Genomic DNA, 57,671 nt, shown 5'->3' with positions numbered 1-57,671 from the left:
AATATTACCGGAATGATGCGTTGATTGCTTACTTCGCCCAAACAAGTAAAATGTATAAAGCATTTATCTCCATATCGCAATTGCGCTAATTTTATAATATTGCCAATGTTGGCAATTTCCTCAGATAAAGCCACTTTTCCATCTGCGTCGAGGTCAGCTAAAGCATATCTCATTATTTGTGAGAGCAGTGAAATTATTTCAGCAGATGCGCTATCTGTTTCTTCAACAGAACAATAAACAGCATTCAGTGCATTAAAAATAAAATGCGGGCTAATTTGAGCCTTTATATATTGAAGTTGCGCCTTAGACAAGTCGTTTGACAATTGCAATTGCTTTCGTTCCGATTGAAAACGCTGAAGCTGCATCGCAGCAATTCTTTTTTGTCTTCTTCGAGCTGTTAATCCTAACCAATACGCAGTACTAAGCCCTATAAAATAAACTGCACGACCAATATGGCTCGCTGTTTCCGTAACGGCAATGCTAAAAAATCTTTCCTTAAAACTTCCGCTTTTAGCCAATGACGAATAAAGAGATGAAAGAAAATTATATAAGAATATTTCAAATAAAACCAAAACAATAATTCTTACTGCCTGATATGGCTTTCCAATTGAACGTTCAAGGATATAAAAGCTATGAAAATAAAAAAGACAAATACAGAAGGTATATGAAGTAACGTAATCCCAAAATGTTTTGCGCAATCCACCTAAGAAAAATATTAAAAGAATTTCATAAGCAATAAAAATTGACCAACACAGTACGTGAAATCGAATTGTAAAAAGATATTTATTGACATTCCAAAAAACGATTTTAGCCTTTCTAAAAGTATTTACAGCACCCCTATCCATCGTTTCGCGTAATTTTTAAATTATCATTTTCATTTTATTTCAAATTTACATGAAAATATAGACAAATGGACAAGTTACAATTTAACCTGAACGTAAAAAGTGTATTTATGTTTGATAACTCAAACAGATTTAAGGTAAATGACGCTGATAACTTGTCAAAAAATACCGGCAATGGGGGACCTGACACCGACCCAACTATATTAACGCTTACGTTAACAGGGTTTAGTTCATCTTTAAAATTATCCAAGCAAGTAGATGAATAAAATTTGCTTGTAATTGTTATGTCAATTCTGTTAAAGGAAGTCAAAGTGCTGTTGCCGACTAATGGAGTGCACCAAAAAAGATAATGACAACCAGAGAAACGCTGCTGCCGACCACTGCATTTTGAATTTAAGATTAGCTACTTTTCATTGATGGTTTATAAAAATATGGAAATGTATGAGAAAGATTTTACTCTTATTGCTCTTGTATCCAACATGGTTGCTGTCAATTGCCCAAGACACTACACAGCACTCGACTAAAACGCAAAGTACAACTGTACAGCCCAATCTTATACAACCGCCTCCGGGAGAATGTGAATTAGATGGTACAACTGCAGTAACATTGGGGCAAAGCTACACTTACACAATGACCTGTCTTTACCCGTCCGTTACCTGGTCGGCAACCAATGGAACGATAATCAGTTCAAGTGCTACTTCTGCAACGGTGCAATGGGGGCTACCAGTTTTAGAAGCAGAAAATAATAACGAGAGTAATTTCGCGGACGACAGAATGGCATTAGGTGGACCGAATGCCGGCATATCTTTTACAAACAGGAGTGATATTCCTACATTAACAGGAACCATACAGGCAAAATACAATGGTTCAATTGTCGCAAGTGCAACAGTAACAATTCTGACGCCTCCTTTAGCTGGAGGTAGTCTCTCTCCATCGCAACAAACAATAGCCTATAATACAGTTCCTGCAACATTAACAGAATTGGGTGCGACTAGTGGAGCTACTTATCAATGGCAATCTTCGACAGACGCCTCTTCTTGGACTAATATATTGGGGGCGCACGGAACAACTTATAGTCCCGACACGTTAAAAAACAATACACATTATCGTATTGCGGTCAGTCAAAACACACAGACGGTATATAGTAGTACAGCTTTAGTAACTGTAACTCTGCAAGCAGGTACAATTAGTCCTTCTTCTAAAAGTATTCTTTATAATGCAAGTCCCGGCACGTTAACCTGTTCTGCACCGAAAGGCGGCAGCATAAACCATACTTACCAATGGCAGGTATCAACAGATAAAATTCATTGGAGTAATATTTCTGGAGCGACCGCTCTAACATATATCCCTGGCAATTTAGCAACAACTACGTTTTATCGCTTACAAGTTGATGGTCAGAAATATAGTAATACTTCAATAATTTATATTACCGGCGCACCAATAAATAATCCACCATTGGCGGGAGATTTCACAATGCCGAGTGTTGCAGTTGCAGATACAGTACATTCTGGCAAATCTGATATAGTAGGAGCTATTGCCGGAAACGCAAGTGTATCGTTAACGGGTGCAGCGACATATACAATACCTATTCAGCTTCCACCTGGCACAAATGGATTAGAGCCATCTGTAAGTGTTAGTTATAGTTCTGAGAGTGGAGATGGTGTTGCTGGTTGGGGGTGGAGTCTGAATGCATCAACGGTTATAACAAGGGCAGGAAAAAATACTTATTATAATGGCAGTACATCTCCAATAAATTACACAAACAGCAATGATGCCTTTATATTAGATGGACAAAGATTGATGGTTGTATCTGGGAATAATGGAGCAGATGGTACTATTTACGGCACAGAGAATGAATCATTTGCAAAAATTCAATCTTTCGGTGGCAGTGAAACATCCGGTCCCGATTATTTTGTTGTAACGACGAAAGACGGCAAAATAATGGAATTCGGTCATACAACTGATAGCAAACTTAATACTGATAATGGTCAAAGCACAATGATGTGGTATTTGGACAAAGTTACTGACCAAAATGGTAACTTTATGAAATATCAATATACCATCAATTCTACGGATAGGGATTTTGCGCTAACTGAAATTGATTATACAGGCAATACAATCAGTGGATTGCAGCCTTATAATAAAGTGCTGTTCACTTATACGGTAAGACAGTATTGGCAAGACAGGAGGAAATATGTTAGTGGCGCATCCTTGGTATCTCCTTTTAATTTATCAAATATAAGTGTGAAAGACCAACTCGGCAACACCGTTAGAAGCTATAATTGTGGTTATAATTTAGTCAATAACGTATATTATCTTGCATCTGTTTCCGAAACAGGTTCAGATGGTACCTCTTTAACTCCTACAACTTTTACCTACGGCGACAGCAGCAATATTGCTGATATGGTGTGGTCGGGATCTACCCCTCTAATTAATGGTGCGGTTGATTTAACTTATGGGGATTATAATGGCGATGGAAGAATGGATGTTTTGATTGATTCTTTTAAATACGATAACAAAGGATTCAAATTACATACTTCATTAAAAATATTCAGCGATATAACAATTGATGGGAATGCTTCATCTGCTGCGGTTTTATTTGAAAGAAGCTTTACGCCGGAATCATATACAATTATTAAAAATACAGCATTTAGCACTAATAATTATCGCTTTACAACATCTGATTTTACCGGAGATGGTGCAGACGATATTATTGATATAAATTCGACGTTATATAATCCGGGAAGTAATTATAAGCCAATACAAACGCCTCAGTCTATCAAGTTGTTTTCAATTCATAGATTCAATTCTGGAATAAAAATAGATTCAGTATTATTATCTGCTACTCCTACCGGCTTCTTAGATAACCGAACATACTCTTATATACCGGATGGCAAAGAGTTTTTTATTCCTGGAGACTTTGATGGAGATGGCACGAGTGATTATATTTTGATGTTAGGGCAATTTGAAACAATAGGAAGCCCAAGTAGCGGTGTTTATTATAAGGCGTTTTTTACATCTCCAGCTAAAAATATCGTCAATCAGGAAATTTTTAATTTTACTATTGACGGAAATACGAATATCAATACTTATGCTGCAACATCAATTGCAACAGCAGACCAAGTAACTCCAATACAATTAAACGGCGGCGGGAAAACAGCTATCTTAGTAACGAAAGGCGATAGTTCTTATCTCCTGACTATCAGTCCTCTTCCGGGTTCTGTTGGATTAGGTTCGAGTTATGTAGCTACCGTTATTACTAAGACTGCAACCATAAGCAAGAACAATGTTTTTTATACTGCAGATTTTAATGGCGATGGGAATTCAGATTTACTTTTACGGGCAAGCGATGGAAAAACAAATGGTTATGCAGCGTGGTCTGTATTATATGGGACTGGTGCTCAAAGTGGTTTCCCTTTTACAGCACCTTCATCGTTTAGTTTTCCAAGCCTCATCCAGTTACCGGGAGACAATAACCGGAATTCTGCACATACTATCTCAAAAATACTAATAGCAGACTTCGATGGAGACGGTAATTCAGAGATAGGTGTAGGATATTATATAACTCCTTCGAGCGATGCTAATGCACTTACAGGAAGAATTGCAATTGCAAAGATGAAAGGGCAACAATACGGGTATAATTATACTTATTATGATGCGCCTAATTTAGACCCTTATGCAAATGGGTTGGCTGCCGGAGATTTTAATGGAGATGGCAGGGCTGATTTCTTTTGCCCGGATTATACTTATTCATTTTATTATTCCAAGCCGTTTAGCACTTCAACTCTGCTTCGTAAAGTGCTGGATGGATTAGGTGTAACAACTACCTTTAATTATCAATCATTATCAGATGGTCGTATAACCAGTCCGGCAACTTTCTATCATCAAGCAGATTATAGTACAACAGATTCTTTAACAAATTATCCTTTTAATGTTGTTCGCTCTCCAATATTTGCTGTGTCTTCAATATCGGTTCCTAATGGAATTGGAGGAACGACAACGGTTAATTATAATTACAAAGACGCAATTTTCAACCGAGCAGGTAAAGGCTTTTTAGGGTTCAAGTCTGTTATTTCCAAGAATTTGGCAACAGGAATTACTTCTGAAACAGATTTTAATATTAGCGCTCATTATGCTGTTCCTTATGAAACGAAGCAAACTACGTCACTAACTTCTTCAGGGGAATTATTATCGGAACAAGATATTTCTACAAGTCTTGTAAGCAAATCAACCAATGGTTATTTTGATATGCGATATTTCCCCCAAATTAATAAAACTATAAATATAGATTATCTCAAAGGTTCAGCTACTGAAGAGGATAATACTTATGACAGTTATGGAAATATTACAACAAGTGTTTCAAAAGCAGGCGGTTGGAGCGGTTCTGCTGTTAGCGCAGTAGAAACAACCAAATCAACCACAACGTTTGGCACACACAGCACACCTGTTCCTGCGCTTCCTGATAAAATTATTGCTCAACATTCAAGGTCTGGACAAACAGTATTAAGTGAAGAAAGTGATTTTACATACGATGCCAAAGGAAATGTCGCAACAAAAATTGAATACGCTGGCAAACCATTAGCGCTTACAACAACCAACGTTTACGATAATTATGGAAATCTTACACAATCTACATTATCAGCTTCCGGTATTTCAAATAGAATTGTTCACAATACCTATGATGCGCAGGGGCGGTTTGTATTAAAGAAACAACAGCCGGGAAGCGGCATAACTAAGACACAAAGCTACACATATGACAGTTGGGGAAATCCACTTACTACTGTTTCTACAGACGGATTGACAACAACGTATTATTATGACGGATTTGGAAGAAATACAAAAATGCTACTACCGGACGGGCAGATTATTTTAAATGCATTAACCTGGTCGAATACAGGAAATGTTTCGTACATAAATTATAAGTATGCACAAGATGGCGGGCAGGCATCGGTTAAAACAGCGTATGATATGTTGGGCAGAGAAATTGCTCAGCAAACCAGTGGCTTTAATGGCCAGTTTTTATCTCAAACATCTACTTATGATGCTAAAGGTAATATTGCAAGCCAGAAGATGCCGTACTATCAAAATGAAACAGCAGAAGTTGTTACCACACAATACGACACATACAATCGTGTAATCAAAGTGAGTACTCCGGTAAATTATACTTCAACATCTTATTCTAAGTTATCGGGTGGGCAGTTTAAAGTTACAGTAACCAATTCTGCCGGGCAGGCAAGCAGCAAAACGCAAGACGGTGCCGGCAGGGTGGTAAATGCAATTGACAACGGCGGGCAGTTAAATTTTACTTACGACAGTCGCGGAAACCAAACAAAAGTTGCTATCGGAAGTACTGTTTTGGTAACAGCTGTTTATGATGATTACAGCAGACAGACATCACTTACCGATAAGAATGCAGGGACTATGACATATCAGTATGATGCACTTGGAAAGCTAACCCAACAAAAAGATGCACTGAATCATATTTATACAACGAGTTATGATGACTTTGGTCGCTTAACGAGTAAAACAGGACCTGAAGGCACAACGAGTTATATTTATTATTCCGATGGAACAAAAAATAACGATAACATCGTAAAAATAACCGGCTTTTCTGGTGATGTTACAGATTATACTTACGACAATCTCGGTAGAAAAATAACGCAAAAAACTACTGTTGATGGTACGTCATACACTGACCAGTTTCAATACAATAGTTTTGGTCAGCTGATAAAGACTACTTATGCTTCGGGCGTAATTATTAATGACGAATATGATGCAAATGGAACGCCGACTAAAACTAGTTTACAGAATGGTTCTACTTCAACAACATTATTTACAGCTACAGCAATGAATAGCAAAGGCATTTATACCGGTTATAAATATGGAAATGGCAAATCAAGCCAGGTTACTTTTAACTTAAACTTAGGTGTGCCTACCAGGTATTATACATCCGGCATACAAGATTTGAATATGGTTTGGGATGCGAATAGCAGTAATCTTACTTCAAGAAAAGATGCAATCAAAAACCTGACAGAGACATTTACCTATGATAATCTGAAAAGGTTGACGGGCGCTTCTGTTAATAATGTTCAGCAGTTCAGCATGACGTATGACAATAATAGCGGTACGTCTCTTGGAAATATTGATACAAAAAGCGATGCGGGAAAATATGTATATAACACAACCAAAATAAACGCAGTTGCTTATATCACGGATACGGGCAGCAATCAAATGTTGCCGCCGCCTAATATATCTCAGAATACACAAACACTTGGGTACACGCCGTTTTTAAAAGTAGATACCATTGCTCAAAACGGATATGTATTGAAATACACTTATGGAGCGGACCAGCAAAGAATTAAAAGTATATTACTTCAAAACGGAACTACGGTTGAGACAAAGTATTATTTTGGCGATTACGAAAAACAAATAAAAGGGGATACTACAAGGTATATTCATTACATTGGTGCAGGTAATGGTTTGTGTGCAATTGTCGTCAAAGAGGGAACTGTAACCAAAGTGTATTATGTTTATTCCGACCATTTAGGAAGCATTCTTACCTTAACAGACGGAACCGGCGCAATTGTAGCAAAACAAAATTTTGATGCATGGGGCAGAAAGCGCAATCCTGATAACTGGACGTACACAAATGTATCCAATGTTCCTACATGGTTATATCGCGGTTATACCGGACATGAGCATTTAACGCAGTTTTCATTGATAAATATGAATGGACGGGTGTATGACCCAGTCCAAGGACGGATGCTAAGCCCGGATAATTATGTGGCTAACCAATGGGGAACACAGGCATACAACAGGTATAGCTATGCTAATAATAACCCCCTAAGCTACATAGACCAAGATGGAAATAACCCAGTAGTGGTTGCGCTACTTATTGCAGCAGCAGTAAGCGCAGCAAGCTATACTTTGCATGTAGCCCTAAGCCCAGGTGGTTTTAGTAACTGGAGTTGGACTGAATTTGCCGGACAATTAATAACAGGAGCTGTGGAAGGCGCCATTACTTATGGTATTGGAAGTGCTTTTGGAACTACTGGTAACCTATGGCATGAATTACTTCGAGCAGGGGCCCATGGCTTGGATGGATATGCAATGAGTGCTATGACTGGTGGAAATGGTAAGTCTGGCTTTTTAAGCAGTGCAGTAAGTTCTTTAGTGGGTTCAGGTATTGATATGTATGCAGGACCAAACTCTATATTGAGTAGCTCTGCCGCCGATTATGCGATAAGTGGACTAACTGGCGGAGCCAGCAGTAGTATTGCTGGCGGCAGTTTTTGGGAAGGTGCTGCAAATGGAATAATTGTAGAAGGATTTAATCATTTAGTACAACAAAAGTTAGAAAATGATAGAAGAAAATTGAAAGAGAAAATATTAGCAGATGGAAAACTAACTTTGCAAGAGGCTAATGAATGGTATAGAACTGGCGGAGGCGGTGATTTAACAGTGGATGCAGATCAAGTTGATTTAGATTTTCTGAATCCAAATGAGTGGGGTGTCGGCGACAGAAAAAATGTACAAACTTTATATAATTCTGTTGACGGATTAGTTTATGGAAATATATTTGTTGACTATATGGGTAGCTATCAATTCATGATTGAAAAGGATAGGTACGATTTCGATATAAAACCTAACCCAAAGCATCAATTCAAAGTATGGTTTAGAAATAAGGCGACAAAAATAGGACATTGGTATGCAGGGAAAGGAATACCCTTTGATATTTATTTTAGAGGATTTGATACAGTTCTTCCAAAATAAATAATTTTAATATTTTATTTCTTTATAATTAAAAAACAACCAATGAATAGAATCATTTTTGTAATAATACTTATCTGTAGCTGCCAATTATCTTGTGTGGGGGGAGGGATTTCAGATAATTCTTTTGATATAGATTCTTCCTATACACTAGTTGAAAATGGATTTAACAATAATTCAATCGTTGGTCCTATTTCGATTTGTGCCAATATTGATTCAATAGAGTATTCTCACGATTATCTTCTTATAAAACAAATTCCTCAATTTAAAGATTATGAACAAGCTCTGATGAGAGATTTGTTACTTTTTTTAACTATTGATAAAAAGAATAAGTATAGTTATTTCGATGAATCCTTTATACAGAAGCAAGCGAAAATATTAAGATTTGTTGGGAATAATGGAGATTCGGATCAAAAAACTTTGAAACAATTAGCGGACAGTATTTTAAATTCGAGTGTTTTTTATAAGAAGATTTTTACAAGCGGTTATTGCTGGTGGTTATTAAATAAACAAGATACTGTATTAGATGGTCCATTTGATAGGGTAAAATATGACAGTATAAAAATTAATTTTCGTTCGCAGAATTTCAAAGTCTTAAAAGTTGAATAGAGTAAGTGTGCGTTGCATAGGAATATTTCCGCTTGAATTTTTGAAATTCGGCTACTAAAAAAGGAAAAGTCTGGACTGTTTTATAAAAAACTTGATAAAACTTAAAAAATGAGAAAGGTATTAAAGAATGTGATAGTACTAAATACCATTATTCAATCTATTGTGATAATACCAATATTTAGTGCTGCCCAAAATGGAAATAATAAAAAAAATATTCATTTTCAAACAAACCAATCGAGTTCAGCAAATAGCTATAATATTTCAGGAATAAATATTATAAGCAATTTGCCAGATTCGGAATTTGTAGGAACAGCGCCTTCTCAATATTCCGATGTGCGAACTAATTTGGTATTTGAAAGCGGTGTGCGAACAACATTACAAAGTTTGATAAATGAAAAATATAGCAATACTTTTAAGCAAAATGGTTCTTTGCTTCAATGGGCTATTAACGACCTAAGTGTTGGGAGCGATTCTACTACTGATGGTATTATCAATCATACTAAGCTTAGCATAGACATTTATAAATCAGATAGCAATTCTCTACTTATTGGAAAGTATGATACGTTAATTATTTCAACAGATTCTAATGCCGATTTTGGATTGAGTATTGCTGTAGCTTTAAATGGCGCGTATGAAAAATCAGGAACAATACTAAATACTTCTGTCACTAATACTATAAGTAGCTCGGTTCAAAAAAAGGAAGTTGTAAAGCTTCAAAATATGGCGGCAAAAATACTTACAGATACGAGCTATAAGACCGGCGTATTCGTATCTTTTAACGAGTTCAAAAATGATGCTCCGTCTATTACACAATTCTTTACAAGTTTTGATACAGCAAGTCATAATATTTTGATTAATCAATTAGATAAGGATGATGAAATGCAACTTGTACAAAATGTTTGGGGAATTGCAAGCAACAACGAGTTATATGTGTATGTTGATGGACAGTTATACCCGATAGAAAAAAATGGAACCGGCTTCTATTTGTCTAAATACATTGATTTTACAAAACGTACAAATCAAGCGGTTTACTGGCGGAATAAAATAGGGAATTTTCAGGGAGATACCAATCCGTTTAATGATAACCATGTTTATCGTGTACCTCTTTCCGGCAGTTCATCAATTAAAACCGAAGCATTGCGGATAGATATGCAAACAGGTAAATTAACTTATTAAATTACAATTAAATGAAAAAACAATTTATACTCACGCTTTTTGCGCTAATTGTAATAGCATTTCCGCAGAAAGCTTTCTCACAGTCATTACCATCCGGCACAGCAGGTATTGTTTATACCTACGATGCCGCTGGAAACCGTACAAAAGTTGAATATATAGTCAATAATACTTCCACAACCGCAAACGTTGTGGACAGCCAAAAAATTGCTGTAGCTAAAGTAAGCTCCAATGTACTAAAAGTAGATGTACTCTACCCGAACCCGACAACAGGCAGATTTACCGTAAGACTGGTAAAACCGCTGCAAAATGCCAATGTAACCATTGTTGATGTTTCCGGCAGAACAGTAATTAAAAGTGTCGAAAACGGCTCGTTGCTAACCTATGATTTATCCAAGCAGCCGAGCGGTATTTATCTTTTGTACATTCAGCAACAAGACCAAAAAATTACTTTGAAGATATTGAAGAAGTAACAATCTCTTCTCAACAAAATGCCCACTATCAAGAGCAAGTCCGGGCTTTTAATATTCAACACAATTTATTTGCCGTCATGTCATTTCTTCTTATTGAAAAGAATTTTTGAATAGAGGCGGCTAATGCTTTTCTGAAGTGGTAACATTATAAAAGAACCTTGGTGTGATGATACAAAAAGCCTCCGACAGAAATCAGAGGCAAGAGAAAATTAAATTACCTATGGAGAAAATTAAAAATCGACCTTGATATAATCTTCGCCAACAGAAACTGAACCCGCCCCTTCAATATGAACACTCACACCATTTACAATCAATTTAAAGGATTTAGGTGTAGCTGTTTCTTTTGGAGAAATAGCAGGCGCTGCCTTAGCCTTTTTCTTGACGGTTACAACTTTCTTATTTGCGCCTTTTGATGGTTTAGATTCAACTATTGACGGAGCTGTACCCAACAGTCCCTTCTTTTTTAGTTCCCCTTTGTGGTAACCGATATTTGCAATTGACACGCCAAGCCTTTCGTGTATGGACTTGGTTTGTTCGCCCGAAATAATCGCATCTTTCAATTCCTGTAATCGTTCAGGAGTTAATTTCGCCGGAGCTGATTTTTTTGCTTTTGCCATTTGATATGGATTTTAATGAAGAACGAAAATACTAAAAGATTCTTTAAGCATATTTATTGTGTTCTTTTAACACTTCAAGAATAATTACAAATACCCTATTTCCCAAAAAGTCTGATTTCTTCATCTTCACTCAGTAGCGCTGATACCATAAGCCCATTTGTTGTCGGTTGGTCGTGGTCGCTTGCTATCATAAGGCTTGCGAAAAACGCCTCCGTCATCATGAACAGCATAATGCTCAGTTTTATACAAGCATTCATATTCTTTTTCAAAGTCATTCAAATTAACCATATGGGCTATTTAGCTAAAATAACGATTCTAGGCTTGAAGCTTGTGTGGGAAAGATCGTAGGAGACATTCCATGATTGAACGTCATGCCCAACTTCGTTTTTAAATTTTCAAATCCATTTTGTTGAGTTGAAAAATCAACCAACTTAAAAGTATCTGATTACGCCCGATTTCTTCGTCAGGAGAATATTGTGCAGCAATTATCCTTGTTAGTGGCTGGCATTTCTTGTTAATCAAGCAGCGTTTTGTAACTATCTGCAATGTCATTTATAAGTTCTGATAATGGTTTGATGTCTGATTCTGTTTTATCAATTCGTTTAAATTCGGAGTAAGGAACAAACATACAAACTTCGTAACCAAGTGATATTCCCAAAAACGATTTTAGCCTTTCTAAAAGTATTTACAGCACCCCTATCCATCGTTTCGCGTAATTTTTAAATTATCATTTTCATTTTATTTCAAATTTACATGAAAATATAGACAAATGGACAAGTTACAATTTAACCTGAACGTAAAAAGTGTATTTATGTTTGATAACTCAAACAGATTTAAGGTAAATGACGCTGATAACTTATCAAAAAATACCGGCAATGGGGGACCTGACACCGACCCAACTATATTAACGCTTACGTTAACAGGGTTTAGTTCATCTTTAAAATTATCCAAGCAAGTAGATGAATAAAATTTGCTTGTAATTGTTATGTCAATTCTGTTAAAGGAAGTCAAAGTGCTGTTGCCGACTAAGATGTATGCCTGATTAATGAAGTTAACCAAAGAGAAAATTTTGCCGTAAGACCGACACCGGAGCCGACGTTCGCATTTTGACAGATCCGTTTTACTTATTGTTTTTTTAAGAGATTCATGAACTAAATGTACAGCTAAAACGGCAGAGAAGATTTTTATTGGTTCTTCCTGTGATTATCGTTCCGTTTTTGACATTCTTTTTGTGGTCTGTTGGCATTGTCGGCAAGGCGGATGCAAAGACTATTAAAAATAATAAGCAGACAGGATTTAATGTGCATCTGCCTGTTGCAACACAAGCAAAGGACAGTAATTGGAATAAGATGCAGTATTATGCGCAGGCGGATAAGGATTCTGCAAAACTGCGCTCATTCATCAACAGCTATGGCAATGACAGCAGCGCCGTTTCAGGCGTGGCGGTAAACACCGACCCGAAAGAAAAATTGATTGAAGATAAAATTGCGGCGTTGAATAAAAAATTACATGAGCCTGCAAAAGTTAGCCCCGAAAATTCTTCTTACGATAACGAAATACCCGACCCGCCACCTGCACAAAAACAAGCGGCGTTAGAAAGAATGCAGGAACTGCAAGCATGGTCTAATTCATCATCAAAGACAAGCAATGTTTCTGACACAGAACAGAGCGACCCCGAATTGGAAAAATTAGATGGTATGCTCAACAAGGTATTAGATATTCAGCATCCCGAAAGAGTGCAGCAACAATTACAACAGCAATCGGAACAAAATAAAAAACAGGTTTTTCCCGTGCTGACCAAAGAAAACAAAGCGGCTATTTCTCTTTTACAGAACACAGGTCAGCAAAACGTTCAGGACACAACAAACAAACAATTGACTGTATCAACCAATAATCGTTTTTACGGATTAAATGATGACGCAAGTAGTAACACAGTTACCAATACTATTGCTGCGGAAATTCCCGAAGAACAAGTTTTAGTCAATGGTGCAATCGTCAAATTAAGATTACTCAATGATGTATACATACGCGGCACGCTCATTCCGAAAAATCAATTGCTCTATGGTACAGCCAACTTGAAAGGCGAACGTTTAACTATTGAGATTAGTTCCATTGGTTACAACGGACAAATATTACCTGTTGCATTGAGTGTTTACGATATGGACGGGCAGCAAGGTTTATACATACCCGGTGCTATCACTCGTGATGTTGCGAAGCAGTCCGCAGACCAGGGGATTGAAACTATGAACCTCGGAACGTATGACGCCTCGCTTGGTGCGCAGGCGGCAAGCGCGGGGATACAGGCTGCGAAAACACTCATCGGCAAAAAAATAAAACTCGTGAAAGTTACGGTCAGAGCGGGTTACAGAGTGATGCTGAAAGACATGAACGATAAGGATAAATAGTAAATATTAAACAGTAAATATTTTTTCAAATATAAAATTGATAGAAATGAAAAGTGTAGTGAAGGTTTTTGTGATGATGATTTCATTTATGATGATTTATGAAACAACAGTATATGCGCAGGGTTTACAGGAAAACAAAACAGTTACAACTATCGGGTTGTATCATCTCGAACTAAGCGATAACAAAACAACCAATGTCATTTTCCCTTATGCCGTCAAAAGTGTGGACAGAGGTAGTGCGGATGTGATTGCGCAAGTGGCGCAAGGTTTCGGGAATGTGTTGCAGTTAAAAGCAAATGTTGCGGACTTCAAACAAACCAATGTAACGGTTATTACTTCGGATGGAAAATTTTATTCTTTTCTCTCTGATTATAACAGCGACCCGAAATTATTAAATCTCTCTTTTACAGACAGCGTCAAGAATATGGCACTGCCTGATGATTACAATGCAAAAGTGTTGGGCAATGATGCCGCAGAGATATTACAAGCCAAGCCTTTTTTACACAAGCATATTGTTGATGAACAAATGAAACTGCGGCTTTCGGGCATTTATCTGAAAGATAATTTGATGTGGTTTAAACTTCAAATAAGTAATCGCTCACAAGTAGATTTTGACATCAACAATCTTTCATTCTCAATCATAGATAAGGGACAAGCCAAGCGGACGGCAAGGCAGGAAATTTTGTTGCAGCCTGTTTATACAAAACAGGCTGAAATAATCAAAGGCAATGCAACTAAAGAAATAGTTTTAGTATTTGAGCCTTTCACTTTATCGAATGCCAAACGATTGAAAATACAAATCAGCGAAAAGGCAGGTGGCAGAAATTTAATCTTGCTTATCAAAGCAAGAAAGCTGTTGCGGGCAAGATTGCTGAAGATATAGTAAAGCAAGCACTACAAAATGCTTGGCTAAAAACAAAAGCATATCATCAAAAATATTGTCGCGGAGATGAAACAGAAGAAAAAGTTATACAATATTATTTATGCAGACCCGCCCTGGAAGTTTAAATTCTTTGCAGACGGCTTTCCAAACAGGACAGCAGAAAGCCATTACAGGGTTCAGTCTTTGGAAGATTTGAAACAAATGGATATTCCTTCCATTATGGCGAAAGATGCCGTGTTGTTTATGTGGGCGACCTTTCCCTTACTTCCCGATGCATTAGACTTAGGCAGGGCTTGGGGTTTTAATTTTCGTACGGTAGCGTTTACATGGGTCAAGCTATATAAGCATAATTATAAACCATTCATAGGAATGGGTTATTACACAAGAGCCAATGCAGAAATTGTTTTACTGTTTATCAGAGGTAAACCTTTGAAGCGGCAATCGAATAAAGTAGAGCAGGTATTGATTTCTAAAATCGGGCAGCATTCGCAAAAGCCCCATGAAATAAGAGAAAGGATTGTACAGCTATACGGCGACCTGCCGAGAGTGGAATTATTTGCACGGAGCAGGCTGGGTTTCTTTCCTGATGAAGAATATAAAGGTTGGGATGTATTTGGCGATGAAGCCAATCATTCGATTGAGATTTGACAGCGTGGTTAGATAATACAAGTGGTATTGATTTTTTTAATTTAAAAAATTTAAAACAATGGAAAACGAAGTAGATAAATCTCACGTAACGCAGTTCCGCCGTATCGGTATGGAAGAAGCGTACAATGAAGATTTGAAAAACAAAATGGCGCAAGGCTTGGCGAAAATCGAGCATACTTACAGTAAAGCCTATGACGACGGTAAAGTGGATGCCGTCATTCATTTGCAGAAATTTCCTGCATTGGATGCTTACGAAATCAAAAAATTTGACTTAACCGTTCAGCAGGCAGGACAGGACAACAAGGTTAGCCAAACCTTTTATATCGGCGCATCAAAGAAAATATATGACGAGGACGGCAATGCTGCTTATCGTCAAAACAAGTACACGTTGAAAGAGGGATATAACTTGTTGTCGGAGCGTCCGGTGTTTAAGCAGTTTGTGAGTAAGGACGGCGCTCCTTACGAGGATTGGATAAAACTGAATTTACAGAACAAGCTCGCTAACGGCAATCATGAAACTATTTTCCTGAAGAAGCCTGATTTTCACTTAGAGCAAACATTAAAAGAATACTCGATTAAGGATTTAACCAATCCTCAATATACGGTTTCTTTAATGGAATCACTCTATCGCGGCAACTTGCAACTAACCACGTTTACGCCGAAAGACGGGCAAGCGGAAAAACTGTATGTTTCGCCGAATCTCGAAACCGGTTCAATAAATGTGTATGGCGCAGACAGAAAGCAGATACCTACAGAAAAGTTAATTGAACGGAATTTAATTGCCAAAGATTTTGGCGAAAAATTATTGCAGGTCGAAAAGCTGGTGCAAGAGCAAAAGCAAACACAGAAGCAAGAGCAGAAACAGGAGCAAAAGCAGAATATAACAAAAGAACATAAGCATCGGCAAAAAATCAGTTGAAATGGAAACAATGCCTTTTGTCTTATTAAATAAAGTGCAGGAAGACCTGCGTACAGGTCCCGCACATATCAGTTTAATGGCAGCGATTTTAAAACTTAATGAAGAACAATCGAAAGATTATTCCATTGAGGTAACGGGTAGAAAACTCCGAAGCGTTGCGCATATCGGCGGTAAGGCGGCTTATTACCGTTATTTGTCCGACTTGCAGCGTTTCGGATATATCCGTTATGTACCGTTTTATAAGCATAAGCGCGTAGGCAGAATTGAGATTTTGAAAATGAAATAATTTTTATTTTGTACTTATAATTGTGGCGTTATGGAACTGGATTTAGTTACAAAAGAGGATTTGCAAAAATTGCGGATGCAGATTGCAAATGATATGCGGGATATTTTGAAAGCACAGAAACCCGCGGAAACAAATGTACTGACAGGCTATAAGACTGCACAGGTCAGAAAGATATTGGGATGTAGCTATAATACATTGGTCGCGCTCCGTGTTTCCCGACAAATACGAACTAAAAAAATAGGTGGTGCGCTTTATTACAACAAAGACGATATAAGAAAATTATTGGAAGAAGGGTTTTAAAATAATAAAACGCTCCGATTTGGAGCGTTTTATTTTATGGGGATGGGATATATACTTTTTGAAAAGCGTATTATATATAATCATTATTCCACCGTTTCCAACAAATTTTTATAATCATACTTCTTGTAATTTTTAGATTTCTTTTCTTCTTTTTTTATATCAAACAGTTCATTTTTAATTTCAATTCTAAGCCAATATTCCGGGTCTATATGTGAAAAGGCGCTTAGTTTGAGAACAAAATCGGTATTCAATTTTCGCTCCCCTGTAAGGTATTTGTATAGATTGCTGTCGTGCATCTCAAAAAGCGCAGCCAAACTTTTTTTGGTTACGTTCAATACAGAAAGATACGCCTCGACAAAATCAAGTATGTTCATTCTTTGCTTGGGAACATCACTCTCAATATAATCTTCAATCTTGTATTTTATCGCCAACAATTCATTTTGAATGATGCGTTCTTTGGATTGCTTTGCCGAATGTATGAGAATGAAGTCTTTTACATTATTGAGCTTCTTATCATTCCAAATATCTGCTGCCTGAATTTCTTTTTTTGCCATTGTCTTATCGATTTAAAAATTCGTCAATTAATTTTTCCCCGCCTTCGGGAGAGATAACCATAGTCGTTGTGTTATCAATTCTTAATGCGCCGTACTTACTTGAATATACCGCCATTAATTTGGTTTCGGCTGCTTTATCTTTTTCTAATACGTCAAAAGCTAACCACCCTTTAAAAGCGCCTTCGCCGGATATAAAACTCAACCTGCACGCAAATGCAATTAAACAACCCGCAACAATTTCGTACTGTTTATTTTTCCCTTTGTTATGCGGAGCTACTTCCACATAAGCCATATAAGGCTCTACTTTATTTCTGACCTTAAAACTAAGGCAACCCTCAACAATTTCAGGCGTTTCGTCGCAGACGAGCAAATACGTTTGCAGCTTTTCTTTTTTCGTATTGCTTCTGAAATTGAAACGCCACCCGTCAGTCAAGGACGGTAATTGCGCAGTCGCGGACGTATGCAGTATGATTGTTGCATCAACGCTTTGACCGTCTGCTACCCTGATGATTTTTACATTCATATAATACGCTGTTTCAAAGTTATGGAAAATTATACAAATTGTATAATTAATTTTTAAAAAAAAGATAAATCATACCCGCGCTTGTTGCAGATGCTCCATTACGCGAGCGCGCTTTCTTTCCAACTTTTCTTCTAAATCAAAAGTGTCGTCCAAAATCTTTTCTTCGTCCACGTCTGCATAAATCTGCGTAGTGGATATTTTGGTATGACCGAGCATCATCTGTACTGTTTCAAGCGGAATGCCGTTTTTCAAAGCGACTGTTTTTGCAAACGTATGCCGTGCAATATGAAATGTAAGGTCAAACGGGATACCGCATATTTCTTGGATGATTTTCAGATAATCGTTTACGTGCTTATTGCTGATGCGCGGAAATACCCTTGTTATTTCGGGATTTCTTAATGCTCTGTATTTATTCAATATCGTGTTTGCTGATTTGATAAGCGGAACAGGGCATAAGCCGTCTGTCTTATCCCGGTAAATCAAGCACCAGGTAACTTCATTGGTATCCCACTCAAAATGACTGTCATCCAACTTCATCACTTCTGCATAAGCAAGCCCGGTATAACAGGAATACAAAAACAAGTCTTTCACAAACTGTAATTTTTCGTTGAGCATGACTTGATTTTCCAAAGTAACCAATTGTTCAATGGATAGCTTTTTACGTTTGTTCTTTTTGATATTGGTTGGATATTCAATAATCTGATTGTCTTTACTCCATTGAATTGTCTTGCTCCACCGGATGATAGTTTTAAAACGTTGGATATGCTTGCCTAATCCATTACCCAAGCATGGGTCGGCTTCTTTCATCGGATGGTTACGGATAAAGTGTTCAAACTCCGTCATAAACGCCATATTTATTTGAGATAAATAAACATCTTGCGTGGTTTTGAAATGGAAATCGAGAAAACGCTTTGCGTAATCAATGGTTGTCTTATAATTTTTGAATCCGCCGTTTTCTAATTTCGGCTCCCAAATCTTTTTGTAGTAATCCAACAATTCTTTCAGCTTGTGTCCTTTTAAAGAAAATTGCTTGCCTAAATAAGCCTGCTTAACAGCATCGGCAGTCAATAATTCATTAGCTAGTTTTAACTCCCTGTACTTTTGTTTAATGCCGGTGCGTACTTGCTCAATGTGTTCATTGATAGACTTCGCTTCTACCGAACGACCTTTGACTATTTCAGCTTTTGTATCCCAGTCTCTGGTTTTGATTTCTTCCTGAATGGAAATTTCTTTCGGTTCGCCGTCAAGCGTAATACGCGCATAAATAAATGCTTTGCTCTTGTCTGTCTTGGACTTCCTTATAAGGAAATCGACAGAGAATGTGTGTGTCTGTTCCATACAACATTTTTTAATAGTTTTTGAAATGATTTGAGCGTTCTTTCGCCACAATTGTCCATGCCCCGCAGGTTCTAATCCATTTCGCATCCTACCAAAAAATGTCAAAAAACATCAAAATAAATTGATGCAATTAATTGATAGTCAAACGATTATTGGAAATTTCGTGAGTCCAAAAATCATGCCTGAGAAAAACTCACGGATGACTCACGGATTTTATGCTGTTTTTTGAAGAAAAATGACAAGAGAGAAAATGAAAAAGCCCGTCGTTACTGTATTTCGACGGGCTTTGATAAAATTTGAAAAGACTTTAAGTCGGGACGACAGGATTTGAACCTGCGACCCCACGCCCCCCAGACGTGTGCGCTACCGGGCTGCGCTACGTCCCGTTTTTCCGGTAAAGGTGGCAAATGTATAAAAGATTTTGCACAATAGTTTATTATTTTCCGATGCCTATACTCAATTGAATGCTTGGCGTTACGCCTTTAAAAAAATCATGAAAATAAATGAACGGCTTTAAGGTTGCGTTCCCGTATTTAACGCCGAAGAAATTGACCCCGAATGTATGCTTATCCAAAAAATTCCCGTTTCGATGTACGAGATATCCAACAGAGAGTGGGAGATATAAATTCACACCATGACCATTTTTTTCTTTATCCAATACATCCATATTTAAGAATAGAAAATCATTCCTATAAGTTTTCGTATTGTTATTTATATCCTTACTAAAGAAAAAATACGGATTCCAATAGATGCCCAAACTATTAGATTCTCCGTTGAACTTTTTGTACCGGGTAAAATACTGAATTCCCACAGAAGCCGATGGCACAAAATAATTTTTTACATTCTGAATATCTGCCGAAATGCCAAGCACAAACATCCTTTGAGCATTGGGTTTTACATTTATTTTTCCTGTTACACTTCCATTCGCGCCAGAAGTATAATCTCCCGTAATGAAAGATTTAGAATATGCTTGATTAGACACTTTTTCAGGCTGCTTTTGTTTTATTGTATCAATAAAATTTTCTATAATATTTGTACCAATAATATTTTTAAATTCAGAAATATTGTTCAAGCAAAACATTAATTCAATTCTGCGAAAATTATCCTTTTCGCCTTCATGTTTCGTAATAAAAATGGTATCCTGTAATTGCTTTATACGAGTAGTTTTATTATCCTGAACGATATACCAATCGTCATTTGCAGATTTCTTTTTCACGCTAACAATTAAACCTGCTTTTGTAAAATTGAAATATATTTTTCTTGAATCGAAATTATCCTGAAACGAATCTTGCATCGATTGCAAGGCATCTTGAACAGAGTCCAACATCAAGTGGACATTATTCAAAAGATTGATGTCGGTATAAATTTGTCGTGGAATAAAGAGTTTGTTTTTGTTCCCGAAGTTCAAAGTGTAACCTTCTTGTTGTGGAAATAATTCGTCCGTCATTTCTTCTGCCTGATAATGATTGCCAATAACGGCTGGCTTTTCATCAAAATATTGCGCATACATTTTTCCTGTAATGCTTATTAAAAAAAGCATCACAACTAAAAGTTTCTTGTCCATAACTAAATATTTAAAAAGTGATTTTTAATTTGTCAAAAGTTGAATAACCTGTTGTATTATTGATTTGTTGAACAGATGCTATTTTTTTCAGAAAACTCTGATGTGGCTTCGCTTTCAGGTCTTCCAAAACCTGCGCTGCGCCTTCAATTTCGTTGATGCTGATTACCTGCATTGGTTTTGGAGCAGCTTGTAAATTTTCCGCAATTATGCCAACTTGCTTATTATCAATTATCGGCATATTTGATGCAACTGAAGTTTCATTATTAATTTGTGAAACGGTTGTGCGGACGCTGTCAGCTTCTTCATAAATTGTTGTATTGCTTGGCTGTTTATTTTTTATGTCAGCTTTTGCATAATGTTGTTTTTTAGCGCTATTGCTCGTTTTAATTTTTTGAAATGTTGTTGTTGAATTTATCTGAACCTGTTTTGTTGTCTGCCGATTTTGAACATTCATTTTTTCAGAATTAACTGCAACCATATTTGTCGTTTGTTGAATAATTTCTTTATGCTGATTGAATAAATATTTCCAGCCGAAAGTTCCAAGAATAATTGCGAACACTGCTGCTGCTATTGATTTCCAGCCAAAAGGTAGTTTTGTTTTTTTCTTCTGCGAAAGCAATTGAAATTTTTCCCAGCCATTTTCCGTGTTGTAATTTTCAACAGAATGCGACTGCATTTTTTGTTGAATAATTTTATCCTTCTTGTCCATAATTTTCGTTTTTAAGAATCATCTGTTGCAGCATTGTACGCGCCTTACTCAATTGCGATTTTGATGTGCCTTCGCTGATGTTTAATTCCCGCGCAATTTCTTTGTGCGACATTCCTTCTATCACATATAAATTAAAAACCGTTCTGTAACCAACGGGTAATTTCAATATCAAACTAAAAATTTCGTCTGCCGAAAGTTTGTCGATTGCAGAAGTATTTTCTTGTAACAAATCATCTTCCATTTTTGCCAGTTGAAAATTGTTTTCCTTGCGAAGAAACATCAGGCATTCATTCAGCATAATCTTTTGCAGCCACGCGCGCACGCTGCCTTCGCCGCGGTATTCAAACTTTTCCAGCCGATTAAAAAATTGCAGAAACCCGCTCAGCATCAGTTCTTCAGCGTCGTGCATATTCTTTATATAACGCGTACACACGCTCATCATCAGAGCTGCATATTTTTCAAAAATTATTTTTTGCGCGTTCTTATCGCCCGCAATGCAGCCATGTATGATTCTCTGTTCATTCAACTTTTCAACTTGCTTTCAATCAGATAAATGCGGAATTGATAATAAAGGTTGCCTAAGCGAGAAAAATTTCCGGTTATTCTTTTTTCTCTTCTTTTCTATATTCATCGGCTTTGTTGATGATATACATACCCAAATCGAGGTCGTTCATTTTTTGCAGCTCTTCATAAGACGGCGAATACTTTTTGATAAACGTATTCAGCGAATCATCATCATGTATAGCAGTATATTTTTCAATAACGGTTTTGTTAAAGCGATGTTGGATATAATTGGATTGTTCGTTTGCAACGGCAGATTTACGATAAAACTCCATTTGTTTTTTCTTCTTAAAATTCAAAGCATCTGCCAGCGAGCCAACGTCCAGTAAGGTTGCCGGCTTGCCCGATGTATTTATAGGCACATCCTGTCCCATAAAAGTCGTATGCTCTTTCCACTTATGATTGCCGGTGGATATTTTGGGCTTTTTATAGTTGAAAATATCGCCGTATTTCCTCCTCGTATCAAGCGAATCCTGTGAATAATTGTGCGCATGAACATTTACCGTTCCCAAATCGTGTCCCATATTCATCATTTTCGCAACGTTAAGATAAATATCAAAATGCGTAAAAGACGGAATAAAAAGAAACGGATATGAGGCAATTAATACCCCGTCTTGAGAAAATTTTAAGGTGTCAGACTGACTAATTAAAATAGAATAATTGCCCAATTCGTCGGAATAGGTTGCATTGGCGGCGGAAGTGCTTACTTCCACATTTTTCGCAGGTTGCAGCGTGCTGTCATTGGTATAAATCTTTCCCGTAATTTTTATTTGAGCCTTTAACGAAAGCGTACAAACCAACAGACAACACGTGATGTAAATATATTTCTTCAGCATTCGATAGTAAACATAAAATTATTTTCCGAATGCGGAAAAACGATTAACATTTTATTGAACTCATTAGAAGCTTACAGTACCAGCTTCAGCACCTCGGCTGTATGCTCACGGGCTTGTAAATACAATGCAGGATTTTGCATTGCCGATTCGCCGAATGTCGGAATCATTTGTTTTATTTTTTGTTGCCATTCGCCGGAATTGAACTGTGATTTAAAACAACGTTCAATCACATTCAACATAATCGACACCGAAGTGGAAGCGCCCGGCGATGCACCCAACAGCGCGGCAATACTACCGTCTGCTGCCGCTACCAATTCTGTTCCGAATTGTAAAATGCCGCCTTTCTTCGGGTCGTTTTTAATTACCTGCACACGCTGCCCGGCAACTTCGAGTTCCCAGTCTTCAGGTTTTGCATCGGTTACAAATTTGCGCAGCGCATTTACTCTGTCGCTTTGTGTTTGTTTGATTTGCTGGATTAAATATTTAACCAATTGAAAGTTTGTCAAGCCTACTTTCAGCATCGGCAAAATGTTTGACCATTTGATGGATAAAGGCAAATCCCAGAAAGAACCGTTCTTTAAAAATTTGGTAGAAAATCCTGCAAACGGACCGAACAACAAAGCGCGTTTGCCGTTAATCATGCGGGTATCCAAATGCGGGTCGCTCATCGGCGGTGCACCTACTGCGGGTTTTCCATACACTTTTGCAGCGTGCTGTGCAATTACTTCGGGGTTGGTACAACGCAGCCATTGTCCGCTTACCGGAAAGCCGCCATAACCTTTCCCTTCGGGAATGTGCGATTTTTCCAATAATGATAAACTTCCGCCGCCGGCGCCTATGAAAACGAATTTTGTAGTTACGCATTTAACTTCTTCTGTTTCAAGATTTTTTATCTTCAGTTTCCACGAACCGTCTTTTTGTTTTTTCAGATTGCGCACTTCGTGCGAAGTGTGCAAATGCACACCGTCTCTGTTCTTTAAATTATCCAGAATAGCGCGTGTAAGCGCACCAAAATCCACGTCTGTGCCAATGTTCATTTTTGTAGCAGCAACCTTTTGCGAAGCGTCTCGGTTGTGCATAATCAGCGGAATCCACTCTTTTAATTGCTCGTGATTATCCGAAAACTGCATTCCCTGAAACAGCGGATATTCCTGCAATTTTTCATACCGTTTTTTCAGATAATTCACATTATCATCGCCCCAAACAAAACTCATATGCGGCACAGGCGAAATAAAGCGGGATGGGTTTTCGATTAATTTTTGTTCTACCAGATATGCCCAAAATTGTTTGGAAATTTCAAACTGGTCAACAATGCCGACCGCTTTGCTTGCATCGATTGTTCCATCGGGTCTTTCGGGCGTATAGTTCAGTTCGCAGAGCGCGGAATGTCCCGTGCCGGCGTTGTTCCATGCATCCGAACTTTCCACGGCAACCTCATTCAACCGCTCATAAATTTCAATGCTTACGCCGGGCATTAATTCTTTTAGCATAATTCCTAAAGTCGCGCTCATAATGCCGGCGCCAATCAGCACAATATCTGTATCGTATGAGTTGTTCATAAGTGAATGAGTTCAAAATTTCGTCGAGAGTGCGTGCAAATTTACAATCCAAAACCTATAGTTGAAACAACAAACCGCACCGAAATATATTTTTACCATCTCAAAAATAAAGTGCTCCGTATTTTTTAAATATACCTCAAGCCCAATTAAACGTTTGATTAACTTTTTCGTACTTTTGTAAAAGCTTTGCAAGCCCTTAAGGTAAGTTACATACAAGCAGTTCTGCTTATTGCCTTTTTGATAACATTAAAGGAACAAATAAATTTATTATTGTGCTATGGAAACATTGGTTAAACCTGTTTATATCAAAGCGCCTAAAGATGATATTTATAAAAAAATTCAAGCCGAAGTAAAACAGAATATACTGGGCGATAAAGTCATTTACCGCCACAATATTGCAAAAGCGGTTGCTTATTTATTAATGTTCCTTATATCTTATTGCAGCATTTTAATCTTCGGAAATAATATTTTATTGCTGTTTCTTTTTTATGTCCTGAGCGGCATTTCCATGATATTGATTTTTGTAAATGCTTTCCATGATGCGGCGCACGGTGCGCTTTTCAGAAACAAAAAGCTGAATCATATTTTCTGTTACGTGCTGGAACTATTTGGCAGCAATAATTTTGTTTGGCGCAAGCGTCATCTCATGTTGCACCATCCTTATCCGAATATTCCGAACTGGGATGTTGATATAAAACAAAGCGACATTGTGCGCGTTTTTCCCAACAGTAAATTTTTGCCGATGCATAAATACCAACATATTTATATGTGGTTTTTGTATCCGTTTTACACGCTCAACTGGATATTTGTGCGCGATTTCAAAGATTTCTTCGGCACAAAAGACAATTACCTGAAACGTGTTTTAGAGATTCCGAAAATTGAATATTACAAACTGTTTGCAGCTAAGCTGTTCAACCTTTTTTATATGATTGCCGTGCCGGCATTAGTATTACAAGAACAACATTGGTACACGATTTTGTTGGCGTGGCTTGTAATGCATCTTGTTGCGAGCAGCTTCGGCGTAGTTGCCCTGCTTTCTACGCACGCTGACGAAGAAGCGCATTTTCCCGAACCTGACGAAGGTGGACACATGAAGAACACCTGGTTTATGCACCAGCTGGAAGTAACCAAAGATTTCAGCGCGGATAGCAATTTTGCTAATCTGCTGTTCGGCGGATTTACGCATCATGTGGCGCACCATTTGTTTCCGGGCGTGGCACACACTTATTACCCGAAGATTACGAAAATTATCCGCAGGTATGCAAAAGAATATCATTTGCCATATCGCTGCTATCCATTTTATTCAGCCATGCGGTCGCATTTCAGACTGCTGAAAAATAATGCAAGTGAAAATAATTTGTTTAAAAAAGGAGAGCTGTGATTTTGTGCAACGCGTGCCTTTTGCTTCGCTCTTCGGGATGTTCCACAGGGCATTCTGAAGTACATTTTCATTCATTTAGATTAGGAATGAATTGCTTAATTATACTCCATTCATTTTCATAATAGTTATTAAATACAGATTTTCCACTTGCAGTAAAACTTTCGAAAATCAATCTTTTTATATTTTCATGTATTCTCTTATCGAGGATTTTATATTCAACACTATCAAACTCTTGATACATGACTTTATACCCCTGTAAATGCAGTAATTCTCGGCTACTTATTTTTTCAGTTTTGTGGGCTTTAAACACTATATCATTACCCTTTCTGATTTTTAGTCCGATTACGGTATCTTCTTCTATCAATCGCATATAAATAATTTTAGCTTCAGGATTTTTGCCGTTCAAATAAATTTTTTCTAATCGTTTTTCAAGTAAAGTTCTCACATAGACTTTATTTATATGACCATCATCATAACATTGAAGTAAAAAACCGTTTTTATATTTTTCTAATATTGCTATCGAGAATAAACAATTTGACGTAGAATTTTCTTGGAGTTTATATGTATTATTTTCGAATAAATTAAAATATCGAATAATAACATTTCCTTTTGTGCTTGCTTCAGATATTGAAATATTATTAGAGACGCTCCTGCCCTCGTTTAAACTTAACAATTCCATGTAATTACTTTGTGAAACCAATGAATCATTTGTATTTAGTTCATCATTCTTAATAGATGCCATATCATTATCCACTCTTAAAATTGTATTCCCTGCATCAGTAGAATGAATATGGTTCAATGTTTCCGTAGTTACATCTGAAACTATTTTATTCAGGACTAATTGATTATTATAATCTTTCTTAGTATTATTTTCGATAAAGTCGATAATTTTCTCAATTTCTTCTTGCGGACTTCTCTTAAATGCAGAATAAAGCACACGATATACTTTCCAGCCAACACGTTCCAAGAATTCTTGCCTTTCTATATCATAAGCTACATCTTCGGGAAGTGAGTGGAATGGATCTCCGTCACACTCAATTGCAATCATTTTTCCGTTATTGTGAACTACCAAATCTATTTTGAAATTTATGTAAACTTGTTTTCCGATTTTATGATTATAAAAAAGTTCAGATTCTTTTACACTATATTGAGGTTGAATATAGCTATATCCGTTTTCGATAAGTGATTTTGTTATATCATACTCGAACCAACTATCGAACGGCTCAGGAACATTATGCCTGAATCTTTCAATATTATAATCGTCAATTTGTAATGGTTGAATAGGTTTTACTTCATCGTTAAAGAAAGTAAGAATTCTATTTCGAAAATCGTTCGATTGTAGGTGTTCAGATTTGACAGAATGAAATAAAATCATTTGTTCTTTTGCTCTACTTAAAGCAACATTGATTTTCTTAAATTCGTCTTGACTACTTATAATCGCTCTTGGTTTTGCATTTTGGTTTTCTTTTAATTTTTGAAAATCTAATGCAACCCCAAACGAAACTACCATTACATCTCTTTCATCTCCTTGAAATTTAGGAGAATCCTCAATAATTAGTTTATGTTTATCTATTTTTTCTTTTCCAAATTCATTTGCTAAATCTTCTTTTATATCTTTAAGTTTTTCTGTATGATTTACAGTCCCCAAACTAACTACACCAATTGATTTATTAGCGTATTGGTCATCTTTCAGTATTCTTTGTAAAAACTTTTTAATTTCTTGAATCTCTTTGTAAACAATCTTATCTTCGGTAAAAGCATCCTTTACAAAAAAAGTTTCTTTTGGATTTAATCTATTTGAATTAATCTGTTTAAGGGGTCTTAGCGAATTGTCATAAAATTCTCTTTTTGAAAATTCAATGATTTCGGGAACACATCTAAAATGTTCTTTTAAAATTAAATCAGACCTACCAGCAACCATTTTTGTTAAATCAAATAAACTTGTGTCAGGTCTAATTTGTATAATATCTTCTTTTAAAAAGGTTTCTAAAAATTTCTGTTTAATATGATTGAATGCATTTGATTCAACCATACTTGCATCTGGTGAAGTTTGTTTATTATCTCCAACAATAATCATATTCTCAGAGTAGTAACTTAATAAAACACTATTAAAATTTAATTGGCTTGCCTCATCGACAATAATACAATCAAAAATTTCAGGTTCGTGTTCTAAAGAATTAAGCACGTCGTTGAACTTCATTACCCAACAAGAAAGCTTCTTGCTGATTTCTGCTCCTTTTTTCCTAACTGAAAAATGAAATTTAGCATTATCCTTAATGCCTTTTTTCAGACTTTGTGCGTAATCAAATTTATAGCTATTTAGCAAGTTTATAAATAAATCTATTTCCTCTTCAGTAAACTTATTTTTGAAATTTGATTTTGCTAAGTCAAACAAAATATCGCACTTAACTTGAAATATTTTTTGGTTGATAGATGACAACTCTTCTTTGCATTTTTGTAAGTCCATAAATTCATTTTGTTTTATGAACTCATTTGCAAACGCATATTCAAAATTCTCTTTTGAAATATAATGATTTGGAACGCTTTTAAGTGAATCAAAAGTATTAGGAAAGTTCGCTTTTAATCCTTTTCTCAGCGAATAAAGTTCTTGTTCATCAGCTATTTGCCTTTCTATAACGGCAATTTTATTTATAAGCTTATCAAATTCAATCTTATCAACAATCCTATTGACAGGGATAAAATCTATTATCTCATCCCTTATTTTAGATTGTTCAAGTATGGTGCTTATTTGGTGTAATTCTTTTATCCGATTTTCAAATGCTTCTCTATAAACTTTCAATTTCTCAAAATCTTCTTTAAATTTTATTGCCGAATTTGTAATCCCCGTTATATCATACAAGTCAATATTGCAGAATTCCGAGAAAGCAACAAAATTTTTGTTGTGGTTTATTTCATTGAGTATGTATCTGTTTCGGATTGCATGATTGATGGTTTTGCCAAGCACCTCTACCTTTTCCGATAAGTATGCTTTATCATCTGTATAATAGTCAAATCCAAGTTTTTTTAAAAATAAAAGGTTTGTGTGAATAATCTGTAAACTTTCAATTAACTCTTTTAGTTGGGCGAAATCATTTATAGTAATACATCGTTTACCATTGACAGTTATGTTTTCCAAGTAAGCAACCTGTTTAAAACCCGACTTTAATCTATTGAAAAAACTGGCTTTGGTATCGTTAATGAAAGAAATGTAAGTTTCAATATCCGAAAGGTATCTTGCTCCGTTTTCGATTATATCCGTAAAAGACTTGTTTGAAATCAAATCGTCATTTGCATATTTTCTATTAATCTGAATATTTAATAATTTATCTATCGCAGTAATATTTGTTGTCACTATATCTGCGGCTGAATACTTCTTCCCAAATTCAATAATTTCGTCAAGATTTATTTTTAATATTTTTTCTTTTTGGATATCTGCAATATTGTAAGAACTATATAATGCTTCTAATTTTTTGGAAGTATCAATAAAATCAGAAAAGTTGAAATCTCTCAGTCTTTTTAATATATCAGCAAAATCAAGATCACTCGTCCCGCTATATTTAATATTAATATTTTGTAATTCTTTGAATCTGAATATTTCTTTTTGTAAGGAATCAAACTCTTTTAAATTGTCAGAATTCAGAAAATCTTGGATCCAATTCCATTCTTTGGAATCTTTTGATTCAAATTTTTCAATTATTTGATAAGCTCTCAGATCTCTAAAGGAATCATTGATTCTAAGTTGGGTATATTCTTTTTCAAGTGCCTGAATAATTTCGGATTTAAGTTTTATATATTCCCCTTTTAAGTTGTCTAACTCATCAATTTTATCTTCAACGTTCAGATAAAAACTATCTATCAGGATTTTGGAAATATTTCCAATGCTTTTTTCTAAAGAAAAACGATTTTGATCTGTTTCCAATTGAATTTTTGTAAAAATCAAATCATCAAAAGTTTGCGGAATCTTGTCTAATAATGATTCCAAAGCTTTGTCCGTTTGAGCGGTAACAAGAACTCTTTTGCTTTGTGCTAATAAAGAGCAAAGAATGTTTACAATTGTATGCGACTTTCCTGTTCCCGGCGGTCCGGTTACAACTGTCAATCTGTTTTCCAAATAGTTTTCATAAATCTGTTTTTGCTCTTTGTTGAATGGAAGTGGAAAAAATACAGAAAAATCTTCCTCTCCATTTAGATTTTTGACTTTGGCTTTATGAGTTTCAAAAAGTTCGTCTTTAAAATAGTTTGATTTAGTATAAGAATTGTTTCCCAATGATTCGGGATTTCTAACCAACAGATTAAATAATGGTGCCTCAACATCATTTTCTTCGCTATACTTAATGATTGAGTCCGTTAATTTTTCAAAAAAACGAGGCTTTCTTTGTTTGATATTTATTGCCGGAGAAAACGAAATTTTAAAATAATCTTCTTTGAAATGGTCGCTTTCCGGTCTGTAAATTGAATTTTCAAATTCGGAATTGCTGGAAATTTTTTGAATGGATTTTGATATTAACTCCTTAAAATCATTCTCAAAAATATATTCATAGCCTAATTCTGTAATTCGTTCTTCAAACCTATCTATAATATTTGATAATACTTCTTTCTCGATAGGAGTATTATTGAGAAAGAAAAAGTCTGCGTAAGGATTCTCGATGTCTGAAAATGAAATTTTCACGACATTGTTTGAATCAATATCTAACGATAAAGGAAAATGAAATAGATGTTGGTTGGTTTTTGATAAGTTTCCATTATTGTTGAGTTTCGAGTATTGAACAAATCCAACGCTTAAAACAATCTCTAAATTTGAATCATTTTTTATATCGTTATATGCTCTGTATAACTTTGAATAAGCTTCTTTGTTTTTTTTGAAATTTCCTAATTTTTCTATTTCAACTTTCCCTTCTGTTGCATTTTGAAAGTATTGAAGTTCTTCTTCATCATCACTTATGCTTTCAAACTTATTTTTAGCTTCGTCAAATTCAATAATTCCTACAAATTTGTTTGGAATATTTATGTTGGGTTTAAAAGGTTTTTCTAATGAAAAAATTAAAGGCTGTTTCTTGAAATTAGACGTGAAAATGTCTGTTAATGTAGCTTCACAAATACCTGCCTTAATGAAGCTGTCAATTTCATTATTCCAAATGAAGTTACTCGATACATTGGTACTTAATACGTCTTTTATGCCTCTTTCAAGTAATCTTTTGTATTCTTTTAGAAAAGTTATGTATTGGCTTAGTACACTCATTTCAATAATAAAATGTCTTTTAAATATAGTGTTCTTCTAAAATTCGAGGAAACACTCTCAACTTCCAAATATACAAATTTCCCCAACTTTCCGTATCTTCCTCACTTAAATCAATCAATGGATAAACGCTGGAACATATTGCCCATAGACGAAGTGCATGAACGCGCTTTGCACGCGGTGTTGAAAATCAATCCTGCACTGTGCAGGATACTCGTGCAGCGCGGGTATAAAACATTTGAGAAAGCCAAACATTTTTTTCGTCCCGAATTGTCTATGCTGCACAGCCCTTGGCTGATGAAAGACATGGATAAGGCTGTAAACCGCATTACACAAGCATTTCAGGCGAATGAAAAAATATTGGTCTATGGCGATTACGACGTGGACGGAACAACTTCCGTGGCGAGTATGTACAGCTTTTTGAAAAGCATTTATCCGAATGTAGATTACTATATTCCGCATCGTTACAAAGAAGGCTACGGAATTTCCAAAATAGGAATTGACTTTGCGAAAGAAAATAATTTTACGTTGGTCGTGTCGCTCGATTGCGGCATTAAAGCCGTTGAACTGATTGATTATTCAAAAACTTTGGATATCGATTTTGTCGTGTGCGACCATCATTTACCCGATGCAAAAATTCCTGATGCTGTTGCCATCTTGAATCCCAAACAAAAAGATTGCAATTATCCGTACAAAGAATTATGCGGCTGCGGCGTGGGTTTCAAGCTTATGCAGGCGCTGGCGGAAAAATTAAATTTACCTGATGAGTCTTATTTTCAATATTTAGATTTGGTAGCAACAGCGATTGCTGCGGACATTGTTCCGATTACTGATGAAAACAGAGTTTTAGCGTTTTACGGATTAAAGAAAGTAAATGACAACCCATCCACAGGCATCAAGGCTTTGCTCGATTTGGCGCAGGCAAAAAAAGGCGACATCAAGATTGTGGATTTGGTATTTATGATTGCGCCGCGCATCAACGCTGCCGGCAGAATGGACGATGCTAAAAAAGCCGTACAATTATTTGTCGAGAAGGATATTGAGAAAGCAAAAGAATTTGCAGAGGTCCTGCATACCGATAATTCCGACCGCAGGGAAGCCGACGCGTCTATCACGGAAGAAGCATTGGAACTGTTGCAGCAAGACGAAAACGTTGCTACGAAAAAAACGACTGTATTGTTTCAACATCATTGGCACAAAGGCGTTGTAGGCATTGTGGCTTCGCGGTTAATTGAAACATATTATCGCCCAACCATTGTGCTTACGCAAAACGAAAATATTGTCGGCGGCAGCGCACGTAGTGTGCCGGGCTTTAACTTGTACGAAGCGGTTCATGCGTGCCGTGAATACTTGCTCGGCTACGGCGGACACTTCGCAGCTGCGGGAATGACGCTTTTGCCTGAAAACGTAGATGCATTCAAAGAAAAATTTGAAGAAGTTGTTGCACAAACCATTACGCCCGAACTCTTAATTCCCGAAATAAACATCGATACTGAAATAAAATTTGCAGACATCACACCATCATTTTACAACATTGTCCAGCAAATGGAACCTTTTGGTCCGGAAAATATGATGCCCGTTTTTGTTTCCCGAAACGTCGATAACACGGGACTTTCAAGGATTGTGAAAGAAAAACATATCCGCTTTGTATTGAAGCAAGGCAATCATCAGTTTACGGGAATCGGTTTTAATCTCGCAGATAAATTTGATATTCTGCTCACGCACAAAAAAATTGATGTGGTATATAAAATCGACATCAACGAATTTCAGGGAAATAAAACTTTGCAATTGCGCGTGATTGATTTCAGAGCCGCCGAATCTTCCAATTAATTTTTATGTAATAAAGAAAGAATCCGTGTTCTTTTTATTTTCGATATGCACATCTTCAATCTCGGCAATGCTTCGTTCAATGTTGGCAGACATGGCATCTAAAGCCAAATCGTTTTGCATATTGCCAAACGGGTCTTCCAATTCATCGGCAATTGCTTCCAGCGCCGTAAAGGTGTATGCAATAAATGTAATAATAAACGGCGCATACCATCCCAGACTATTGGCAAAACCAAGCGGCAGCAAAAAGCAATAAATATAAACCGTTCTGTGTAGCAGTACTTCGTAGGAAAAAGGAATCGGCGTGCTCGCAATGCGTTCACAGCCGCCAATTATATCGGAAAATTTGCCAAGGTTGCTATCCATCGCCGCTTGCAAAATAGTGTCAATAGTCCCGCGCTCGCGCCATTGGTTGATTTGTGTTCCCAATTCCCGCATAAGAATAACAGGTTTGTACTCGGCGCCCTCCAGCTTTTCTGCCAGCTCAGACGGAAGCATTTTATACATATCCGGCATCGCCTCAGTATTGCGCAGCTGATGATTGAGCGCATAAGTCATTGCCGCCATCTGCCTGATGAATGCTATTTTTTCTTTGGTATGAATTTCATCGTTCGGAATAAAATTGTGTACCTGTTGCGCAAGCGAACGTGTATCGTTGAGCAATGCGCCCCACAATTTTCGTCCTTCCCAAAAACGGTCGTAGCTCACGGTATTTCTAAATCCTAAAAATATGGCGAGCGCTATGCCGAAAAGTGTGTAAATATTAGTAGATAATTCGCCATGGTATCTATCCAAATCGTTTCTGAAATAAACAACGACCGAAGTAAATACAAAAAGTCCCAATAAACGAGGAAGCAATTTTGGCAACACAGAGCCTCTCCACACAAAAAGCATTCTGAACCAGCTTGGTTTTTCTCTTATAATCATGTCGTAGCGCGTCTTAAAATTAAACTGCTTGCAAGGTAAATTAATTTCAAAAATTTTGTGCCTCTGTTGAAGTTTTCTCCAACAAACAAATTTCGTTGTTGGTCATAAGAGACAACAACGGCGAAAATGTTATTATTTGGTCATTAAAAACACAACAGCAAAAAACATTCGTGCATCGGTGGCAATCATCACGACATAATATGAAACACCAAAAAGCTGCAAACATAAGCCAGCCCTGTCATGTAGATGAATTGAACAATAGGCCATTTCCAGCTCTTGGTTTCTCGTTTAACCACCGCGAGTGTGCTCATACATTGCATTGCCAGCACATAAAAAATGATTAATGAAATAGCTGTGGGCAATGTATAAACAGGCGTTCCGTCGTCGCGTTTGGCGCTTTTCATTTTTTGTTGCAACGTAGATGTATTGTCTTCATCCACGCTGTACAAAGTGGCCATTGTGCCAACAAACACTTCGCGCGCAGCAAACGAAGTAATGAGTGCAATACCTATTTTCCAATCATAACCTAAAGGTTTAATAACCGGTTCTATGAATTTTCCAAGATGTCCTGCGTATGAATTTTCCAGTTTTTCCGTACCGAAATTTCTGTTGAGTTGCGCGATGGCTTCTGTGTTGGATACGGGCGTTTGTGATTTTAATACTTCGTATTTATGGTCAATTTTCTGCATCGATTTTGACGGTCCATAAGAACTTAAAAACCATATCAGCAAGCTGATGACAAGGATTACTTTTCCTGCTTCGAGTACAAATACTTTTGCTTTTTCAATCATTGTAACAAAAACATTCTTCCAGCGTGGCGCACGGTAAATGGGCAGTTCAAGAATGAAAAAACTTTTCTCCTGAATCTTCACAATCCACTTCAGCACCACGCTTACAATAAGCGCCATTACAACGCCGAGCAAATACATCAGCATCATAATTAATCCTCGTGCAGAAAATATTCCGAGATAAAATTTATTCGGCACGGCAAGCCCGATGAGAATTGTATAAACAGGCAAACGTGCGCTGCAACTCATCAGCGGCGTTATCATGATTGTAAGCAATCTTTCTTTTCTGTTTTCAATATTGCGCGTACTCATAATGCCCGGAATAGCGCACGCAAACCCACTAATCATAGGCATTACGCTCTTTCCGTTCAGCCCGACTTTGCGCATCAATTTGTCCATCAGAAAACTGATACGCGCCATGTAACCTGTGTCTTCGAGTAATGTTATCAGCCCGAATAAAATAGCAATCTGCGGAACAAAAACAATGATGCCGCCAAGCCCGGCGAGCAACCCGTTGCAAATTAAATCGCTCCACCACGCTTGCGGAAGAACGGACGATAACCAATTTGTCAATTGCGTGAAAGTCCAGTCAATTCCGTCCATCGGATATTGCGCCAGCCAGAAAATACTTTGAAATAAAAAGAATAAAACGCCGAGTAAAATCACATAACCCCAAACGCGGTGCAATAAAATATCGTCGAGTTTGTCGGTAAAAATTTTCTTTTGCAAAGGGTCGGGTTCAACCACAAATTGCTGCATGATTTGACGGATGCGTGTGTAGCGTTGCAAAATTTCTTCTGCCTGCACTTTGGTCGCGCTGAATTTTTCTTCCGCGTCTATTTTCGCAATAATGTTTTTTGTTTCCTGCGGAAAAGAAAGATGCTCATAATTGGCGAGATAATGAATAGCGAGGTAGTCGTTTACATCCAACTTGCTTTGCAAATTTTCAATCGCTTTCGGCGCTATGTTTTTTATATCTATAAAGTCCGAAACAGGTGCAGCATAAGGCGTTGCCGCCATTTGCGCAACTACTTTTTTCAGTTCATTAATGCCTTTGTTAGTTCGCGGATTTACGGGAACAACAGGTACATTCAGTTCGCGCGAAAGTTCGTCAATATCTATTTTTATTCCTTTTTTCTGCGCAAGGTCGTTCATCGTCAAAGCCACGATTACAGGATATTTCAGGTCGATGAGCTGCGAACAGAAAAGTAAATTCCTTTTCAAATTACTTGCGTCCATTACAAGCATAATGACATCAATATTTTCTTTGCGTTCTACATCCATCAACACGTTGTACGCGACCCATTCATCGGCCCGGCGCGGATACAAACTATACGTGCCGGGCAAATCGACAACCTTTGCCTGCAAGTCATTTCCTACGGAAAAACTGCCTGTTTTTTTATCGACCGTAACGCCGGGAAAATTGCCCACTTTTTGATTTAAACCGGTAAGTGCGTTGAACAAAGAAGTTTTGCCGCTGTTGGGGTTTCCTGCAAGGGCTATTTGAATAGTATTTTTATCTCCGCGAATCATGTCGGGTGCAAAGGTATTGCGTGAAGGCAATAAAGTTGTTACGAAATCGGGAAAGAATTATGTTTAACAAAATAAATGAAATTAGGCTGGTCGTCATTTCGAACGGAACGTAGCATAGTGAGAAATCTCATTGAGATTCCTCCTTTCGTCGGAATGACGGCATTGTTGTTATTCAACGCCTTTCACTTTTGTTTTGATGATATAAACGCCGTGGCTTGCCGTGATGAATAAGATATTTTTATACTTGCCGCCGAAACAAATATTTCCTGTCCAATTTTCCGGAACGCTGATGTGTCCCAACTTTTCGCCGTTCTTATTATAAATGGTAACGCCTTTTCCGCAGAGATAAAGGTTGCCTTTATTGTCAATCGTCATGCCATCCGAACCTTGATGGATAATAAGCTTTTTGCCGGATAAAGTTCCATCGGAATTGATGTTGTATCGATACGTTTTGTTCGCCTGAATATCTGCAACGTACAAGGTTTTTCCGTCAGGCGTGCCAACAATTCCGTTGGGCTTTTCAATGTCATCATCCACAATGATGGGCTGCTTCGCGCCTTTCGGCAAATAATAGACATTTTGTTTTTGCAAATCAGGCTTCGTGCGTATCCAATAGTTGCGTTGATAATAAGGGTCGGTAAAATAAATGCCACCGTTTTTGTCAATCCACAAATCGTTTGGACCGTTTAATTTTTTGCCCTGAAAATAAGAGAGAAGAACAGTAACTTTTTTGTCGCGCGAAATGCTCCAAAGTTCATCATGTTCATCGGCGCAGGCAATAAGATTTCCGTCGGGCGAAAAATATAATCCATTGGCACGACCGGTTTTATTCATGTACAAAGACAATTTTCCTTTGGTATCGTACTTCCATATTTTATCATTCGGTTGATCGGTAAAATAAACGTCGCCGTTCTTATCTGTGGCGGGACCTTCGGCAAACGCGAATTGATTGGACACTAATTGCAATTTTTCTCTGGAAGAAATAATTTTGTCGATACTCTTGAAAGTCTTTTGTGCATCGAGTTTAAGCGCGTAACAAGAAAATATTACGAACAAGAAGAATATTTGTTTCATTAACCAGATTTAAAAATTTTTAATAAAATTATACAACTGTTTCCAATATAGACTTGGTATTTTTGTAAAAATAATGAAACGCAAAATCACATCTGTACAAATAAAAGCTTTCGCTTTGTTGATGATATTTTTCATCAACACGATTGCACTTTGCAGTTGTGGTTTTGCGCAAACACATTCGCATCACAAAATGATGATGAAAGATTGCAGTTGCTGCAAACATCATCACTGCGATAAAGACAATACATGTAAAACCAATCACGCGCTAAGCTTTAGCCAACAAAACAAAACGCCTGCAAACGCAATATCTGTACAGGTTTCAGCCGTTCATTGCTTTTTAGTTTCGCATTTTATTTTACTTCCCGAAAATAATTTCTCTTCCATTCTGGTTGTCTATCATCGGCAGATTTCTATCGTTGATACAAGTCCCCCTGACTTAAATATTCTGTTCCGGTCGTTTTTAATTTGATTAATTTTTTTGCTGTTCGCTATTTGCAATCGCGAACCATTATCCGTGCATTTATAATGCACTCTATTTGCGGATTATAAATCCGCAGATAAACGTTCGGGATTATAAATCCCGAACAGCATACACAAAAATTAATCAATTATCCCATGCAAAAAATATTTTTCATACTTGCATTTATTGCAAGCCCGCTATTCATTTTCGCGCAGCAAAATGACAGTTCTCATTACGATATTTATCATCTTACGATTTCAGATACCGTCGTAAATTATACGGGTAAAAAAGTAAAAGCCATTGCAATAAACGGACAAATTCCCGCGCCCACACTGCATTTCACGGAAAGCGATACGGCAATTATTTATGTACATAATGCCATGATGATGGAAACATCTCTTCACTGGCATGGCATTTTATTGCCGAATAATCAGGACGGCGTTCCTTATCTTACAACTGTTCCGATAATGCCGCATCAAACTTTGAAGTATAAATTTCCACTCGTTCAATCCGGCACATATTGGTATCATTCGCACACCATGTTGCAGGAGCAAAGCGGCTTGTACGGCGCAATTGTAATTCAACCCAAACAAAAAAGATACCATGTAGATGCGGAAGAAACATTGGTTTTGTCCGACTGGACGAACGAAAAACCGATGGAAGTTTTGCGCACCTTAAAACGCGGCGATGAAAGCAACGAGTGGTACGCCATTAAAAAAGGTTATGCGCAAAGCTGGGACAAACTGATAGGGCATCATGCCGTAAAAAGCAGGTTGCAAGCAGGTTTCAACAGAATGCCGCCGATGGATGTGAGTGATGTTTATTACAATGAATTTCACATCAACGGAAAGAAAACACTCGATTTGTCGAAATACAAAGCGGGCGAAAAAATAAGATTGCGCGTTATCAACGGCTCTTCATCTACTTATTTTAATGTGGAATTTGCGGGCGGAAAAATGCAAATGATTTCTGCCGACGGCAACAATATTCAACCCATAAAAGTGAACCGTGTATTGATGGGAATTGCCGAAGTATATGATTTTATTATCACAGTTCCTGATAATGGTTCGTACGAATTTCGTGCAACGCCGATGGACGAAAGCGGCGCGGCATCTGCATTTCTGGGAAATGGCGAAAAGCATTTTGTAAAGAATTATCCTGCAATTGATGTGTGGAATATGGACAGCGTAATGCAACTCGAAGACGTGAATGTACCCATGATGATGAACAAAGGCATCAGCATGAAAAATATGAAAATGAAAGGTATGAAGATGGACAATATGCAAGATATGAACATGAGCGACGACGATACAGCGATGATGACAATGCCTGATGGAACACGCATGAAAATGAGCGATATGAAAAGTATGAAAAAAGAAGAAGACACCGCAACTATGGTAATGCCAAACGGAATGAGAATGAAAGTGAGCGGTATGAAGCATGATAACAGTCCGGCGAATGGAATGAAGATGATGAAAATGAAAAAGGATGATTACATTGTGTTCAATTACAATATGCTGAAAGCCTTGCATCCAACGGCTTTGCACGGAAATATTGACAGAAATATTGTATTGAACCTCACGGGAAATATGTATCGTTATGTGTGGTCGTTCAACAACAAAACTTTGTCGGAGCAAGATTCTATTTTAATCAAAAGCGGCGAGAACGTGCGCATCACTTTCATCAACAACACGATGATGAATCATCCGATTCATTTACACGGGCACTTCTTCCGCGTGGTAAATGACAATGGCGATTATTCGCCTTTGAAACATACGGTGGATGTGCCACCGATGCGGACTGTTGTGATAGAATTTGCCGCAAACGAAGCGCCCGGCGATTGGTTTATGCACTGCCATATTTTGTATCACATGATGAGCGGCATGGCGCGAATCGTACACTACGCGGGCTTTTCAAGAGATTCTTCTTTAAAAAATTATTCTTATAAAAAGGTTCTTCATGAAGACGAAAGATGGTTTTTCTGGGGCAACGCAGAAGTAAAATCACAGATGTCAGAATTAAATTTAAACTATATCAATCGTAACAACGCAATTCGTTTGGAAGGCAGTGCCAACTACCACGGCGAATACGACGGCGAGTTGAGTTACGAAAGATATATCGGCGATTGGTTTCGTCCGTTTGTAGGCATGAGTGTTACGCGGGAAAAGTATTACAACATTTTCAACAATCATCAAACATTTTATCAAAACACCAATGCACCTGTAATTGGTGTGCGATACACGTTGCCGTTTTTCATTGAATCGGAATTAAGAATTAATACCAAAGGGCGTGTACGTTTTCAACTTGAAGGCGACGAGTGGTTGTTGCCGCGCGTGATGCTTAACTGGAATGCGAATACCGATAAAGAATATCATCTCGACTTTCAATACATACTTGCAAAACCATTGTCGATTTCCGCAGGCTGGGATTCAAGATACAAGTGGGGCGCGGGTTTGAAGGTAAGGTTTTAAATTTTAGCCACTAATACGATATAAGAATCATTTGCGCATTAGTGGCAATTATTTTTATCTTAAAAGATAATTTTCGCAAACACATTTATTAAACTATAACCGAACTTTGATTTATATGAAACAAATAAAATAATGAAAGTTTATACAACAAGAATCATTCCCGACGCCGGAATAGCAATATTGAAAAACGCAGGCTGTGAAGTAGTGCAGCATTCCGAAAGCCACGATTTACTAAAAGAAGAATTGATTAAAATTTGTCAGGATTTTGATGCGCTGCTTATTGCAGGTCATGTAAAACTGGACGAGGAATTTTTCAGCAAGTGTCAGCATTTAAAAGCCGTATCGTTACTGTCCGTCGGCTATGACAATGTAGATATTAATGCTGCTACAAAATATAAAATTCCTGTTGGGCATACACCCGATGTTTTAAGCGGAGCTACCGCAGACACAGCGTTTCTGTTAATGCTTGCCGTATCGCGCAAAGCGTTTTATATGTACGATTATATCAAGCAGGGCAAGTGGAATTTTTATCAGCCGACGGCAAATCTCGGCATTGAACTAAATAATAAGGTACTCGGCATTTTCGGGCTTGGAAGAATAGGAATTGAGCTGGCTAAAAAAGCAAAAGGCGCGTACAATATGAGCATTATTTATCACAACCGTAAACGCAACGAAGAGGCAGAACGCTTGCCGGGAGCGCGTTTCGTGAGCTTTGACGAACTCCTACAGCAAAGTGATATACTATCTGTTCACGCAAATTTATCGGCTGAAACAAGAGGCATTTTTAATAAAGATGCTTTTGCAAAAATGAAGCCCACGTCTATTTTCATCAACACGGCGAGAGGCGCGATGCACAACGAACAAGACTTAACCGAAGCCTTGCAAAACGGAAGCATCTGGGGTGCGGGCTTGGACGTAACCAATCCGGAGCCGATGTCGAAAAACAATGTTTTATTGACCATGCCAACCGTATGCGTACTGCCGCATCAAGGCTCAGCCACAGTGGAAACAAGAAGTGCAATGGCGAAGCTTGCAGCGGAAAACATCGTAGCAATTTTTGAGGGAAAACAAATGCCGCATACCGTGAATAAGGAAGTGTATGCGCAATAATACGAATAAGAGCGAATTACATAACACTATCCTCCAAAGTGTTTCGTTTCGATATTTCTCGACTTGATATGCAGTTTAAAGTCCACACCGGATATTTCATGGTTCATCGTTACGGTTTCTTTTCCGGGCGCACTTTGCACTTCCATTTCTGCCGGTAGGTCTGCAACAGAAATGCTGTATGTTCCTTCCGGCAAATAGAAAGAATAATCGCCCGACTGGTCTGTTTTCGTATAGAATTGCTTCCCGTTTTCATCTATGGCTACAATACTTCTGGCAGATGAATCGTCGGAAACAGGATAAGCTTTTACCGGGTCTTTCGTAATGGACAGATGCCCCGATAATTTTGAAGTCTGTACAAGGCTGATGGTTATCTTTTGCGTTTGTTTGTATGCCAGATGGATAGTCTGGTCTTCTGCCATCCAGCCCGATTGCGGCAAACATTTAATTACATAATCGCCTGCGGGTAACTTGGTATAAGCAATATTTCCGGCATTATCCGTTACCAGCATTTCTTTGTTAATCAACACTACATAGTCCGTTGCAGGCGAGGAAGTATTTGCTTTACCGGACACCTGATTGACTTTTACATATAACGACGATTTATTGTTAACCGTAAGCGGATTGGTTGCACCAAGCATATATGTAATGCCTACTTGGAAATTCTTGGTAATATGATAATTGGGATTGTCCATCAGCATTACATTTACCCAATATCTTGCCGCATAGGACTGGTAGCCTAACTGCCCGTTGAGCATTACATTTTTTGTATAAGATTCGTTGTCATAAAAACAATTAAGCGAAACATTCATAGCATTGTTCAGAAACGATTTGTTGCCGCCAAAAGAGAATTGCGTACGCGAAACTTTATTACTGACTGTGCTATCGGTAATAAGAAATAAATCCGACAGGTATTGCGGACCTAACTGGCGCGTGGCGGAAAAATTTAAAAAACGATAATTCATGCTCACGCTTGACCTGAACATATAATGTTCATTTCCCGAAAGATGCCGGTTATAACCGGCATCGACACGCAGACTGCTTGAAAGCTGATTGCCGAATGAAAAGCCCCATGTAGTGCCCATTCTCAACGAATTCATCTCTGTTAATTGTTTCCGATTGTATATCAGATACTGGTTGTTTTGTTCATGATACACAGAAGGTATAATGCTGAATCTTGCAACTTTTTTCAGCTCGCCCGACCATCCAAATTCGCCCGTGATGATTTTACTTTGGTAATCAATGGCGTTGATGCTGTCATTCAGAAACATATATTTGGGCTGATAAGCGTTGTAGTTTAAGCCCAGCCACAGCATATTTGATTTATCAAGTTGTTTGGAAATGCGCTCATTAAAGCTTTGCGCACCTTTTCTCATACCCGAATAATACGGGCCGGAATAATAATTATCGCCGGAAAAAGAAAATCCTCTGCCTATGACAGCACGCATAAACACATTTGCCATTACCGACATTTTTGATACCGATTTATCGGAAATCAGCCATGTATCGCCTATCGCTAATTTTCCGCCATAAGTAAATGCTCGGCTTATTTTTCGCGTATAATTGTTTGTCCATAAAACACTCTTGGTATTGTAGAAAGGTTCTTCGTCGTAAGCTATCTGAGAAGAAAATTCGTGTGCATTATTTTTCCAGTCGCTTTCCGCCCAAGCCGATTTGCCGTAATTAAAAGTAGTATTGGACAACTGAGCCAGGTTAAAATTTTTATTTACAGCGCCCACCGAATTGCTCAGCACCGTTCCATTGTTCAGCGTATCTATTGTATATATTTTTGCGCCTATTCCATTAAGATTTACTTCGCCGCCTTCAAAAATACTCCCGACTCTTACACCCACGTCTTTTACCTGATAATCAAGGTATGTATTGGAAATTTGCGTACCGTATTGCGAGCGGTTCCATTTATAGCCGTCAAATTCAAATTTCAGTTTTCCGGGTCCTGCATAGCCCGACCATAACGAATGGAGATGATATGCGGTGGAAGAATTGCCCAAGCCTTCGGTGCTGAAAGAAACATAGTTTGGAGAGTTTGCACGCAGGTTAGAACCGTCGCCTATGGTATATATTTTTTTGCTTCCCAATTTTTGTACAGCCACAGATGCCAGCGAAGCAAGCTCGCCTGAGGAAACAAAAATGGCTTTGGCATTGATGCGGAAAAGATTATACTTTGCCATTTTCTTTGTAACCGGCAACTGTAAATGCAATACCGAATCGGAATATGCATTCAGGTTTATTTCGCAGCTGTATGCTTTGGAACGAATGTCCGGCGGCAAGCTCCATACAATAGTTAAGCGCTGCTGCCGGTTTCCGAGATTGCTTACCTTAACGGCGACATCCAGCGTATCGCCTTTTTGCGGCAGCGTTACAGCTTCTTTTACGGGAACAAGGCGCACATCTGTTTTAGCGGCAACGTGCAACGTGAGCATTGCTTCATTTATCTTCTGTCCTGTGGCTGCATCATATACTTCTGCTTTTAAATGATATTCGCCTGCCGTTACATTTTTGCCGAGAAAGTATCGCACGGGAGAAAAATAAGACTGTCCGGCAGACAGGTTTATATCTAACACTTTATCGCCCATGACTTTAATATCATCAGTTTCTTCAAAAACAATTCTTCCCTTCCATTCCTCAGTACTTTTGTTTTTAATGTGTATAGTTGATGATATATACGTTTGAAACTCATTATTTATTACAGAATCCACATAACCGCATTCTATTGTGTTGGCAGGCATTTGGGCAAGTGCAGCATTGTAACTGCACAAAAGATACACCCCTGCCGAAAGCATTATGCGGCAGCAAAATCGTCTCAATAAATGAGTCGGTTGTTTCATTGCGGGTCTAAGGAGAAATACAATACGGTGGAATAAAGGTCCGATGTGTGCGACGTAATTTTACCACCGTTTATATAGTATTTTAAATTAAATAAGATGCCATTAGCATCCGTTTGGTTAATGTTATTAATAAGGGTTTGAGAAGTGCTTGACAATTGAACATCATTAAATCCGTAACCGTTTCCTGTATTGGAGCTGCTATTGGATGCAACAATATGTACAATATTGACGGGCAACGATGAATTGTCCGCACCTGTCAGGTTATCGCTTCCTGCTTTTACATCTACTTTCTGATTTTGGTCGGCACACACCACCTTAAGTATATCAGGATAAGTGACCTGCACACCATTAATATAATCGGATGTAGAATTAAAATATAAATCGGCATTGGCGGCGGTCAGTTGAATACTGTTGGAAACGCTGGATGCGGCAGACGAGTTATAAAGCACTCTCAGCAAATCTCCCTGATTACTTGTAGTAAGGTCTCTTGTTTCTACATGTTGCACGCCACCTGCATCGGTATAATACAATCTTGCACGGATGGGAAACCAATATTTAGAACCGCTGTACGGCGTAACATTGGCAAATGGAGTGTGTGGCAATACCGTAAGATTAAAAGGCAGATAAATATAATATCCGTAATGTACCATCGGATAGGGCGCATCTGTAATCACAAATATCTCGCCATTGGATAATAAAAAATTTTGATTATTAACCAATTGCGCAATATCCGGATTATTTGGGTTAGCACTACTCTGATTAAAAGTAAGCTGAAAATAAGACGGAGCAATAATGTTGCCATTGCTGCTTGCGCCATTATCACCGTTATCTCCGTGAATATCTCCTATTACCTGGATACTCATTTTCCAGTGTGCAGGAATATTTGCCAGATTCCCATTGGAAAATAAAACACCCACATCGTTTGGTTCGGTGCCACCTGCATCTACCATTGCCTGAGTTGTGAGCTGCAGCTGACCGCCACGATTCATATCAATAGTTTGTCCATGCACCAACACCAACCCGCTCAAAAACATGAACAAAATCAAGCTCGGTATGCTAAGGTTATTGAAGAGTTTCATTATAATTCCATTTTCAAGTCAGCTATTTTGATTCCTTTGCCGTCGTTGTATCGCAGCACAGTTGTAAGGGTGTATTCGCCTTTGGGTAAATTATCGGGCAGTTTTGCATATACAGTCCTGTGGTCTCCCGGTAATGTATAAAATTCCACATCCGGCATTTTACTCTTCTTTCCCGTATTATTGTTCAACAATTCATAGGATATTTTCCCGTTTGTCCATAAGTTGCCGGTATTATCAAATACCAGCGCTACCTGACGGGTAATGCCACTGTCTTTTACGGCATACAAATTACCTATTTCTAAATTTACATCGGGAGAAGGATTGGACGACTGATATAGTTTAATACCTATTCTTACCGTTACCCGAAAAGAAGCGCCTTTTGAATCTGTTACATTTCCCGGATTTAACTGGGCGATATACATCATCGTGGTTCGATATGAAAGCGTATCGGCATCTTTAGGCACATTGCACACAACATCTACATCTTTTGTTTCGCCCGGCTTTAAGGTAAAGTATGTTCCCTGTGCAACTTTGATATAATTTGCCAGCGTATTTTTAAGCGTACCAATACCTGTAATCACGTTGCTTCCCAATGAGTCGTACTTCCAGTCAAACATAGAAATACCTATTTCCAGCGGTCGGTAATTGCTTGGATTGGTAATAGACACTCTTTGAACACTTAACTGTCCCGGTACAAAGTACAACCTTGAAGGCGTAACCGTAACGCCTACCGACTGGGAAAATCCCCTAACCGAAAGCAGGCATAAAAAAGCTGTAATTAAAGTTAAAACAGATTTTCGTGTATAAAAAAACATATAAAATATGGTTGTTCAAAAAATCTCATTCGAGCGCAATATTCAGTTGGGTTCCATTGTATATAGAATGGCTGTATGCTGTTCCTTCGGTGGTTGTGCTTGTTGCCTATTTTCTTCGTTATGCGCAGAATCGTCGTACAGTACATCAAAAGAAGATACTGTTCCGCCAGCAGAAGATACGATGACTTTATCTTTACTAACACCATGCTGCATCTTCAATTTTACGGCTTTTCGAAAATTAACATCGTGCCATAAAAATCCGGTTCTTCTTTTTTCTTCAGACAAAGATGTGTTCAAAACAATTGTTCCGCGCGCCGCGCTATCTCTGCAATTCGACAAACTGTCCGCAACACTTGCACTTGCCTTTACCACAAATGCCCCTGCGCTGTATATGCTTAAATGTTTTTTGTCTGCAACTCCACCTATGCCCGTATTGTTGTTTGAAGCGTAATTATCAAGTTTTGCTTGTAATTGTTTGGAATCGTCGAATGTTAACCCCTGCACCGGCTTGCAAACTACCCGCAGCGCTACAACAGCCGCCTGTTGCGCTTTAACTGTATGCAAAAAACATAAGCATAGCAGCAATAGACCCCATGTGTGCAGCCTCGACATACAGCAATGTTTACTGTAAATCTAAGGCTTTTTTTAAAAAGAAAAATAAAAACCCCCTGTTTTTCAATAAATTATAAAACGGGAATTTTTATTTTTCTCCTTAGACAAGGAAAAATCTTGTTCTATTTTCCTAAACGATGTACCATACAGCGTAAGACTACTGCGCAGTCAATGTGTACTGTATAGTTGTAGTATATACAACGGTGCTGTTTGCTACAGTATTCAACTGAGCAGCTAAATCGGCGCCCAGGTTTTTAATGCCGTAATCTACGTCGAATAATGTACCTGAAGTAGCCGAACCGGAAAGTACATTCGCATGCGTTGAATTTGCACCGGTAAAAGACGCATTTGCATTGTTTGCATCGCCATTTGGCGTTGTAACATAACCACCTTCATCCGCAATTGAAGGATTGTAAATTTTAATAAACACATCCGACGCAGGAATTACTACACTATTGTCGCTGTTCGCGAGGTCTCCTGCAATTTTAGCATCAACCTGAAAAGCGCCGGCAGACCTTACCAATAATTCTTTGGTTCTTGTTACAGCTTTACCTGTTGCACCAGCAACATCAATATAATCCTGTGATGTGTTAAGGAAGATATCAGCAACATCAGTAGCACTTCCCGCACTTGTAGGAGAAGACGCCTGGTTGCTCCCATCGCCGAATCCGATAGACGCGAAATCTTTACAATGCACATTCAATGTTGTTGTTGCTTGAGCCGGGTTTGCTTGATTTTGGGCAGAAGCTTTAGTGAAAGCCCCGATTGCAGTTGTGGCAATTACAGCCACTAAGGTTTTGTTGATTAACTTTTTCATGTTATTTTTTAAAAGCCGGTTTTTTTACGACTTGCGGGTGCAAAGCTACGCAGGGTTAAATATTACCGCAAGGTTAATTTTATCATTTCTATGGTCAATTTCTGACAATGCCCCTGAAATCGACAAAAAAAATAATCATAATTCGTTCCGCTTAGCCTTTTCCCTAAACCCTTTGGGCGAAATATTACAATGCTTCTGAAAGAATTTGTTGAAATTAGTAGGTTCTGAAAAGCCCAATTCATACCCGATTTCTTTAATAGATAAATTGGACAATAACAACATTTTTTGTGCTTCGGATATTACTTTTCTTTGCATCATTTGCTTGGGCGAAACACCGAAAATTTTCTGTGTGGCATCGTACAACTCTCTGGACGACCTCAGTTGTAACTGTTTCACATAAAAATTTAAGGCAATTTCTTTTTTAAAATGCTCGTCCAGCAATGAATTATAGCGGTAAGCTATTTCTCCTGCTTCAGAAAATTTTACAGCGATAAGCGACTCGGCATTCATATACCAGCTTTTAATACACGCCAGAATACTCAGAATATTAAGCATGGGCATGAATTGGGTATATGCGCTGCTCTTATTCACTAGATAAGCCGCAGCTGTAAAATACAGCTTTACCATATCAAAATCCTGCTCCTCTATAGCATTGTCATTTGAACTGTATAGCTGTATTCCTTTTGAATATACTTCTAAAAATACTACGTTGCCATAGTATGACAACCCAATTCTGGTGCTGGTATAACAAAGAATATGTGCCGTGACCTGCGACGTGGTCGAAATCACAATATCTTTCTGGCAACACCCCGTAGTTGTATCAAATACAAGTAAATTTTTACTGCCCAGACGGGACGAGATATTCATTGTTTCTACTGAAAAAGCAGCATCAGCATCGGATGTTTCCAGATAGACAAGGTAAAATCTGTTTTCGATAAGCGGTAAGCTTACAGTACCTTGGATTTGCATTTCTTGCAAAATAAATAATTGGTCAAACGCACTTTTTTTCATGTTAATCGTATGGTTTATTTTAAGGTAAACTATCTTGTAATCAGCCTGAACCAGAAATAATCGAAGTGAAAACGATTAAAATTCTGTTCGTTCATTTTACCGAACGCCTTGGGTATAAGTTAGTTTCAATATATGCGATGTGTGCTCCACAGCCAATCCTACGACAAGGGCAAATTTAATGCAAGAGGAATAATGTGGGCTTATTTACCCACAAAAATTTTTATAAATAAACAGACCTTGCTCCGCAGCAAACGGCAGCGGCACATGGTGGTAGATAATGAAGATTTCCTGAAAGCTTTCGGCAAAGTGCTTCAGCAGCGGAGAAAAGCCCAAAATTTGAGCTACCGCAAAATGGCACAGCTTTGTAATATCGACCATAGCGACATCAGTAAAATAGAAAAAGGCGAGGTAAATATCCGTCTTTTAACACTTGTCGAACTTGCCAAAGGATTAAATATAGCACCTCAAAATTTATTGGATTTTGAATTTGAATTTAAGGATTAAAGCAGCGTTTTCTTTATCAAATAAACAAGCCCCATTCATCTTCAAACTCGTCTTTTTGAAAGGTAGAAACCCATTGTTTGAATAACTCTCTGAATGAATCAATCTCGCTTCTTATCGCTTCTGCATATTTTTCTTCAATCAAATTTTGCATAGCAAAACTCAACAATGACGATGCAACGAACTGCGCATTCTTTCGAATGACGGCTGCATTTTCCATTTTTAAAATATATAAACTCCCTGTTTCTGAACTTCTGATTTTTGCGCCTACTTCAAAGGCATCGCCCATAACCATTGCGCATTGCTCCGTAGCAAATGAGTTGTCTTCTTTGAAGTCGTCGGAATCCAGTGCGCCTTGCAGCATCGTCATTACTTGCCGCCATTGTTGGTACAACGCTTTCGCCGCGTCGCGCGTGGGATTGGGCTTCCATTCTTCGCCTTCGGCATCGTCAAATTTTTTAAAATGGTCGTCGTCCCAATCGGGTAAATCGTTTAAAGAATCTAAGTTCATTTTAATTGATTTTTATTACACGAAATAAAACTCGATAGATTAGATTTTATTTGGATTACAAATCCGCTGATATTGCTTCGGAATTACAAGTTCCGAAGAGCAAAAGTTTATGTTCATAGTTTATTTTTATAAAAATCGATTATAGAGCAAAGATTCAATAGAGACTATAAGAAGTGTTATTATAAATGCAAATAATTCGCTCTTCGGAATTTGCAATTCCGAAGCCCTATCACAGGATTTGCAATCCTGCATTAATACTCGCTTACATCCAATAAACCTTTTCTTACACCGTAAAAATCTCCTGCGCTGCTATACAAATATTCTTCTTCTTTTTCTACAATACCTGCCCGAACAGGATTTTGGTGTATATACATTGCTTTTGTTTTAAAAAATGCTTCACTGAAAATTTCTTCGCCATGATAGCCTTCTTCCCAAAACCAAATTTTTTCTTTAAACATAAGCGTTTTTAACAACCACTCTTTCCTGCTTTCTGCCGGATTATTTTCTATACTACGATAAATAGTTTTTGCCGTGTATTTCTTAAAGTCGCGGATAATATCACTTAATTTTTCTTTCTCACTTTGAACAATCAAATGGCAGTGATTGCCCATAATTACCCAGGCATATATTTTCAGTCCTTTATGATGTTGGCAATAACGCAAATTTTCTATCAATATATCCCGGTATTCTTTACGCGAAAAAACATCCACCCACTGATGGACAGTAAAAGTAACAAAGTACAATGCGTGCTGGTCTTTTATAGTGTATGCAAAACTCATTACTCAAAATCTTTTCAAGATTAATTGCGGATTACAAATCCACCGATAAGACTTCGGAATTACAAATTCCGAAGAGCCGTATAAAATTGCAGCTTTCTTATAAAAACTTTTAAAGGATTTATTGTCTTTTCAATCAGTTTCTGCTTTTGCATTGCGAAAATTTTATTTGATTTTTTAGATTCCCGTCTGCGCGGGAATGACCTGCAAGCGTGTTCCTATTTCTTCTTTGTGCCTTTTTGCTTCAAAAAAACTTTAAATCTTCGCTTCATCAGCCCCTCCTTTGGAGGGGTTGGGGAGGCTCATTTCCTCTTTCAAATACTTCGCCGTAAAGCTCGTTTTATGTTTCAGCATTTCTTCGGGTGTTCCTTCAAATAAAATTTTTCCGCCGCCTTTGCCGCCTTCGGGACCTAAATCAATAATGTGGTCGGCAACTTTTATCACGTCCAAATTATGCTCGATGATTAAAACAGAATTTCCTCTGTCAACCAATTTATTCACCACGTTCAGCAAATGTTGAATGTCGCTGAAATGCAGTCCTGTCGTGGGTTCGTCAAGAATGTAAAAAGTCTTTCCCGTATCTTTTTTTGCTAATTCGGTTGAAAGTTTTACACGCTGCGCTTCGCCGCCGCTCAATGTTACAGCCGATTGCCCGAGACTGATATAACCCAAACCAACATCCTGCAACGTTTTTATTTTTCTGTATAAAGACGGAACAGGTTGAAAAAATTCAACAGCTTCATCCACCGTCATATTCAATACATCGCTGATGGATTTTCCTTTGTAACGAATTTCCAAAGTTTCGCGGTTGTATCTTTTACCGTTGCATTTTTCGCAAGGTACATATACATCGGGCAAAAAATTCATTTCAATCACACGCATTCCGCCACCTTCGCAAACATCGCAGCGACCGCCTTTTACATTGAAAGAAAATCTTCCCGCATTATAGCCGCGAATCTTCGCTTCGGGCAACGATGCAAACAGTTGTCGAATGTCCGTAAAGAAGCCGCAATACGTCGCAGGATTACTTCGCGGCGTACGACCGATCGGCGATTGGTCAATTTCTATTACTTTATCAATATGCTCCAAACCCTTTACTGACTTATATTCCAGCGGGTTTGTTTTTGATTTGTAACAATATTGCGAAAGTATCGGATACAGCGTTTCATTAATCAACGTAGATTTTCCGGAACCCGAAACGCCTGTAACCACAATCAATTCGCCCAAAGGAAATTTCACGGAAACGTTTTGCAGGTTATTGCCTTTTGCACCTTTTATTTCGATGAATTTTCCGTTGCCTTTTCTGCGTGTTTTTGGTATCTCAATTTTCTTTTTTCCGCTGATGTATTGCGCCGTATTGGTATTCGCTTTTAACGCTTCGTGCGGCGTGCCGGCAAAAACAATTTCGCCGCCGTGAATGCCTGCACGCGGACCAATATCCACGAGATAATCCGATGCCAGCATAATGTCTTTATCATGCTCCACAACAAGAACGCTGTTGCCGATATTGCGCAGATTTTCCAACGCCGAAATCAACCGGTGATTGTCTCTTTGATGCAACCCAATTGATGGTTCATCCAACACATACGTAATGCCCTGTAACTGTGAACCTATCTGCGTTGCAAGCCTGATGCGCTGGCTTTCGCCGCCGCTCAAAGTTCGTGTAGGACGATTCATTGTAAGATAAGTCAAGCCGACATTTAATAAGAATTGCAAGCGCTCACGAATCTCTTTGAGAATATCTTTTGCGATGGCGTTTTGTTTATCGCTCAATCTTTTTTCTATATCCACAAACCAACTCATCAAAATATCCAAATCGAGTTCACTCAACTCGGCAATATTTCTTTTATCGATTTTAAACCAAAGGCTTTCTTTTTTCAAACGTTGTCCGTTACATTCCGTGCAGGTTTTTAATTCCATGAATTTCTGCGTCCATTCGCGCAAATGGTCAGTGCTTCCCGATGAAGAAAACCAACGTTTCAGCATCGGCACAATTCCTTCATAACTGCCTGTATATGTTTGCGGAATAGTTTCATCATCCGTGTCCACTTCATACTCGCGCTTTGCATTGCCGTCGCCGAACAAGAGCAAATCAATTTGCGCTTCACTCAAATCTTTCAATGGTTTATCCAAACTTATTTTATGTTTGCGGGCAAACTGTGCAACCTGCTGAAACACGCTCGCGCTGCGCTCTTCGCCGAGTGGTGCAATGCCACCGTCTTTAACGCTTAATGATTTGTTCGGTAAAATTTCATCCGGACTAATCGCGTAAACTTCGCCCAAACCTTTGCATACAGGACACGCACCGTACGGTGAATTGAACGAGAAAGAATTGGGCGAAGGCTCTTCATAACTGATGCCCGTATCGGCACAAACTAATTGTTTAGAGTATTGCTGAACTTTATCGTCATCATTGCTTAAAATGAATACCAAATCTTTTCCCAACTTCAAAGCCTGCTGAACACTTTGCGACAAACGAATCTTAAATTCTTTCGTTACCTGTATCCTGTCAATCACAATTTCAATGTCGTGGATTTTGTATCTGTCCACTTGCATATTGGCTTTAATGTCCTGAACTTCGCCATCTACGCGCACTTTGAGAAAACCTTTCTTGCGTGTTTCTTCAAACAGTTCGCGGTAATGTCCTTTGCGCCCGCGAACAATGGGCGCGAGAATGGTTATCTTCTGATTGAAGAATTTTTTATAGACATCTTCCACAATTTCTTCCTCGCTAAACTTGACCATCTTTTTTCCTGTGTTGTAGCTAAAAGCCTCGCCAATTCTCGCATACAGCAACCGCAGAAAATCATACACTTCCGTAACTGTGCCAACCGTTGAACGTGGATTTCTGTTCGTGGTTTTTTGTTCAATGGAAATTACAGGGCTTAATCCTGAAATTTTATCTACGTCGGGACGTTCCATATCGCCCATAAATTGCCGCGCATACGCGCTGAAACTTTCCATATAACGGCGTTGCCCTTCGTTATAAATTGTATCAAACGCGAGCGAAGATTTTCCGCTACCCGAGACGCCCGTAAAAACAACGAGTTTGTTTTTAGGGATGTTGATGTCGATATTTTTCAGATTGTGTTCGCGCGCACCAATGACTTCGATAGATTCGTTGGACGCGATAATGTCTTTTTGTCTCATTCTAATTCAAAAGTACTTTAATTTAACAGATTATTCTGCGCTGTATTTTTTGTTTTCTATTATATCAATGGCTTTATCCAACAGCTCATCCTTACCTGCCAATACGCCTTTGATTGTTGGCTGTACCGGAATATCTATCTTGATTCCCTTTCTTTGCGTTTCTGTGCTATCGGGATTTTCTATGCCATATTTTGTGAACTGTAAATTTAATCCATAAGGCAAAGGCATTGAACAAACAGTACCATCGGCACCTGCAGTTTTACTGCCTAATACAACTGCATTTTTCGCCGTTCTGAATATCATCGCGGCAAACTCCTGCCTGCTTTGAGTCCATTCATTGACTATAATCACAACCCTTTTTTTATAAAAATCAGTAGAACGCCTATCCATTTCAAAGTTACCTTTATATACAATTGTTCCCGGCTTTTGAAGCGTTGGCGTAGTATAAATTGCTATTGGTTTAATTTCTGCTTCCAACCAATACATTAAATATACTATCCAAGGTGTAGGATAATATCTTAAATCAATGATTAAACCTTTCGTATTAGCGAACATCCTTTCAATTGCAGCAGTATCTTTCAGTTGCATATCTTGTGGACATAAATAGCCTATATTGTTTGAGATAACTGAACATACCGGTTTATGCACAACATCTTTTGTATAATACGCAGCCTTAGTAATCTGTGAATCCGTTAGCAAAGGAAGACAAAGGTTGAAAGATTGTTTATTTCTCGTAATATACAGAGTCATCGAATCTTCATCGCCTCTTAAAACATTAAACATTGGAGCAATCAATTCTCTTAATTTTGTCGGATAATTGGACGCAGGGATATAAGGAGAATATCTCTGAATCACGCTATCAATTGATATTCCATTTATAGAATCAATAATATCTCCCCGATGAAGTATATTTTTTATTTCTAATGAATCCTGATAATAGCCCGTAACGACACATTTGTTTTCAATAAAACTCGTTTGCACAGGTATCGCCTTGTGGTGTTGTATTGCTAAAGGAGCACTGCCAAAGCGAGGCGGCAACAATGAGATACAACCATGACTGTCATTGATAGAAGTAATCATTTTCGTACAAGCAATAACGTAGTCTGTATCATTCTTGATGCCGTAAAAAACAGGAATAAATTCATTTAAAACGCGCGTCCATGACTTTCCAATTAAATGCCGATAAGGATAAAAATATTGAATATAGTTCCAAAATCTATACAATGCTAAAAAATTCATCGGCGCATTTATCCGAGCATTCTCATAAGCAGATTCATTTTTTATAAATAGCTCTCCATATTCTTTATCTGCTGCCACATAATATTGCGAATCGGGTGCATTATAGTTCTCAGCAATGAATCTCAACTTCCGCATCAAAGAAACAGCCAAGTTATTTTTATCAAACAGGGTACCATAATCGGCTTTTAGTTTAATATCTTTCACAGGAATAAAACTGCAATTTGTACAAGCAGGTACAGTCCCTAAACTATCGACCCAGCGCTCAATTATTTCATAAGCATCGTTATTATTTTTAGCATTCAACACTTGTGGAAAAACCTGTAGCAGTTTACTATCCCAGTCGTATTCCCCTGAATAAACAGCAGGATGATAATATTTTAGAAAACCCCAAACCTGACCAAGATTTGATAATTGACTTATTTTATTGTTCGTTAAAATATTAATTGAATTAACTTTTATATCTGGCTGCGACCACGCTAAATTTGTGAAAAATATTATCCAATAAAAGCAGTATTTTAATTTCATAACAGAATTATTATTTCTCAACAAATATTTTTATTTCTCTAATTTAGTTTTATTGTTTTGCATAAAACTGTTAATAATTCGTTCTATGTCCTTTACACAAACTTTGGACTACACGGCAGGTTTTATTACACCACTTACATTTCTTCCGCAAGCAATAAACATGGCGTGAAAAATCGGCGAAAGATGGATTTACAACACGACCGAGTAATTATTCTGACCAACTCAATAATTATTTGTTTGGAGCTCGTGATATTTTTTTGAAACTGAAATATGGAAAAAAACAATGGTCGATAAATATTTACCGACCATTTCAAATTATAAAAACACCCACCCTTATTTTATATCGCAGGATTTGCAGCGTATTCAGCCCAAAGCTCGTCCACCGTTTTTCCTGTTTTATTTTTCCAGAAATCATCCGTATAAGTATGTTCGCGCATAGCTTCATTCAATTCGCGTACAAAGGTTTTGTCGTATTTTTTCTCAATCCATACAAGAAAACGTGCTGTGATGCGATACGCATTTGTATAAGATTGTTTACTATTAAAAGGCGTAAGCGACCAACCCGCAGCTTTATTATTTACGCCGTATTCATTGCGTACAAAATCTGCAATGCCTTCTGTAATCCAGCCGGGACCTGCGCCACCGCGATATGACTGCACAATGTGCATTACTTCGTGTGTAACCACATCCACATCTTCGGGATGCTGGTGCATCCACTCAGGATTTACACGAACTATGCTGCCAGCAGTTGCCGCAACGCCTTTGTATGCCGGGTCAATAATGATAAAGACTTTCTTTCTCGTGTTCGGATTGTACTCTTTCGCTTCTTCGGGATATACTTTGAAAAACACCTCCGTCATGTGTTTTTCCACCGCTTTATCAAATGTCGAATCATGATTGATGAAGATGAGCGTATAACCTTCTTTCGTAGTTGAATCGATGTTTACGGCATCAGCACGGTCAACATCATTCCAACTTCTGCGATGCCTTTGCGCATTGAGATTATTGGATATTAAGGCGCATGAAACCACGCCAAAAACGAACATTACTTTTTTCAGCACAATTAAAAATTTAAAATAATTAAGAAAATTTGAGTACTTACCATAAAAAGAAACCACTAAGGAATTAAGAAAATTAAGTTTAATGTTCCTTAACTTCTTAATGGTTCAAAATTTACTTATTCTTATCCGTTGAAAAGGAATACGGATAATCTTCCGGACTGATACCTTTCTGTTTGTTCGGAACATCGCTCATTTGTAATTGAAATGTTCCGCCTTTTAAAATATCAAAGTGGTTGATGAAATTCTTATCATAAGATTTTCCGTTCAACGTTGCCGATTTTACGTACCGGTTTGCATCGCTGTTTGCCGGCGCACTAATGGTAAATGTTTTTCCATTTTCCAGATTCAGCGTTACTTTCTTAAATAACGGGGCACCCAAAACATATTGCGGCACGGCAGGACACACTGAATAAAATCCTAATGCAGAAAACACATACCAAGCCGAAGTTTGCCCGTTGTCTTCATCTCCGCAATAACCGTCCGGTGTAGCTTTATATAGTTTATTCATTGCTTCACGAATCCAGTACTGCGACTTCCACGGTTCGCCTGCATAGTTATACAAATACAGCATGTGTTGAATCGGCTGGTTGCCATGCGCATATTGTCCCATATTCATAATTTGCATTTCACGGATTTCGTGAATCACACCGCCGTAATAGCTGTCGTCAAATGTTGGCGGCATTTTGAAAATAGAATCCAGCATGTTCACAAATGTTTTCTTTCCTCCCATCAGGTCGATTAATCCCTGCATATCATGAAACACGCTCCACGAGTAGTGCCAACTGTTACCTTCGGTAAATGCATCGCCCCATTTGAACGGATTAAAGTTTGCGCTCCAGCTTCCGTCTTTATTTTTTCCACGCATCAGGTTATGTGAAGGGTCGAACAGATTTTTATAATTTAAGCAACGTTTTGCATACAGATCGATTTCCGCCTGTGGACGATGCAAAACTTTTGCCAATTGATAAATCGCAAAATCATCATACGCATATTCGAGTGTACGCGCCGCATTTTCGTTAATACCTACATCGTAAGGAACATAACCCAATGTGTTGTAATACCGAACACCTTTACGACCAACGGCACTCATCGGACCTTCGTTATTGGCATCATGCAACAATGCTTCATACAAAGTATTGATGTCATAACCGCGCAAGCCTTTCATATACGCTTCTGAAACGATAGATGCAGAATTGTTTCCCACCATAATATCGGCATAGCCCGGACTGCTCCATTCCGGCAGCCAGCCACCTTCTTTGTAATCGTTTACCAGTCCTTCCTGCATCTCTTTGACAACGGAAGGATACATTAAATTCAGGAACGGATACAAGGCGCGAAAAGTATCCCAAAAACCT

General features: G+C 37.9%; 45 protein-coding genes and 1 tRNA gene (2 of these 46 running past the window's edge). 18 read left to right on the top strand and 28 right to left on the bottom strand.

Annotation, left to right across the window (positions count from 1 at the left end; all coding sequences use genetic code 11):
* On the bottom strand, positions 1 to 572 hold the 5' portion of the coding sequence (locus A9P82_RS13005) for a sensor histidine kinase (RefSeq protein ID WP_197492174.1). Its footprint begins 274 nt before the window's first position; 572 of the gene's 846 nt are visible here — the first part of the coding sequence; the start codon lies at positions 570 to 572; its stop codon lies beyond the left edge, outside the window.
* Positions 573 to 910: 338 nt separating this feature from the next.
* On the opposite strand from A9P82_RS13005, the gene A9P82_RS13000 reads away from it, so the two are divergent.
* From A9P82_RS13000 to A9P82_RS12980, 5 genes are all read left to right on the top strand, one after another.
* Positions 911 to 1,108 (top strand): hypothetical protein, encoded by a 198-nt coding sequence (locus tag A9P82_RS13000; protein ID WP_066208479.1) that lies wholly within the window; start codon positions 911 to 913, stop codon positions 1,106 to 1,108.
* 175 nt (positions 1,109 to 1,283) lie between these two features.
* A complete protein-coding gene (locus A9P82_RS12995; RefSeq protein WP_066208493.1) occupies positions 1,284 to 8,615 on the top strand; it encodes a SpvB/TcaC N-terminal domain-containing protein in 7,332 nt (2,443 codons plus the stop codon).
* Positions 8,616 to 8,657: 42 nt separating this feature from the next.
* Positions 8,658 to 9,221: a hypothetical protein gene (locus A9P82_RS12990; protein ID WP_156522692.1), complete on the top strand. Its 564-nt coding sequence runs from the start codon at positions 8,658 to 8,660 to the stop codon at positions 9,219 to 9,221.
* A gap of 108 nt (positions 9,222 to 9,329) precedes the next feature.
* Positions 9,330 to 10,397: a hypothetical protein gene (locus A9P82_RS12985; protein WP_066208489.1), complete on the top strand. Its 1,068-nt coding sequence runs from the start codon at positions 9,330 to 9,332 to the stop codon at positions 10,395 to 10,397.
* Positions 10,398 to 10,408: 11 nt separating this feature from the next.
* A complete protein-coding gene (locus tag A9P82_RS12980; protein WP_066208487.1) occupies positions 10,409 to 10,867 on the top strand; it encodes a T9SS type A sorting domain-containing protein in 459 nt (152 codons plus the stop codon).
* A gap of 230 nt (positions 10,868 to 11,097) precedes the next feature.
* Here A9P82_RS12980 and A9P82_RS12975 read toward each other — a convergent pair whose 3' ends face one another.
* Positions 11,098 to 11,484, bottom strand: a complete 387-nt coding sequence (locus tag A9P82_RS12975) for a hypothetical protein (RefSeq protein WP_066208483.1) — start codon at positions 11,482 to 11,484, stop codon at positions 11,098 to 11,100.
* A gap of 126 nt (positions 11,485 to 11,610) precedes the next feature.
* Positions 11,611 to 11,772, bottom strand: a complete 162-nt coding sequence (locus tag A9P82_RS12970) for a hypothetical protein (RefSeq protein ID WP_156522691.1) — start codon at positions 11,770 to 11,772, stop codon at positions 11,611 to 11,613.
* A gap of 481 nt (positions 11,773 to 12,253) precedes the next feature.
* Between A9P82_RS12970 and A9P82_RS12965 the strand changes: the two genes are divergently transcribed.
* From A9P82_RS12965 to A9P82_RS12935, 7 genes are all read left to right on the top strand, one after another.
* On the top strand, positions 12,254 to 12,451 hold the full coding sequence (locus tag A9P82_RS12965; protein WP_066208479.1) for a hypothetical protein: 198 nt from the start codon (positions 12,254 to 12,256) through the stop codon (positions 12,449 to 12,451).
* Positions 12,452 to 12,626: 175 nt separating this feature from the next.
* A complete protein-coding gene (gene traM, locus A9P82_RS12960; protein ID WP_066208477.1) occupies positions 12,627 to 13,889 on the top strand; it encodes a conjugative transposon protein TraM in 1,263 nt (420 codons plus the stop codon).
* Positions 13,890 to 13,935: 46 nt separating this feature from the next.
* Positions 13,936 to 14,772: a conjugative transposon protein TraN gene (gene traN, locus A9P82_RS12955; RefSeq protein WP_082915348.1), complete on the top strand. Its 837-nt coding sequence runs from the start codon at positions 13,936 to 13,938 to the stop codon at positions 14,770 to 14,772.
* Positions 14,773 to 14,838: 66 nt separating this feature from the next.
* Positions 14,839 to 15,420 (top strand): MT-A70 family methyltransferase, encoded by a 582-nt coding sequence (locus A9P82_RS12950; RefSeq protein ID WP_066208476.1) that lies wholly within the window; start codon positions 14,839 to 14,841, stop codon positions 15,418 to 15,420.
* A gap of 58 nt (positions 15,421 to 15,478) precedes the next feature.
* Complete coding sequence (locus tag A9P82_RS12945; protein ID WP_066208474.1) at positions 15,479 to 16,339, top strand: hypothetical protein; 861 nt, start codon at positions 15,479 to 15,481, stop codon at positions 16,337 to 16,339.
* Position 16,340: 1 nt separating this feature from the next.
* Positions 16,341 to 16,625 (top strand): hypothetical protein, encoded by a 285-nt coding sequence (locus A9P82_RS12940; RefSeq protein ID WP_066208472.1) that lies wholly within the window; start codon positions 16,341 to 16,343, stop codon positions 16,623 to 16,625.
* Positions 16,626 to 16,655: 30 nt separating this feature from the next.
* Entirely contained in the window at positions 16,656 to 16,925 is a 270-nt protein-coding gene (locus A9P82_RS12935; RefSeq protein WP_066208470.1) for a helix-turn-helix domain-containing protein, read from the top strand.
* Positions 16,926 to 17,008: 83 nt separating this feature from the next.
* Here A9P82_RS12935 and A9P82_RS12930 read toward each other — a convergent pair whose 3' ends face one another.
* The 9 genes from A9P82_RS12930 to A9P82_RS12890 all read right to left on the bottom strand — a co-directional run bounded on the left by A9P82_RS12930 (position 17,009) and on the right by A9P82_RS12890 (position 24,569).
* Entirely contained in the window at positions 17,009 to 17,479 is a 471-nt protein-coding gene (locus tag A9P82_RS12930) for a helix-turn-helix transcriptional regulator (protein WP_066208469.1), read from the bottom strand.
* Positions 17,480 to 17,483: 4 nt separating this feature from the next.
* Complete coding sequence (locus tag A9P82_RS12925) at positions 17,484 to 18,002, bottom strand: hypothetical protein (protein ID WP_066208468.1); 519 nt, start codon at positions 18,000 to 18,002, stop codon at positions 17,484 to 17,486.
* 69 nt (positions 18,003 to 18,071) lie between these two features.
* Entirely contained in the window at positions 18,072 to 19,340 is a 1,269-nt protein-coding gene (locus A9P82_RS12920) for a site-specific integrase (protein ID WP_066208466.1), read from the bottom strand.
* Positions 19,341 to 19,652: 312 nt separating this feature from the next.
* Positions 19,653 to 19,726 (bottom strand) — tRNA-Pro (locus A9P82_RS12915).
* A 50-nt stretch (positions 19,727 to 19,776) separates the two neighbouring features.
* Positions 19,777 to 20,904 carry a hypothetical protein gene (locus tag A9P82_RS12910; RefSeq protein WP_066208464.1) on the bottom strand — a complete coding sequence of 376 codons (1,128 nt, stop codon included), beginning with the start codon at positions 20,902 to 20,904 and terminating at the stop codon, positions 19,777 to 19,779.
* Between the two features lie 10 nt (positions 20,905 to 20,914).
* Positions 20,915 to 21,613 (bottom strand): hypothetical protein, encoded by a 699-nt coding sequence (locus tag A9P82_RS12905; protein WP_066208462.1) that lies wholly within the window; start codon positions 21,611 to 21,613, stop codon positions 20,915 to 20,917.
* Entirely contained in the window at positions 21,597 to 22,139 is a 543-nt protein-coding gene (locus A9P82_RS12900) for an RNA polymerase sigma factor (protein ID WP_066208460.1), read from the bottom strand. The genes A9P82_RS12905 and A9P82_RS12900 overlap by 17 nt, the downstream gene beginning before the upstream one ends.
* Positions 22,140 to 22,212: 73 nt before the next feature.
* On the bottom strand, positions 22,213 to 23,010 hold the full coding sequence (locus A9P82_RS12895) for a hypothetical protein (RefSeq protein ID WP_066208458.1): 798 nt from the start codon (positions 23,008 to 23,010) through the stop codon (positions 22,213 to 22,215).
* 71 nt (positions 23,011 to 23,081) lie between these two features.
* Entirely contained in the window at positions 23,082 to 24,569 is a 1,488-nt protein-coding gene (locus tag A9P82_RS12890; protein WP_066208457.1) for a malate:quinone oxidoreductase, read from the bottom strand.
* 277 nt (positions 24,570 to 24,846) lie between these two features.
* Between A9P82_RS12890 and A9P82_RS12885 the strand changes: the two genes are divergently transcribed.
* Positions 24,847 to 25,950: a fatty acid desaturase family protein gene (locus tag A9P82_RS12885; RefSeq protein WP_066208456.1), complete on the top strand. Its 1,104-nt coding sequence runs from the start codon at positions 24,847 to 24,849 to the stop codon at positions 25,948 to 25,950.
* 67 nt (positions 25,951 to 26,017) lie between these two features.
* Here the strand turns inward: A9P82_RS12885 and A9P82_RS12880 are convergent, their stop codons facing one another.
* Positions 26,018 to 31,189, bottom strand: coding sequence for an AAA domain-containing protein (locus A9P82_RS12880; protein ID WP_066208454.1), 5,172 nt, complete (start codon positions 31,187 to 31,189; stop codon positions 26,018 to 26,020).
* Between the two features lie 117 nt (positions 31,190 to 31,306).
* Here A9P82_RS12880 and recJ point away from each other — a divergent pair, with 117 nt between their 5' ends.
* Entirely contained in the window at positions 31,307 to 33,016 is a 1,710-nt protein-coding gene (recJ, locus tag A9P82_RS12875; RefSeq protein WP_066208453.1) for a single-stranded-DNA-specific exonuclease RecJ, read from the top strand.
* Positions 33,017 to 33,019: 3 nt separating this feature from the next.
* Here the strand turns inward: recJ and A9P82_RS12870 are convergent, their stop codons facing one another.
* The 3 genes from A9P82_RS12870 to A9P82_RS12860 form a co-directional block, all read right to left on the bottom strand.
* Positions 33,020 to 33,940 (bottom strand): bestrophin family protein, encoded by a 921-nt coding sequence (locus tag A9P82_RS12870; RefSeq protein ID WP_066208451.1) that lies wholly within the window; start codon positions 33,938 to 33,940, stop codon positions 33,020 to 33,022.
* 188 nt (positions 33,941 to 34,128) lie between these two features.
* The gene (gene feoB / locus A9P82_RS12865; protein WP_231891160.1) at positions 34,129 to 36,291 is read right to left on the bottom strand and encodes a ferrous iron transport protein B; all 2,163 of its coding nucleotides are present in this window, start codon (positions 36,289 to 36,291) and stop codon (positions 34,129 to 34,131) included.
* Between the two features lie 138 nt (positions 36,292 to 36,429).
* Complete coding sequence (locus A9P82_RS12860) at positions 36,430 to 37,335, bottom strand: SMP-30/gluconolactonase/LRE family protein (RefSeq protein WP_066208449.1); 906 nt, start codon at positions 37,333 to 37,335, stop codon at positions 36,430 to 36,432.
* Between the two features lie 73 nt (positions 37,336 to 37,408).
* On the opposite strand from A9P82_RS12860, the gene A9P82_RS12855 reads away from it, so the two are divergent.
* The 3 genes from A9P82_RS12855 (at position 37,409) to A9P82_RS12845 (ending at position 41,376) form a co-directional block, all read left to right on the top strand.
* Positions 37,409 to 37,804, top strand: coding sequence for a hypothetical protein (locus A9P82_RS12855; protein WP_066208447.1), 396 nt, complete (start codon positions 37,409 to 37,411; stop codon positions 37,802 to 37,804).
* Between the two features lie 146 nt (positions 37,805 to 37,950).
* Positions 37,951 to 40,266 (top strand): multicopper oxidase domain-containing protein, encoded by a 2,316-nt coding sequence (locus tag A9P82_RS12850; protein WP_066208445.1) that lies wholly within the window; start codon positions 37,951 to 37,953, stop codon positions 40,264 to 40,266.
* A gap of 132 nt (positions 40,267 to 40,398) precedes the next feature.
* Positions 40,399 to 41,376: a 2-hydroxyacid dehydrogenase gene (locus tag A9P82_RS12845; RefSeq protein WP_066208443.1), complete on the top strand. Its 978-nt coding sequence runs from the start codon at positions 40,399 to 40,401 to the stop codon at positions 41,374 to 41,376.
* A 26-nt stretch (positions 41,377 to 41,402) separates the two neighbouring features.
* Here A9P82_RS12845 and A9P82_RS12840 read toward each other — a convergent pair whose 3' ends face one another.
* The 6 genes from A9P82_RS12840 to A9P82_RS12815 form a co-directional block, all read right to left on the bottom strand.
* On the bottom strand, positions 41,403 to 44,174 hold the full coding sequence (locus tag A9P82_RS12840; RefSeq protein WP_066208441.1) for a carboxypeptidase-like regulatory domain-containing protein: 2,772 nt from the start codon (positions 44,172 to 44,174) through the stop codon (positions 41,403 to 41,405).
* A gap of 41 nt (positions 44,175 to 44,215) precedes the next feature.
* Positions 44,216 to 45,298 carry a hypothetical protein gene (locus tag A9P82_RS12835; RefSeq protein ID WP_156522690.1) on the bottom strand — a complete coding sequence of 361 codons (1,083 nt, stop codon included), beginning with the start codon at positions 45,296 to 45,298 and terminating at the stop codon, positions 44,216 to 44,218.
* On the bottom strand, positions 45,298 to 46,113 hold the full coding sequence (locus A9P82_RS12830) for a fimbrial biogenesis chaperone (RefSeq protein WP_066208437.1): 816 nt from the start codon (positions 46,111 to 46,113) through the stop codon (positions 45,298 to 45,300). Before A9P82_RS12830 ends, A9P82_RS12835 begins: the two co-directional genes overlap by 1 nt.
* A 42-nt stretch (positions 46,114 to 46,155) precedes the next feature.
* Positions 46,156 to 46,725, bottom strand: a complete 570-nt coding sequence (locus A9P82_RS12825; protein ID WP_156522689.1) for a hypothetical protein — start codon at positions 46,723 to 46,725, stop codon at positions 46,156 to 46,158.
* A gap of 157 nt (positions 46,726 to 46,882) precedes the next feature.
* Positions 46,883 to 47,542 carry a hypothetical protein gene (locus A9P82_RS12820; protein WP_066208433.1) on the bottom strand — a complete coding sequence of 220 codons (660 nt, stop codon included), beginning with the start codon at positions 47,540 to 47,542 and terminating at the stop codon, positions 46,883 to 46,885.
* A 135-nt stretch (positions 47,543 to 47,677) separates the two neighbouring features.
* A complete protein-coding gene (locus A9P82_RS12815; protein WP_066208430.1) occupies positions 47,678 to 48,553 on the bottom strand; it encodes a helix-turn-helix domain-containing protein in 876 nt (291 codons plus the stop codon).
* Between the two features lie 192 nt (positions 48,554 to 48,745).
* Here A9P82_RS12815 and A9P82_RS12810 point away from each other — a divergent pair, with 192 nt between their 5' ends.
* Entirely contained in the window at positions 48,746 to 49,057 is a 312-nt protein-coding gene (locus A9P82_RS12810; RefSeq protein ID WP_197492172.1) for a helix-turn-helix domain-containing protein, read from the top strand.
* 16 nt (positions 49,058 to 49,073) lie between these two features.
* Here the strand turns inward: A9P82_RS12810 and A9P82_RS12805 are convergent, their stop codons facing one another.
* From A9P82_RS12805 to A9P82_RS12780, 6 genes are all read right to left on the bottom strand, one after another.
* Positions 49,074 to 49,565 (bottom strand): hypothetical protein, encoded by a 492-nt coding sequence (locus tag A9P82_RS12805; protein WP_066208428.1) that lies wholly within the window; start codon positions 49,563 to 49,565, stop codon positions 49,074 to 49,076.
* Between the two features lie 251 nt (positions 49,566 to 49,816).
* A complete protein-coding gene (locus tag A9P82_RS12800; protein ID WP_066208426.1) occupies positions 49,817 to 50,344 on the bottom strand; it encodes an REP-associated tyrosine transposase in 528 nt (175 codons plus the stop codon).
* A gap of 252 nt (positions 50,345 to 50,596) precedes the next feature.
* Entirely contained in the window at positions 50,597 to 53,491 is a 2,895-nt protein-coding gene (gene uvrA / locus A9P82_RS12795) for an excinuclease ABC subunit UvrA (protein WP_066208424.1), read from the bottom strand.
* Positions 53,492 to 53,521: 30 nt separating this feature from the next.
* The gene (locus tag A9P82_RS12790) at positions 53,522 to 55,276 is read right to left on the bottom strand and encodes a S41 family peptidase (protein ID WP_156522688.1); all 1,755 of its coding nucleotides are present in this window, start codon (positions 55,274 to 55,276) and stop codon (positions 53,522 to 53,524) included.
* Positions 55,277 to 55,593: 317 nt separating this feature from the next.
* Positions 55,594 to 56,316 carry a basic secretory family protein gene (locus tag A9P82_RS12785; RefSeq protein WP_231891159.1) on the bottom strand — a complete coding sequence of 241 codons (723 nt, stop codon included), beginning with the start codon at positions 56,314 to 56,316 and terminating at the stop codon, positions 55,594 to 55,596.
* A gap of 112 nt (positions 56,317 to 56,428) precedes the next feature.
* A protein-coding gene (locus tag A9P82_RS12780) for a GH92 family glycosyl hydrolase (RefSeq protein ID WP_066208420.1) crosses the window boundary here: on the bottom strand, positions 56,429 to 57,671 show its 3' portion. 1,052 nt of this gene lie beyond the right edge of the window; only the last 1,243 of its 2,295 coding nucleotides appear in the window; its start codon lies beyond the right edge, outside the window; it ends in the stop codon at positions 56,429 to 56,431.

Origin of the sequence: Arachidicoccus sp. BS20 (genome assembly GCF_001659705.1) — a bacterium.
GTDB lineage: Bacteria > Bacteroidota > Bacteroidia > Chitinophagales > Chitinophagaceae > Arachidicoccus.
This window is presented reverse-complemented; position numbering and strand designations above follow the sequence as displayed.

Excerpts from the sequence above, each read along its gene's own strand:
- A9P82_RS12910 (WP_066208464.1), bottom strand. The coding sequence starts at position 20,904 with ATGGACAAGAAACTTTTAGTTGTGATGCTTTTTTTAATAAGCATTACA.
- A9P82_RS12870 (WP_066208451.1), bottom strand. The coding sequence starts at position 33,940 with ATGATTATAAGAGAAAAACCAAGCTGGTTCAGAATGCTTTTTGTGTGG.
- A9P82_RS12990 (WP_156522692.1), top strand. The coding sequence starts at position 8,658 with ATGAATAGAATCATTTTTGTAATAATACTTATCTGTAGCTGCCAATTA.
- A9P82_RS12860 (WP_066208449.1), bottom strand. The coding sequence starts at position 37,335 with ATGAAACAAATATTCTTCTTGTTCGTAATATTTTCTTGTTACGCGCTT.
- A9P82_RS12930 (WP_066208469.1), bottom strand. The coding sequence starts at position 17,479 with ATGGCAAAAAAAGAAATTCAGGCAGCAGATATTTGGAATGATAAGAAG.
- uvrA (WP_066208424.1), bottom strand. The coding sequence starts at position 53,491 with ATGAGACAAAAAGACATTATCGCGTCCAACGAATCTATCGAAGTCATT.
- A9P82_RS12835 (WP_156522690.1), bottom strand. The coding sequence starts at position 45,298 with ATGAAACTCTTCAATAACCTTAGCATACCGAGCTTGATTTTGTTCATG.
- A9P82_RS12810 (WP_197492172.1), top strand. The coding sequence starts at position 48,746 with ATGTGGGCTTATTTACCCACAAAAATTTTTATAAATAAACAGACCTTG.
- A9P82_RS12995 (WP_066208493.1), top strand. The coding sequence starts at position 1,284 with ATGAGAAAGATTTTACTCTTATTGCTCTTGTATCCAACATGGTTGCTG.
- A9P82_RS12950 (WP_066208476.1), top strand. The coding sequence starts at position 14,839 with ATGAAACAGAAGAAAAAGTTATACAATATTATTTATGCAGACCCGCCC.
- A9P82_RS12885 (WP_066208456.1), top strand. The coding sequence starts at position 24,847 with ATGGAAACATTGGTTAAACCTGTTTATATCAAAGCGCCTAAAGATGAT.
- A9P82_RS12850 (WP_066208445.1), top strand. The coding sequence starts at position 37,951 with ATGCAAAAAATATTTTTCATACTTGCATTTATTGCAAGCCCGCTATTC.
- A9P82_RS12985 (WP_066208489.1), top strand. The coding sequence starts at position 9,330 with ATGAGAAAGGTATTAAAGAATGTGATAGTACTAAATACCATTATTCAA.
- A9P82_RS12840 (WP_066208441.1), bottom strand. The coding sequence starts at position 44,174 with ATGCTTTCGGCAGGGGTGTATCTTTTGTGCAGTTACAATGCTGCACTT.
- A9P82_RS12895 (WP_066208458.1), bottom strand. The coding sequence starts at position 23,010 with ATGCTGAAGAAATATATTTACATCACGTGTTGTCTGTTGGTTTGTACG.
- A9P82_RS12805 (WP_066208428.1), bottom strand. The coding sequence starts at position 49,565 with ATGAACTTAGATTCTTTAAACGATTTACCCGATTGGGACGACGACCAT.
- recJ (WP_066208453.1), top strand. The coding sequence starts at position 31,307 with ATGGATAAACGCTGGAACATATTGCCCATAGACGAAGTGCATGAACGC.
- A9P82_RS12825 (WP_156522689.1), bottom strand. The coding sequence starts at position 46,725 with ATGTCGAGGCTGCACACATGGGGTCTATTGCTGCTATGCTTATGTTTT.
- traN (WP_082915348.1), top strand. The coding sequence starts at position 13,936 with ATGAAAAGTGTAGTGAAGGTTTTTGTGATGATGATTTCATTTATGATG.
- A9P82_RS12970 (WP_156522691.1), bottom strand. The coding sequence starts at position 11,772 with ATGGTTAATTTGAATGACTTTGAAAAAGAATATGAATGCTTGTATAAA.
- A9P82_RS13000 (WP_066208479.1), top strand. The coding sequence starts at position 911 with ATGGACAAGTTACAATTTAACCTGAACGTAAAAAGTGTATTTATGTTT.
- A9P82_RS12905 (WP_066208462.1), bottom strand. The coding sequence starts at position 21,613 with ATGGACAAGAAGGATAAAATTATTCAACAAAAAATGCAGTCGCATTCT.
- A9P82_RS12845 (WP_066208443.1), top strand. The coding sequence starts at position 40,399 with ATGAAAGTTTATACAACAAGAATCATTCCCGACGCCGGAATAGCAATA.
- A9P82_RS12815 (WP_066208430.1), bottom strand. The coding sequence starts at position 48,553 with ATGAAAAAAAGTGCGTTTGACCAATTATTTATTTTGCAAGAAATGCAA.
- A9P82_RS12830 (WP_066208437.1), bottom strand. The coding sequence starts at position 46,113 with ATGTTTTTTTATACACGAAAATCTGTTTTAACTTTAATTACAGCTTTT.
- A9P82_RS12980 (WP_066208487.1), top strand. The coding sequence starts at position 10,409 with ATGAAAAAACAATTTATACTCACGCTTTTTGCGCTAATTGTAATAGCA.
- A9P82_RS12855 (WP_066208447.1), top strand. The coding sequence starts at position 37,409 with ATGAAACGCAAAATCACATCTGTACAAATAAAAGCTTTCGCTTTGTTG.
- A9P82_RS12940 (WP_066208472.1), top strand. The coding sequence starts at position 16,341 with ATGGAAACAATGCCTTTTGTCTTATTAAATAAAGTGCAGGAAGACCTG.
- A9P82_RS12975 (WP_066208483.1), bottom strand. The coding sequence starts at position 11,484 with ATGGCAAAAGCAAAAAAATCAGCTCCGGCGAAATTAACTCCTGAACGA.
- A9P82_RS12965 (WP_066208479.1), top strand. The coding sequence starts at position 12,254 with ATGGACAAGTTACAATTTAACCTGAACGTAAAAAGTGTATTTATGTTT.
- A9P82_RS12800 (WP_066208426.1), bottom strand. The coding sequence starts at position 50,344 with ATGAGTTTTGCATACACTATAAAAGACCAGCACGCATTGTACTTTGTT.
- A9P82_RS12945 (WP_066208474.1), top strand. The coding sequence starts at position 15,479 with ATGGAAAACGAAGTAGATAAATCTCACGTAACGCAGTTCCGCCGTATC.
- A9P82_RS12925 (WP_066208468.1), bottom strand. The coding sequence starts at position 18,002 with ATGAATGTAAAAATCATCAGGGTAGCAGACGGTCAAAGCGTTGATGCA.
- A9P82_RS12880 (WP_066208454.1), bottom strand. The coding sequence starts at position 31,189 with ATGAGTGTACTAAGCCAATACATAACTTTTCTAAAAGAATACAAAAGA.
- A9P82_RS12820 (WP_066208433.1), bottom strand. The coding sequence starts at position 47,542 with ATGAAAAAGTTAATCAACAAAACCTTAGTGGCTGTAATTGCCACAACT.
- A9P82_RS12890 (WP_066208457.1), bottom strand. The coding sequence starts at position 24,569 with ATGAACAACTCATACGATACAGATATTGTGCTGATTGGCGCCGGCATT.
- A9P82_RS12935 (WP_066208470.1), top strand. The coding sequence starts at position 16,656 with ATGGAACTGGATTTAGTTACAAAAGAGGATTTGCAAAAATTGCGGATG.
- A9P82_RS12920 (WP_066208466.1), bottom strand. The coding sequence starts at position 19,340 with ATGGAACAGACACACACATTCTCTGTCGATTTCCTTATAAGGAAGTCC.